This is a genomic window from Marivivens aquimaris, from assembly GCF_015220045.1.
Classification (GTDB): Bacteria; Pseudomonadota; Alphaproteobacteria; order Rhodobacterales; family Rhodobacteraceae; genus Marivivens; species Marivivens aquimaris.
The window spans coordinates 57,672-114,728 of the sequence record NZ_JADBGB010000002.1 but is presented as its reverse complement, the minus strand read 5'-3'; the positions used below and the strand labels follow the sequence as shown (position 1 = coordinate 114,728).

General features: G+C 62.3%; 53 protein-coding genes (2 of these 53 running past the window's edge). 32 read left to right on the top strand and 21 right to left on the bottom strand.

Features of this window, described 5'->3' with window-relative positions:
• Positions 1 to 1,151, top strand: the 3' portion of a protein-coding gene (locus IF204_RS16860) for a TRAP transporter large permease (protein ID WP_194098347.1). Its footprint begins 106 nt before the window's first position; 1,151 of the gene's 1,257 nt are visible here — the last part of the coding sequence; its start codon lies off the left edge, out of view; the stop codon is at positions 1,149 to 1,151.
• Positions 1,152 to 1,179: 28 nt separating this feature from the next.
• Here the strand turns inward: IF204_RS16860 and IF204_RS16855 are convergent, their stop codons facing one another.
• On the bottom strand, positions 1,180 to 2,178 hold the full coding sequence (locus IF204_RS16855; protein ID WP_194098346.1) for a LysR family transcriptional regulator: 999 nt from the start codon (positions 2,176 to 2,178) through the stop codon (positions 1,180 to 1,182).
• Positions 2,179 to 2,338: 160 nt separating this feature from the next.
• Between IF204_RS16855 and IF204_RS16850 the strand changes: the two genes are divergently transcribed.
• Positions 2,339 to 4,378, top strand: a complete 2,040-nt coding sequence (locus IF204_RS16850; protein ID WP_228069556.1) for a YgiQ family radical SAM protein — start codon at positions 2,339 to 2,341, stop codon at positions 4,376 to 4,378.
• Between the two features lie 28 nt (positions 4,379 to 4,406).
• On the opposite strand, the gene IF204_RS16845 is transcribed toward IF204_RS16850, so the two are convergent.
• A complete protein-coding gene (locus IF204_RS16845) occupies positions 4,407 to 5,726 on the bottom strand; it encodes an RsmB/NOP family class I SAM-dependent RNA methyltransferase (RefSeq protein WP_228069555.1) in 1,320 nt (439 codons plus the stop codon).
• 83 nt (positions 5,727 to 5,809) lie between these two features.
• On the opposite strand from IF204_RS16845, the gene IF204_RS16840 reads away from it, so the two are divergent.
• On the top strand, positions 5,810 to 6,505 hold the full coding sequence (locus tag IF204_RS16840) for a fumarylacetoacetate hydrolase family protein (protein ID WP_194098344.1): 696 nt from the start codon (positions 5,810 to 5,812) through the stop codon (positions 6,503 to 6,505).
• A gap of 1 nt (position 6,506) precedes the next feature.
• On the opposite strand, the gene IF204_RS16835 is transcribed toward IF204_RS16840, so the two are convergent.
• Positions 6,507 to 7,502 (bottom strand): helix-turn-helix domain-containing protein, encoded by a 996-nt coding sequence (locus IF204_RS16835; protein ID WP_194098343.1) that lies wholly within the window; start codon positions 7,500 to 7,502, stop codon positions 6,507 to 6,509.
• A gap of 142 nt (positions 7,503 to 7,644) precedes the next feature.
• On the opposite strand from IF204_RS16835, the gene IF204_RS16830 reads away from it, so the two are divergent.
• The 8 genes from IF204_RS16830 (at position 7,645) to IF204_RS16795 (ending at position 16,558) form a co-directional block, all read left to right on the top strand.
• Entirely contained in the window at positions 7,645 to 8,703 is a 1,059-nt protein-coding gene (locus IF204_RS16830; RefSeq protein WP_194098342.1) for an alpha/beta hydrolase family protein, read from the top strand.
• Between the two features lie 121 nt (positions 8,704 to 8,824).
• Positions 8,825 to 9,853: an Ldh family oxidoreductase gene (locus tag IF204_RS16825; protein WP_194098341.1), complete on the top strand. Its 1,029-nt coding sequence runs from the start codon at positions 8,825 to 8,827 to the stop codon at positions 9,851 to 9,853.
• Between the two features lie 199 nt (positions 9,854 to 10,052).
• Positions 10,053 to 10,913, top strand: a complete 861-nt coding sequence (locus IF204_RS16820; protein ID WP_322743305.1) for a cytochrome c oxidase subunit II — start codon at positions 10,053 to 10,055, stop codon at positions 10,911 to 10,913.
• On the top strand, positions 10,910 to 13,465 hold the full coding sequence (locus tag IF204_RS16815) for a cbb3-type cytochrome c oxidase subunit I (RefSeq protein WP_194098339.1): 2,556 nt from the start codon (positions 10,910 to 10,912) through the stop codon (positions 13,463 to 13,465). Before IF204_RS16820 ends, IF204_RS16815 begins: the two co-directional genes overlap by 4 nt.
• A complete protein-coding gene (locus IF204_RS16810) occupies positions 13,465 to 13,866 on the top strand; it encodes a hypothetical protein (RefSeq protein WP_194098338.1) in 402 nt (133 codons plus the stop codon). The genes IF204_RS16815 and IF204_RS16810 overlap by 1 nt, the downstream gene beginning before the upstream one ends.
• Complete coding sequence (locus IF204_RS16805; protein ID WP_194098337.1) at positions 13,860 to 14,438, top strand: cytochrome c oxidase assembly protein; 579 nt, start codon at positions 13,860 to 13,862, stop codon at positions 14,436 to 14,438. The genes IF204_RS16810 and IF204_RS16805 overlap by 7 nt, the downstream gene beginning before the upstream one ends.
• Positions 14,435 to 15,505 (top strand): c-type cytochrome, encoded by a 1,071-nt coding sequence (locus tag IF204_RS16800; RefSeq protein WP_194098336.1) that lies wholly within the window; start codon positions 14,435 to 14,437, stop codon positions 15,503 to 15,505. Before IF204_RS16805 ends, IF204_RS16800 begins: the two co-directional genes overlap by 4 nt.
• Positions 15,506 to 15,604: 99 nt before the next feature.
• Positions 15,605 to 16,558 carry an aldo/keto reductase gene (locus IF204_RS16795; RefSeq protein WP_194098335.1) on the top strand — a complete coding sequence of 318 codons (954 nt, stop codon included), beginning with the start codon at positions 15,605 to 15,607 and terminating at the stop codon, positions 16,556 to 16,558.
• Here IF204_RS16795 and IF204_RS16790 read toward each other — a convergent pair.
• From IF204_RS16790 to IF204_RS16770, 5 genes are read right to left on the bottom strand one after another with little or no spacing between them, the layout of a single operon-like run.
• A complete protein-coding gene (locus IF204_RS16790) occupies positions 16,555 to 17,193 on the bottom strand; it encodes an aspartate/glutamate racemase family protein (RefSeq protein WP_194098334.1) in 639 nt (212 codons plus the stop codon). The two genes, IF204_RS16795 and IF204_RS16790, sit on opposite strands and share 4 nt — an antisense overlap.
• The gene (locus IF204_RS16785) at positions 17,193 to 18,029 is read right to left on the bottom strand and encodes an ABC transporter permease (protein ID WP_194098333.1); all 837 of its coding nucleotides are present in this window, start codon (positions 18,027 to 18,029) and stop codon (positions 17,193 to 17,195) included. The genes IF204_RS16790 and IF204_RS16785 overlap by 1 nt, the downstream gene beginning before the upstream one ends.
• Position 18,030: 1 nt before the next feature.
• Positions 18,031 to 18,879, bottom strand: a complete 849-nt coding sequence (locus IF204_RS16780; RefSeq protein WP_167639063.1) for an ABC transporter permease — start codon at positions 18,877 to 18,879, stop codon at positions 18,031 to 18,033.
• Between the two features lie 60 nt (positions 18,880 to 18,939).
• Positions 18,940 to 20,205, bottom strand: a complete 1,266-nt coding sequence (locus IF204_RS16775) for an ABC transporter substrate-binding protein (protein WP_194098332.1) — start codon at positions 20,203 to 20,205, stop codon at positions 18,940 to 18,942.
• Positions 20,206 to 20,242: 37 nt separating this feature from the next.
• Entirely contained in the window at positions 20,243 to 21,217 is a 975-nt protein-coding gene (locus IF204_RS16770; RefSeq protein WP_194098331.1) for an ABC transporter ATP-binding protein, read from the bottom strand.
• A gap of 254 nt (positions 21,218 to 21,471) precedes the next feature.
• Here IF204_RS16770 and IF204_RS16765 point away from each other — a divergent pair, with 254 nt between their 5' ends.
• Together IF204_RS16765 and IF204_RS16760 are read left to right on the top strand one after the other, a co-directional pair.
• Complete coding sequence (locus IF204_RS16765; protein ID WP_194098330.1) at positions 21,472 to 22,152, top strand: GntR family transcriptional regulator; 681 nt, start codon at positions 21,472 to 21,474, stop codon at positions 22,150 to 22,152.
• Positions 22,153 to 22,194: 42 nt separating this feature from the next.
• Positions 22,195 to 22,536: a zinc ribbon domain-containing protein YjdM gene (locus IF204_RS16760; protein WP_194098329.1), complete on the top strand. Its 342-nt coding sequence runs from the start codon at positions 22,195 to 22,197 to the stop codon at positions 22,534 to 22,536.
• Here IF204_RS16760 and IF204_RS16755 read toward each other — a convergent pair.
• The 8 genes from IF204_RS16755 to IF204_RS16720 all read right to left on the bottom strand — a co-directional run bounded on the left by IF204_RS16755 (position 22,526) and on the right by IF204_RS16720 (position 28,644).
• Positions 22,526 to 22,876, bottom strand: coding sequence for a hypothetical protein (locus IF204_RS16755; RefSeq protein WP_194098328.1), 351 nt, complete (start codon positions 22,874 to 22,876; stop codon positions 22,526 to 22,528). The genes IF204_RS16760 and IF204_RS16755 overlap by 11 nt on opposite strands.
• Positions 22,877 to 23,242: a glycine zipper family protein gene (locus tag IF204_RS16750; RefSeq protein ID WP_194098327.1), complete on the bottom strand. Its 366-nt coding sequence runs from the start codon at positions 23,240 to 23,242 to the stop codon at positions 22,877 to 22,879.
• Positions 23,243 to 23,335: 93 nt separating this feature from the next.
• The gene (locus IF204_RS16745; protein ID WP_194098326.1) at positions 23,336 to 24,175 is read right to left on the bottom strand and encodes a hypothetical protein; all 840 of its coding nucleotides are present in this window, start codon (positions 24,173 to 24,175) and stop codon (positions 23,336 to 23,338) included.
• Positions 24,175 to 25,104: an ABC transporter substrate-binding protein gene (locus IF204_RS16740; protein WP_194098325.1), complete on the bottom strand. Its 930-nt coding sequence runs from the start codon at positions 25,102 to 25,104 to the stop codon at positions 24,175 to 24,177. Before IF204_RS16740 ends, IF204_RS16745 begins: the two co-directional genes overlap by 1 nt.
• A gap of 70 nt (positions 25,105 to 25,174) precedes the next feature.
• A complete protein-coding gene (locus IF204_RS16735; protein ID WP_194098324.1) occupies positions 25,175 to 26,206 on the bottom strand; it encodes a FecCD family ABC transporter permease in 1,032 nt (343 codons plus the stop codon).
• The gene (locus IF204_RS16730; protein ID WP_194098323.1) at positions 26,203 to 27,186 is read right to left on the bottom strand and encodes a FecCD family ABC transporter permease; all 984 of its coding nucleotides are present in this window, start codon (positions 27,184 to 27,186) and stop codon (positions 26,203 to 26,205) included. Before IF204_RS16730 ends, IF204_RS16735 begins: the two co-directional genes overlap by 4 nt.
• Before the next feature lies 1 nt (position 27,187).
• Positions 27,188 to 27,997, bottom strand: coding sequence for an ABC transporter ATP-binding protein (locus IF204_RS16725; RefSeq protein ID WP_194098322.1), 810 nt, complete (start codon positions 27,995 to 27,997; stop codon positions 27,188 to 27,190).
• A 137-nt stretch (positions 27,998 to 28,134) separates the two neighbouring features.
• Complete coding sequence (locus tag IF204_RS16720; RefSeq protein WP_194098321.1) at positions 28,135 to 28,644, bottom strand: hypothetical protein; 510 nt, start codon at positions 28,642 to 28,644, stop codon at positions 28,135 to 28,137.
• A gap of 198 nt (positions 28,645 to 28,842) precedes the next feature.
• Between IF204_RS16720 and IF204_RS16715 the strand changes: the two genes are divergently transcribed.
• Entirely contained in the window at positions 28,843 to 29,424 is a 582-nt protein-coding gene (locus IF204_RS16715; protein ID WP_194098320.1) for a TetR/AcrR family transcriptional regulator, read from the top strand.
• Here IF204_RS16715 and IF204_RS16710 read toward each other — a convergent pair whose 3' ends face one another.
• Complete coding sequence (locus tag IF204_RS16710) at positions 29,425 to 30,426, bottom strand: substrate-binding domain-containing protein (protein WP_194098319.1); 1,002 nt, start codon at positions 30,424 to 30,426, stop codon at positions 29,425 to 29,427.
• A 232-nt stretch (positions 30,427 to 30,658) separates the two neighbouring features.
• Here IF204_RS16710 and IF204_RS16705 point away from each other — a divergent pair, with 232 nt between their 5' ends.
• From IF204_RS16705 to IF204_RS16680, 6 genes are all read left to right on the top strand, one after another.
• On the top strand, positions 30,659 to 31,969 hold the full coding sequence (locus IF204_RS16705) for an extracellular solute-binding protein (protein ID WP_194098318.1): 1,311 nt from the start codon (positions 30,659 to 30,661) through the stop codon (positions 31,967 to 31,969).
• A gap of 64 nt (positions 31,970 to 32,033) precedes the next feature.
• Complete coding sequence (locus tag IF204_RS16700) at positions 32,034 to 32,936, top strand: carbohydrate ABC transporter permease (protein ID WP_194098317.1); 903 nt, start codon at positions 32,034 to 32,036, stop codon at positions 32,934 to 32,936.
• Entirely contained in the window at positions 32,936 to 33,739 is an 804-nt protein-coding gene (locus tag IF204_RS16695; RefSeq protein WP_194098316.1) for a carbohydrate ABC transporter permease, read from the top strand. The genes IF204_RS16700 and IF204_RS16695 overlap by 1 nt, the downstream gene beginning before the upstream one ends.
• A complete protein-coding gene (locus tag IF204_RS16690) occupies positions 33,736 to 36,900 on the top strand; it encodes an alpha-mannosidase (protein WP_194098315.1) in 3,165 nt (1,054 codons plus the stop codon). Before IF204_RS16695 ends, IF204_RS16690 begins: the two co-directional genes overlap by 4 nt.
• Positions 36,893 to 37,936 carry an ABC transporter ATP-binding protein gene (locus tag IF204_RS16685; RefSeq protein ID WP_194098314.1) on the top strand — a complete coding sequence of 348 codons (1,044 nt, stop codon included), beginning with the start codon at positions 36,893 to 36,895 and terminating at the stop codon, positions 37,934 to 37,936. The genes IF204_RS16690 and IF204_RS16685 overlap by 8 nt, the downstream gene beginning before the upstream one ends.
• A 60-nt stretch (positions 37,937 to 37,996) precedes the next feature.
• Positions 37,997 to 38,848: an alpha/beta hydrolase fold domain-containing protein gene (locus IF204_RS16680; protein WP_228069554.1), complete on the top strand. Its 852-nt coding sequence runs from the start codon at positions 37,997 to 37,999 to the stop codon at positions 38,846 to 38,848.
• Here IF204_RS16680 and IF204_RS16675 read toward each other — a convergent pair.
• Positions 38,829 to 39,776 (bottom strand): GlxA family transcriptional regulator, encoded by a 948-nt coding sequence (locus tag IF204_RS16675; protein ID WP_228069553.1) that lies wholly within the window; start codon positions 39,774 to 39,776, stop codon positions 38,829 to 38,831. The genes IF204_RS16680 and IF204_RS16675 overlap by 20 nt on opposite strands.
• Before the next feature lie 159 nt (positions 39,777 to 39,935).
• Between IF204_RS16675 and IF204_RS16670 the strand changes: the two genes are divergently transcribed.
• The 6 genes from IF204_RS16670 (at position 39,936) to IF204_RS16645 (ending at position 47,375) form a co-directional block, all read left to right on the top strand.
• Positions 39,936 to 40,856, top strand: coding sequence for a BKACE family enzyme (locus IF204_RS16670; protein ID WP_194098312.1), 921 nt, complete (start codon positions 39,936 to 39,938; stop codon positions 40,854 to 40,856).
• Positions 40,853 to 42,307 carry a carnitine 3-dehydrogenase gene (locus IF204_RS16665; RefSeq protein ID WP_194098311.1) on the top strand — a complete coding sequence of 485 codons (1,455 nt, stop codon included), beginning with the start codon at positions 40,853 to 40,855 and terminating at the stop codon, positions 42,305 to 42,307. Before IF204_RS16670 ends, IF204_RS16665 begins: the two co-directional genes overlap by 4 nt.
• Positions 42,308 to 42,388: 81 nt before the next feature.
• Positions 42,389 to 43,984: an ABC transporter substrate-binding protein gene (locus IF204_RS16660; protein ID WP_194098310.1), complete on the top strand. Its 1,596-nt coding sequence runs from the start codon at positions 42,389 to 42,391 to the stop codon at positions 43,982 to 43,984.
• Positions 43,985 to 43,994: 10 nt separating this feature from the next.
• Positions 43,995 to 44,954 carry an ABC transporter permease gene (locus tag IF204_RS16655; protein WP_194098309.1) on the top strand — a complete coding sequence of 320 codons (960 nt, stop codon included), beginning with the start codon at positions 43,995 to 43,997 and terminating at the stop codon, positions 44,952 to 44,954.
• Positions 44,951 to 45,769, top strand: a complete 819-nt coding sequence (locus IF204_RS16650) for an ABC transporter permease (protein ID WP_194098308.1) — start codon at positions 44,951 to 44,953, stop codon at positions 45,767 to 45,769. Before IF204_RS16655 ends, IF204_RS16650 begins: the two co-directional genes overlap by 4 nt.
• Positions 45,762 to 47,375: an ABC transporter ATP-binding protein gene (locus IF204_RS16645; protein ID WP_194098307.1), complete on the top strand. Its 1,614-nt coding sequence runs from the start codon at positions 45,762 to 45,764 to the stop codon at positions 47,373 to 47,375. The genes IF204_RS16650 and IF204_RS16645 overlap by 8 nt, the downstream gene beginning before the upstream one ends.
• A 33-nt stretch (positions 47,376 to 47,408) precedes the next feature.
• On the opposite strand, the gene IF204_RS16640 is transcribed toward IF204_RS16645, so the two are convergent.
• Together IF204_RS16640 and IF204_RS16635 are read right to left on the bottom strand one after the other, a co-directional pair.
• Positions 47,409 to 49,868 (bottom strand): ATP-binding protein, encoded by a 2,460-nt coding sequence (locus IF204_RS16640; protein WP_194098306.1) that lies wholly within the window; start codon positions 49,866 to 49,868, stop codon positions 47,409 to 47,411.
• 2 nt (positions 49,869 to 49,870) lie between these two features.
• Positions 49,871 to 50,590, bottom strand: coding sequence for a response regulator (locus IF204_RS16635; protein ID WP_194098305.1), 720 nt, complete (start codon positions 50,588 to 50,590; stop codon positions 49,871 to 49,873).
• A 258-nt stretch (positions 50,591 to 50,848) separates the two neighbouring features.
• Between IF204_RS16635 and phnD the strand changes: the two genes are divergently transcribed.
• From phnD to IF204_RS16610, 5 genes are all read left to right on the top strand, one after another.
• Entirely contained in the window at positions 50,849 to 51,829 is a 981-nt protein-coding gene (phnD, locus tag IF204_RS16630; RefSeq protein WP_167639035.1) for a phosphate/phosphite/phosphonate ABC transporter substrate-binding protein, read from the top strand.
• A 123-nt stretch (positions 51,830 to 51,952) separates the two neighbouring features.
• Positions 51,953 to 52,726 (top strand): phosphonate ABC transporter ATP-binding protein, encoded by a 774-nt coding sequence (gene phnC / locus IF204_RS16625; RefSeq protein ID WP_194098304.1) that lies wholly within the window; start codon positions 51,953 to 51,955, stop codon positions 52,724 to 52,726.
• Positions 52,723 to 53,517: a phosphonate ABC transporter, permease protein PhnE gene (phnE, locus tag IF204_RS16620; protein ID WP_194098303.1), complete on the top strand. Its 795-nt coding sequence runs from the start codon at positions 52,723 to 52,725 to the stop codon at positions 53,515 to 53,517. Before phnC ends, phnE (IF204_RS16620) begins: the two co-directional genes overlap by 4 nt.
• The gene (phnE, locus tag IF204_RS16615) at positions 53,517 to 54,323 is read left to right on the top strand and encodes a phosphonate ABC transporter, permease protein PhnE (RefSeq protein ID WP_167639032.1); all 807 of its coding nucleotides are present in this window, start codon (positions 53,517 to 53,519) and stop codon (positions 54,321 to 54,323) included. Before phnE (IF204_RS16620) ends, phnE (IF204_RS16615) begins: the two co-directional genes overlap by 1 nt.
• A gap of 57 nt (positions 54,324 to 54,380) precedes the next feature.
• Positions 54,381 to 55,268 (top strand): HAD-IIA family hydrolase, encoded by an 888-nt coding sequence (locus tag IF204_RS16610; RefSeq protein WP_228069552.1) that lies wholly within the window; start codon positions 54,381 to 54,383, stop codon positions 55,266 to 55,268.
• 5 nt (positions 55,269 to 55,273) lie between these two features.
• Here the strand turns inward: IF204_RS16610 and IF204_RS16605 are convergent, their stop codons facing one another.
• Positions 55,274 to 56,146 (bottom strand): MBL fold metallo-hydrolase, encoded by an 873-nt coding sequence (locus IF204_RS16605; RefSeq protein ID WP_194098301.1) that lies wholly within the window; start codon positions 56,144 to 56,146, stop codon positions 55,274 to 55,276.
• 146 nt (positions 56,147 to 56,292) lie between these two features.
• On the opposite strand from IF204_RS16605, the gene cydD reads away from it, so the two are divergent.
• Positions 56,293 to 57,057: the 5' portion of a thiol reductant ABC exporter subunit CydD gene (gene cydD / locus IF204_RS16600; protein ID WP_194098300.1), read on the top strand. It continues 879 nt past the right edge of the window; 765 of the gene's 1,644 nt are visible here — the first part of the coding sequence; its start codon is at positions 56,293 to 56,295; the stop codon falls past the right edge of the window.

Sequence of the window (57,057 nt, the reverse complement as noted above, 5' to 3'; positions counted from 1 at the left end):
AGCCGATGGCTGTGATGGCGCAGCGCCTCTATTCGCCGACGCAGAGCTTCCCGATGCTTGCGATCCCGTTCTTTATTCTGGCGGGCAATCTGATGATGTCGGGCAAATTCGGCGAATACCTTGTGAATATTGCCAAGCTGTTCGTTGGCCGTTTCAAAGGTGGTCTGGCACAGGTTTCGATCGTCGGCTCGGTCATGTTTGGCGGCGTATCCGGCTCTGCCGTAGCGGACGCATCGGCACTCGGGAACGCGCTGATTCCCGTGCAACGCCGCGAAGGCTATCCCGCCGGTTTTGCGGCTGCCGTCAACGCGTCTTCCTCGACCGTTTCGGTGCTGATCCCGCCGTCGATCCCGCTGATCCTTTACGGTCTGGTGTCGAACACGTCGATCATCGACCTGTTTGTTGCGGGCATTGTTCCGGGTGTCATGCTGGGTATCGGCATGTTCAGCGCCGTTTACTTCGTATCGAAGAAGCTGAACCTGCCGACCGCTGAACTCCCCGGAGGTTTCCGCGCCTACAAATCGCAACTCTGGCACGCACTTCCCGCGCTCGCGATGCCTGTCTTCGTCATTGGCACCCTGCGCTTCGGCGTTGCGACTCCTACGGAGGTTTCCGTGATGGCGGTGGCCTACGCGCTCCTCGTGTCGGGCGGCATCTACCGCGACCTCAAGCTCAAGGACATCTGGCGCGCGATGATTGACACGGGTGTGATGACCGGTGCGGTGATGGTCATCATCATGGCTTCGAACGTGATCCAGTGGATCCTGACCGCCGAGCGCACGCCCGAAACGCTCGCGATGTGGGTGACCAGTGCGCTGAGCGAGCCGTGGATGGTCATTATGGCTATGAACATCATCATGCTGATCGTCGGCACCTTCCTTGATCTGCCTGCTGCGGTTCTGCTGCTCGGCCCGCTGTTTGTGACCATCGCGAACGCCATCGGCCTCGATTTGGTGCAGCTGGGCCTGATGATGGTCGTGAACCTCGCTATCGGCCTCTACACGCCTCCGGTCGGGACGACACTGTTCATATCGGCCGCGATTGCGCAGACGAGTATAGGGTCAGTCGTCAGGGCGCTGTTCCCATTCTACGCAGTCGGGATCGTGGTGCTATTGCTGATATCGTATCTGCCGTTCCTGACGATCTACTGATCTTTGATGACCCTCGCTCCGGCGGGGGTCATTCGCTTTCAGGGGGTATGAATTCGACGCCGGGTACCTGTCGGCCCGTCACATCGCGGCTCCGGCAGCCGAGGCCGTCCAGCACGCGTTGTACCAGCGCGTCATGCGCCTGACCTTCAGCCCGCATCCAGTCGGTGAAGAGACGGACAATGCGGCGGCTGGTGTGGCGTGGCGGACAAACGATCCAATAGGCGGGGAAGCGGATAACCTCGAACGCGTTCGACAGCGGCACCAGCGCGCCGCTTTCCAGTTCGTTAATCGCGAGCGTCGTGCTTTCCAGCACCACGCCGCCACCGTCACGGGCGACTTGGAGCGCCATCGACGAACGGTCGAAGCGCAGCGGATAAACAAGCCGCTCACCCATCACGCCCTGACGCGCCAGCCAGAAATCCCAGCGATAGTGTGTTTTGACCGAGTCGATCAGACGCGCGTTCAGAAGCTGCCCGATGGGGCTGTCCGACTGTTGTTTGAGTTCCGCAAGGTATTGGGGCGAGCACATGGGCAGCACGCAGTCGTGCATCACGCAGTCTTCGTGAAGGCCGGTCCAGCCGCCCTCGCCATAGCGCAGATCAAGGTCGACGACTTCGGTCTCGAAATCGGTAAAGTCCGGCGCCGCGTCGATCCTCAGATCCCAGTTCGGCGCGCTGTCGAGGAAGGATTTGACCCGAGGCCCGAGCCAGCGCACGGCAAAGGAGGGCGAAACGCGCAGGATGAACTGCCGGTTTTCGCGCTGGCGTTTGATGGCCGACTGGACGTCCCGCATCAGGCGGAACGCTTGAGTCGTCGACTGGAAGAGGCGCTCGCCGTCCAGCGTCAATGTCATGCGGCGCTTTTCGCGGCGAAAGAGGCGGACTCCGAACTGCTGTTCGAGCTGTCTGATCTGCTGGCTGACCGCAGAGGGAGACACGCCAAGCTCTTCGGCCGCTTTCGAAACCCCGCCGAGGCGGGCAACGGCCTCGAAGTGGTTCATTGCATTGAGATTTAGATCGCTGCTCATACGCAACTGCTACGTCAACTCGCGCGTCTCGCATAGTTATTTGAGATTTGAACGATAAAAATGTGCGCTCGGGGTATGGCCCCGTCCGACATTGAGTTGTTTTGCAGGCTGTGATATGCGCCCGCAGATCAGCTACAGAAGCAAACTCCCCGAAAATACCATGAACCAGATGATGACGGCCCCCAAGTATATTGGCGGAAGAGCAGCGCCATTCCTTCCGATGACCCGCGCAGAGATGACGCGGCTCGGATGGGACGAGTGTGACATTATCCTTGTCACCGGCGACGCCTATGTGGACCACCCCAGCTTTGGCATGGCGCTGATCGGGCGTTTGCTGGAGGTCGAGGGCTACCGCGTCGGTATCATCTCGCAGCCCGATTGGCAGTCTGCCGATGCGTTCAAGGAACTGGGCCGCCCGCGTTTGTTCTTTGGTGTGACCGGCGGTAACCTCGACTCGATGGTTAACCGCTACACCTCGGACCGCAAACTGCGCAGCGACGACGCCTATACGGCGGGCGGCGAGGGGGGCAAGCGTCCCGACCGCTGCACGATCGTTTACACCCAGCGTTGCCGCGAAGCGTATAAGGACGTGCCTGTAATCCTCGGGGGGATCGAGGCTTCGCTGCGCCGCATTGCCCATTATGACTACTGGTCGGATAAGGTCCGCCGCTCGATCCTCGCAGATGCGAAGGCCGATCTGCTGGTCTATGGCAACGCCGAGCGCGCGATTGTCGAACTGGCGAACCGTATCGCGCAGGGCGAAGTCGCCAAGGAAATCGACGACGTGCGTGGTGTCGCGCTGTTCCGCTCGGTGCCCGAAGACTATCAGGAACTGCCTGCCGATGACCTCGATAGCGCCGACGAGGCCGCGACCCGTCACCCTGGCAAGACCGTCATTCGCCTGCCGTCCTTCGAGGTGGTGGAAAAGGACAAAGACGCCTACGCCCGCGCGTCGCGTGTTCTGCACCGCGAAGCCAATCCGGGTAACGCGCGTCCGCTGGTCCAACGCCACGGCGACCGCGATCTGTGGCTGAACCCGCCGCCGATCCCGCTGAAGTCCGAGGAAATGGACGCGGTCTACGACCTGCCCTATGCGCGCATCCCGCACCCGTCCTACATGGACGCGAAAGTACCCGCCTACGAGATGATCAAGGCGTCGGTCACGATCATGCGCGGCTGCTTTGGCGGCTGTACCTTCTGTTCGATCACCGAGCACGAAGGCCGCGTGATCCAGAACCGCTCCGAAGCGTCGATCCTGCGCGAGATCGAACTGATCCGCGACAAGACGCCGGGCTTCAAGGGCGTCATTTCGGACGTGGGCGGCCCGACCGCCAACATGTACCGGATGGCCTGCAAAGATCCGAACATCGAAAAGAACTGCCGCCTGCCGTCCTGCGTGTTCCCTGACATCTGTCCGAACCTGAACACCTCGCACGACGACCTGATCCAGCTGTACCGCAAGGTCCGCGAAGTCGACGGTATCAAGAAGGTCATGGTTGCTTCGGGCGTGCGCTACGACCTTGCCGTCCGCAGCCCCGAGTACGTCGAAGAACTGGTGACGCACCACGTCGGCGGTTACCTCAAAATTGCGCCGGAACACACCGAGCGCGGGCCGCTCGACGTCATGATGAAGCCGGGCATCGGGACTTATGACAAGTTCAAGGAAATGTTCGACGCCGCTGCCGAGAAGGCGGGCAAGAAGTACTATCTGATCCCGTACTTCATCGCCGCCCACCCCGGAACGACGGACGAGGACATGATGAACCTCGCGCTGTGGCTCAAGAAAAACCGCTACCGCGCCGATCAGGTGCAGACCTTCCTGCCGTCTCCGATGGCGACCGCGACCGCGATGTACCACACGGGCGTCAACACGCTGCGCGGTGTGCGCCGAGGCGGCGGAGAAAAGGTTGATACCGTCCGCGGTGGTCGTCAGCGCCGTATCCATAAGGCGTTCCTGCGCTACCACGACCCCGACAACTGGCCGCTGCTGCGCGAGGCGCTGAAATCCATGGGCCGCGCCGATCTGATCGGGCCGCGTCCGGACCAGCTGATCCCTGCGCACCAGCCCGTTGGTACGGGTTCGGGCAACGGCAAGGGGCCAAAGAAGTTCGGCAACCGCTCCAGCAGCCGACCCAATTCGCGGCCAATGAAGTTCACGACGAAGGGCAACCAGTACCCGTCGAAACCCAAGAAAAAATAAAGAACTCGGGCTTCGGCCCGATTTTCTTTTATGCGGGGGTGCGGGTCATCACGGCGGCGAAGAAACCGTCCGTGTCATGCTGCGCAGGCGTCAAGGACAGATAATCTCCCGTCTGCGGAAGATCGGGCGCGACCTCGGCCAGCGGGACCAGTTTGAACGCGGGAAAGGCTTTGAGGAATGCCTCCACCTGCGCCTCATTCTCTTCGAGCAGCATGGAGCAGGTCGCATAGACCAGCCGCCCGCCTTCCTTCACCAGACGCGCGGCGCTGGCGAGGATGCGCGATTGCAGGGCGGTCAGATGTTCGAGGCCCCCTTCGTCGCGCCAACGGGTGTCGGGATTGCGCCGCCACGTGCCTGTGCCGCTACACGGTGCGTCGATCAGAACGCGGTCGAAGCCGAGCTTCTTGCGCTTGACCCACTTGTCGGCTTCCGATCCGAGGAGCTTTGTCTCGACGTTGTGCATTCCCGCGCTGCGGACCCGTTCCGAACACCGCTTCAAGCGGCCTTCGTTCACGTCGCAGGCGATGATCCGGCCCTTGTTGTTCATCTGCGCGGCCATCGCGAGGGTTTTGCCACCCGCACCGGCGCAGAAATCGACCACGCGGTCGCCGGGCTGGGCGTCCACGAGTTGCGCGACAAGCTGCGAGCCTTCGTCCTGAATTTCGACCTCGCCCGTTTTCAGCGCGGGCAGGCGGGAGAGCGCGAATTTCTCGGCCAAGCGGATGCCGTGCGGGGCGAGGGGCGTAGGCTCGGCGGGTAGGCCCAGCTTGGACAGTTGCTTCAGCACGCCTTCTCGCGTTGCTTTGATCGGGTTGACCCGCAGATCGAAGGGCGGCGGCGTCAGAAGCGCATTCATCTCGGGCGCGAAGCGGTCCCCGAAACGCGCGCGAAGCGACGGCTCGGCCCATGCGGGGCATTCGAGCAGCACGGCCTCGGGCATTTCGGGATGCTCCATGGTGTGACCGTGGAGCTTGTTCAGCAGCGAGCCGTCCTGCGGCTCTTCACCCAGCAGGCGCTTGATCTCTTCGGCGGGGCGGCGTTCGGCCAGCACCAGCCATGCAAGGAACTGGTTGCGGGCGGTAGCCTCGCGGCCGAATTTCTCCAGCCACCACGTCAGCCGCGCGCGGTGGCGCAGCAGGTCGTAGAGCGTGTCCAGAATGGTGCCGCGATCCTCATCACCGATATCACGGCGACCGCGCAGCCAGGCGGAAGTGACCGCATCCACGGGGCGGCTTTCGGCCTCGGTGGCGGTGAACAGGTCAAGGATGGCTTGCAGGCGGGCGGCGGCTGGGGTCACGATATCAATCTCGCTGGAATGGCGGCTTGTGTACTCCGATCGCCGTTCCATGAAAACCGGCATTTGTAGGGGCCCTTGCACCCGCGCGGCGGCGCGTTAGGCTGACGCCGAAACACCCAGAAGGACCGCCGCCGATGCCCGCCACCTTGTTCACGCTCCCCGCCAATCCGACCATTCCGGTCAAGGGCGAGGCGGCAGAATACCCGATCGGCCGCATCTTCTGCGTGGGCCGCAACTACGCCGCGCACGCTGCCGAAATGGGTGCGGAGGTTGACCGCGAGGCGCCGTTCTACTTCACCAAATCGCCGACAACCGCCGTGATGACGGGTGCCGAGGTGCCGTATCCCGCAGGCACGGCGGACTACCACTACGAGATGGAACTGGCCTTTGTCATCGGCGCGCCTGCGTTCCGCGTCTCTAAGGAGGACGCCCTTAAAGCGGTCTACGGCTACTGCTGCGCGCTCGACATGACGCGGCGCGATATTCAGGCCGCAGCCAAGGCAAAGCGCCGCCCGTGGGACGCGTCGAAGGATTTCGAAAACTCCGCCATCTTTGCGCCGATCACCAAAGCGGAGGATTTCGCGGTCGGTAGCCAGCGCATCCACCTTGAGGTAGGCGGCGCGCAGCGGCAGGACAGCACGCTGGACCTGATGATCCACGATGTCGCTGCCATCATCGCGGACCTGTCGAAATACTACCACCTCCGCCCCGGCGATGTGATCCTGACCGGCACCCCCGAGGGCGTCGGCCCTGTGGCGGCGGGCGACACCATTACTGGCGGCATCGACGGGCTGGAGCCTGTGGAGCTGACGATCGGCGCGGCGGAGTAATTTATGACTGGCCCTGACGCCACTGCGTCGGGCTTTTCCCGGTTACGCGTGCGAATTCGCGGTTGAAATTGGATTTCGAGGCAAAGCCCGAGGCCAGCGAAATATCCAGCACGGTGCGATCCGTGTCACGCAGCAGCTCGCAGGCCTCCTGAATGCGGAAGCCGTTCACGAACTGGGACACGCTGACCCCGCGCACGCGGTTGATGGCGTTCGAGACCTGCCGGTCCGGCACGCCGATTTTGCGGGCCAGTCGGCGCAGGCTCAGGTCTTCGTTCCGGTGTAGGTGCTCGGCCTCGAACAGGCGTTCGAGCTGGTCGACGATCTCGCTATCGGCAAGCGTGGCTTGCGGGGTAGGGGCGGGCTCCTGCGTGTCTTCGGACGGGGCGGCGGTCGACCGCCCGACCACGCCGGAAATCCCGATCGCCAGCACGAACGCCGTCTGCACGAAGGTGATGATGACAGGAGCCGTCTGCCCGTCGTTCCGCACGAAATCATAGATGATATAGATGTCCGTCAGGCCCGAGGCGATCAGAGCGGCTCCCGTCACGTAAATCGCGATGCGGATGTCGGCAGCATCATTGATCGCGGAAAGCGCAACCTGCGCTATGCCCTTGCTGCCGAGCCTTATGAGCAGACCGCCGAACCCGATGTAGGTCATCAGGATTGCAGCGTCCGAAAACTCGGGTGCGATGGCGTAGACCAGCCAGTTGAGCACCACCAGCGCCAGCGGCCATACGGTGATCGGTCCCGAGAGTGCGCGGTAGGCCAGATAGGCGATGACCGGCAAAAGCGGCGCCATCACGATCATGCCCTTCGCCGCCCATTCGACCTCATACCCCCAGCGGAGCGACGCCAGCAGCGTTTGCAGCGCGTAGAGCGCCACCAGCAGCGCAAAAAGCTGATGGGCGCGCACACGCATGTCCCGTGACAGGCAGAACCGGACCAGTGCCAGAACCAGCAAGAGCGACGCGAACAAGGGCAGGGGGACGAATAACATCGGCAGACGTTTCACTCGGTAAATTCAGGCTATTCATATCCTTAAACGCGATCCTGAGCGACCTGAAACGCGTTTTAGGGCGCGGCATTTCCGTGTGGTTGGCACACCGAACGACGTCAACACACCCGAACGGAGAGAACCGATGTCGAAGCTCAGAACATTCCTACAGATCACCGCCTGCACCGCAGGTCTCGCGCTGTGCGGCTGGGGCGGCTACCAGTTGACCCGCCCAGCCTATGACGGCACCGCGGGGATCACGTATGGCAGCGCCTATGCGCCCGTGCGTGACCGCGATGTGAAGTTTCATATCTGGTATCCGGCGACGCCGGGTGGACGCGCCGTGACTGTCGGCGGCAATGGCGTTTTCCACGGCACGCCTGCCGGACGGAACGCGCCGCACAAGGACGGCCAGTTCCCCGCCGTCATCATCTCGCATGGTGCGGGCGGAAATGCCGGTCAGTTTGGCTGGATCGCCTCCGAACTCGCGCAGGCCGGATTTGTCGTGATCCTGCCGAACCATCCTGGCACCACGACGGGCGATGCCTCGGCCGAGGCTGCCGTGCGGGTCTGGGAACGCCCCGCCGATGTGTCCGCCGTTCTGGACGAGGTCACGGGCTCGGACGCCTATCCCTATATCGACCGGGCCCGCATTTCGGTGCTGGGCTTCTCCGCCGGCGGTTACACCGCCATGGCGCTCAGCGGAGCGCGCGTCGATCCCGAGAAGCTGGCGGGGTTCTGCGACGGCACCGATCACGGCATGTCCGACTGCGCGTTTCTCGCCCATTTCGGCATCGACCTGCACAGCTTTGACCTGTCACCCGCCGGGCAGGATCTGCGCGACCCGCGCATTGGGTCTGCCGTCATCGTCGATCCCGGTATCGTTGGCACGCTGACCGATGACAGCCTGACCGAGATCGACATTCCGATGCTCGTGCTGAACCTCGGCGACGAAGGCACCATCCCGAGCGGCGTCGATGCGAGCCATGCCGCGCCTCTGATCCCGCAGACTGACTACCGACTGGTGCCGGACTCCACGCACTTCAGCTTCTTGGCCGAGTGCAAGCCAGCTGGGCCGCGTATCCTCGAAAAAGAGGGCGAGCCCGATCCGCTGTGCGACGACGCCGGAGGCCGCTCGCGCGCGGATATCCATGCCGAACTGTCAAAGATCATCGTGCGCTACCTTCGGGACAATATAGAATAACAACATAAGACGGATTATGGGATAATGCGTAGGTCCGCTTTGGGGGAGCTAGTCTATGAGAGAGATTTGCGGCCCCTGAACCGATATGCTTCACTGCGGCCAAACCACTTACGGAGCCACCATGACCACCATTTCCGTGACCGACCTGCATGACCGCGTGACCCGTATTTTCACGAGCGCTGGCCTCACGCCGCAGAACGCCGCATCGGTCGCCAAGGTGATCGTCAATGGGGAGCGGGATCACTGCAAATCTCACGGTATCTACCGGATCGAAGGGTGTTTGCGGGCGGTTCAGGCGGGCCTCGCGGTGCCGGATGCGCAGCCCGAACTGCATGACAGCGGCAAGGCAGTGATCGAGGTCGAGGCGCATGGCGGCTTCGCTAATCCCGCCTTCGATCACGCCAAAGACGCACTGGTTGCGCGGGCCAAGGAGACCGGCATCGCCGCGCTGGTGATCCGCGATTGCCTGCATTTCTCCGCGCTCTGGCACGAGGTGGAACTGCTGGCCGCCGAGGGGTTGGCCTCGCTGTCCATGTGTCCCAGCTATGCCTTCGTGGCCCCCGCTGGCGGGACGGAGCCGCTGCTCGGCACCAATCCGATGGCGTTCGGCTACCCGCGTCATGGCGAACATCCCTACGTCTATGATTTCGCTACCAGCGTCGCCGCACGGGGCGAGATCGAGCTGCACCGCCGCGCCGGAACGCCCCTGCCCGACGGCTGGGCGGTCGATAAGGACGGCAACCCGACCACCGATCCCGAGGCCGCGCTCGACGGCGCGATGCTGCCCTTTGGCGGTCATAAGGGCTCTGCCATTTCCACGATGATCGAACTGATGGCGGGCGCGATGCTGGGCGAGCGGATGAGCAAGGAAGCGCTGGAGTTCACCGGCGCCAATGGCACGCTGCTGCCCCGCCACGGTGCGCTCGTTATCGCGATGGACCCCGCCGTGTTCGCCGCGCGGTCGGGCCGTGATCCGATTGCAGAGGGCGAGCGCCTGCTCGGCGCGATCGGTGCGCAGGGTGCCCGCCTGCCCTCGCAGCGACGGTTCCAAGCGCGGGCGAAATCACTGGCCGATGGTATCACACTCACCGATGCCGAGGTCGCCCAGCTTGACCGTTTCAATGCGCAGGGCCTCGCCGCGCTCGATTAAAAACCGCGCGTTTCGCGGAACTCTCTCACAAAGGCTCACTTTTTCGGGAACCCTCCCGCGACAAAGCCGTTGGTTCTCCTGATAGCTTTCGGGGGACTGGGTGTCGGGGCGCAAGGTTTTACTCTTACTGCCGTTTTTGCTCGCGGGATGTAGCGGACGGCACAACTGGCTCTCTGCGGCGGGCGAGGAATCTCAGCGCGTGGAACATCTGTTCTGGGTGCTGCTGATCGGCGCGGCCGTGATCTGGTGCATTGTCATTGGCGCGGCGGTCTATGCGCAAAAAGCCTCCGTCCCCGACCGCGAACAGCAGGCACGGCACTTCATCGTCTGGGGCGGGGCGGTATTTCCGACCGTGGTCGTCGGTGCGCTGCTGGTCTGGGGGCTCGTGATCCTCAAGGACATCACCCCGAACGAAGGCGACCGCACGATCCACGTCGATGGCGAGCGCTGGTGGTGGCGCGTGGTCTACGACACCGAAGACGGCCCCGTCCCGACCGCGAACGAAATCCGCATCCCGCTGGGTGAAACCGCATTGTTCAAGCTGACCGCAGACGACGTGATCCACTCGTTCTGGGTGCCGTCATTGGGCGGCAAGATGGACATGATCCCCGGCCGCGAAACGCAGCTCGCGCTGACCCCGCAGAAGCTCGGCAACTGGGGCGGGCTTTGCGCGGAATACTGCGGCGGCGCGCACGCGCTGATGCGGTTCGACACCGTGGTGATGGAGCCAGCGGAGTTCGACGCGTGGCTCGCGGCACAAGCCCAGCCCGCCACCGTGGACCCCGAGGACGAAGGCTATCAGGTCTTCACCGAGGAAGGTTGCGGCTCGTGTCACACCATTCGCGGCACGGACTCCATCGGCCCTGTCGGCCCCGATCTGACGCACTTTGCCAGCCGCGAACGGCTTGGCGCGGGCATCTACAAAATGACGCCCGAGAATGTGTCGGACTGGATCACCGACCTCGACACCATGAAACCCGACATCGACATGCCCAGCTACCCGCACATCAACGGCGCGCGGCTGGAGGCCCTTGTCTCTTTCCTCATGAGCCTTGAATGACGGACGAAATCGACCTTTCCCAGCTTCCGCCCGCCGAACCCTATGACAAGGCCCGTGACGAGGCGCAGCGCGCGCGGCTCCTAGATGTGTGGAAGAAACCGACGGGCTGGCGCGGCGTTTCCGCCGTCAACAACAGCCATGTCGGGAAGTGGTATCTGCTGACGTCTTTCGCGTTCTTCGTCTTTGCAGGCATCCTTGCGCTCCTGATCCGTGTGCAACTTGCGGTGCCAGATAACCCGCTGTTTTCGCAGTCGCTTTATAACCAGCTGTTCACCCTGCACGGCACGGCGATGATGTTCCTGTTCGCGGTCCCGATATTCGAAGCCGTCGCGATCATCATCCTGCCGGAAATCCTCGGTGCGCGCGATCTGCCGTTCCCGAGGCTCTCGGCTTTCGGCTTCTGGTGCTTCGTGATCGGAGGCGTTTTTGTCTGCGGCTCGATCTTCTTCGGGGTCGCGCCTGATGGCGGCTGGTTCATGTATACGCCGCTGTCGTCGGACCCCGCGTATTCGGGCCTTGGCACGGATATCTGGCTGCTCGGCCTGTCGTTTATCGAAGTGTCGTCCATCGCCGCGGCGGTGGAACTGATCGTCGGCGTCCTGAAATCCCGCCCGCCGGGGATGCGCCTGAACCTCATCCCGCTCTATTGCTGGTACGTGCTGGTCGTCGCGGGGATGATCCTGTTTGCCTTCCCGCCGCTCATCGCGGGCGATCTGCTGCTGGAGATGGAGCGCGCGTTTGGCTGGGCGTTTTTCGATCCCGACCGTGGCGGCGACCCGCTCCTTTGGCAGCACCTGTTCTGGATTTTCGGGCACCCCGAGGTCTACATCATCTTCCTGCCGTCCATCGCACTGATCGCGACCATGTTGCCGACCTTCGCCGGTCGTCCGATGGTCGGTCATTCGTGGATCGTGCTGTCGGCGGTGAGCGTCGCGTTCCTCAGCTTCGGGCTGTGGGTGCACCATATGTTCACGACCGGCCTGCCAGAGATTTCGCTCGCGTTCTTCTCTGCCGCGTCAGAGGCCGTGGCCGTGCCCACCGGCATCCAGATTTTTTGCTTCATTGCCACGATGCTCGTCGCCAAGGTTCGCCCGTCGGTCCCGATGCTGTTCGCGGGCGGAGCGTTGGCGATCTTTGTCTTTGGCGGTCTGACGGGTGTCATGGTCGCGCTGGTGCCGTTCGACTGGCAGGCGCATGACAGCTACTTCGTCGTGGCGCACCTGCACTACACGCTGATCGGCGGGATGCTGTTCCCGCTCTTCGCGGGCATCCATTACTGGTACCCCTTCGTCACCAAGCGCAAGATGAATGACCGCGCGGGCAAGTGGAGCTTCTGGCTCATGTTCGGCGGCTTCAATGTGGCATTCCTCCCGATGCACTGGACGGGCATCATGGGAATGCCGCGCCGCGTCTGGACGTATCAATTGTCCGACGGTTGGGGGCTGCTGAACATGGTCTCTACAATTGGTTCATTCGTCTTTGCCTTCGGTTTCCTCGTGCTCGCGATCAACGTCCTTTGGCCACGCGGCAAGCACGCCGCCGCGCCGCGCAACATCTGGAACGCGGGCACGATGGAGTGGTCGGAAGAGCAGGAAGGCACCCCGTGGGGCGTCCGCTCGATCCCCTATGTTCACACCCGTTATCCGCTGTGGGAGCAGCCCGAGCTGGTCGGCGAAATGGATCGCGGTGAGTGGTTCCTCCCCGACGCTGAAGAGGGCGAGCGCGAGCTGATTGTCACCGACATCCTCGACGCGCGGCCTTTGTTCGTTCAGCGCGTTGGCGGGCCGAGCTTCCTGACGCTCGGCGCTGCGTTCTGCCTCGGCGCGGTGTTCATCCTCGCGACCTTCCACCTGTGGACATGGACGATGTTCTTCGGCGCTGGCTTCGTGGCGTTCGTGCTGCGCTGGCTCTGGACCGGCACGGCGCGTATTCCTGAAAAGACAACCAAATACGTCGGGCGCGGGATCACCTTGCCGACCTATGCGCAGGGGAACAAATCCGTCGGCTGGTGGGCAGTGTTCATCACGATGACGGGCGATATGACCGCGTTCACGGGCCTCGTGTTCAGCTACTTCTTCTTCTGGACCGCGCTGCCCGATTTCCTACCGTCCTTGGCCGATGTGCCCGCCTTCGGCCCGATGATGGGCGGCCTTGCGCTGATGCTGATCGGCTGGGGCATGACGATTGCGTCGCGCGAGGCGCTGCGCAAGGACAACGGCACGATCTCCATGATCCTGCTGGGCGGGTCCGTCGTCATCAAAACCGCTGGCATCGCCGCATGGTGCTATGCTGCGTGGGCCGTGGGCCTTGACCCGACGGTGCACAGTTTCGACGCGATGGTCTGGATGCTGATCCTCTGGACGGGCCTGCACCTGATCCTTGATGCGGTCATGCACGGCTACGTCATCGCCCGCATCTGGAAGCATTGCTGCACGCCGATTTTCCGCGCGGACGTCATCAACCTGACGCTCTACGGGCATTTCGTGGCGATCACCGTGATCGTGACCTTCGCCCTCCTCGCCCTGTTTCCGCTGATGATGGGAGTGCTGTGATGCCCGAGCTTCCCGAACCGCCCGGTGATGCGCCCCGCGTGATCGACCAAGGGTCCATCTGGATCCTCGTCGCCTCGCCCTCGATCTGGGCGGCGCATTTCCTGATCTCCTACTGGGTCGCCGCCGTCTATTGCGCGAAGGCCCCGAACGCCGCGCCCCTGATGGAGCCGCGCTGGATCGCCATCGGCCTCGGCGTCTTTTGCTGCGCGCTGATCGCGTGGCTGGCATGGATCGCGGTCAAACGCTACGGCGGCGTGTTCCTGATCTTTGAAGAGATCACCGAAAGCTCCGAACGCGGGCGCGACAAATTCGTGGGGCATGTCTCGCTGCTGCTGTGCGTGCTGTCGGCGGTCGCGATCGTGTTCAACATCATCCCCGGATTGGTGCTCGGGCAATGCTGACGCCCCGCCGGATATGCGCGCTGCTGCTTCTGGCCGCGCTCTGGCTGTCGCCGCTGCCGAGGCTGGCGACAGGGTCGATGGTGCTGCACATGGTTCTGCACCTGAGCGTCACCGTCATCGTGCCTGCCCTCCTCGCCTTCCGTCTCCCGCTGCCCAACTCTGCGGTCTGGCTGGCGGCGGGTGCGTTGATGGAAGCCGTGATCGTATGGGCCTGGCACCTGCCCTCGCTGCACGTCTGGGCGCGGATGACGACCACAGGGTTTGTGCTGGAACAGGCGAGTTTCCTGCTCGCCGGTCTGCTCCTCTGGACCTCCGTGCGGAGCGCGGGAAACTTCGGCGGCGCCATCGTTCTGCTGGTCACGACCATGCATATGACGCTGCTTGGCGCGCTCATCGGCCTCGCGCCGCGCTTGCTCTACGGCAGTTTCTGCGCGGGGTATCTGGGCCTTGATGCGCTCGAAGAACAACAGATCGCGGGCATCCTCATGGCCGGAGCGGGCGGCGCGATGTACCTCGCTGCGGCACTCCGCCGGATATGGCTCGCACTCGAAACATCGGAGGCATTCGCATGAAATATTACCTCTTCGGCGGAGCCGCAATTGCTGCCATTGCTGGCGCCGCGTTTTTCACCCTCGCGCCCTACAACATCGCCGCTTCCGTCCCGCATTTCCCGCTGGTGGGCGAAGTGCTGCATCAATACCTGCGAAACGCCGTCACCGTCCGCGCCAGCCATATCGAGGTGCCCGAACAGGTCGATCTGAGTGATCCCGGCCTTATCCGCCTTGGCGCTGGCCACTTCGCGACAAGCTGCCAGATGTGCCACGGCGCACCCGGGATAGAGCGCAATCCTGTCGTGGAGCACATGCGCCCCGCCCCGCCGCCGCTCGATGGCGACGACTATGATCCCGAGGAGTTCTGGTGGATCGCCCGCCACGGTTTCAAATACACAGGGATGCCGTCGTGGGTGGCCGAGCGTGATGACGAGCCGTGGGCGATGGCTGCATTCCTCAGCCATTACAACGACTTCGACCGCACTGCGTATGAAGAGGCCGCGTTCGGCGAGGCGGGATCATACAGTTCCGAAGCGATCAGTTTCACCGACGGGCTGCCCAACACCTGCACCCGCTGCCACGGCGAGGACGGCATGGGCCGTGACGGCGCCGCACCCATCGTCAGCGGCCAGACCGAAGGCTACCTGATCGGCGCGCTCATGGCCTATGGCAATGGTCAGCGACAGAGCGGTTTCATGCAGCCGCTCGCAAAACCGCTCGAAGCCATCGAACGCGCCCGCGTGGCGCAAGGCATGGCGGCTGGTTCGACCGAATGGAACGGTATCCCCCTGCCCTTTGGCGATGCCGAGCGCGGGGGTGAGTTGGCTAATCGCGGCAGCGAACCCGAAGACATTGCCGCTTGTTCTTCCTGCCACGAAGGGCACGGCGAAAACGGGCTTTACCCTGAACGCGGCGACGTTCCGCGTATCGCGGGGCAGCACGGTTATTTCCTCTATAACTGGCTGATGATGTACCGCGACGGCCCTATCCCGACGACCGAGCGCGCGCATCTGATGGCCGCCGCTGCCAAGCCGCTGACGGACGAAGATATCGCCGACCTCGCCGCTTATTATTCCTCGGTGCGATAGGCCACGCGGGTTGTGCAGCGCACGAAGGGGTGAGCTGCCTCGCCTCGCGGCCTGCTCGCGATAAATCTGGTGGATGTTCCTAAGAAAGGAGATTTCATCATGGATAATCGTGAACTGGGTAAAACGGGGATGAAGATCTCTCCCATCGTGTTCGGCGGCAACGTGCTCGGCTGGACGCTGGACGAGGCCGAGAGCTTCCGCATTCTGGACGCCTTCGTCGACCACGGCTTTGACACCATCGACACCGCCGACGTCTACTCCGCGTGGGCCGACGGCAATTCGGGCGGCGAGTCCGAGACCGTTCTGGGCAACTGGTTTTCCGCCCGTCCGGGGATGCGCGAGAAGATCAAACTTTTCACCAAGGTCGGCTCTGACATGGGCGGTGAGGGTAAAAAGGGCCTGTCGGACCGCTGGATTAGCACCGCCATCGACGACTCCCTGTCGCGGTTGAAGACCGACTACGTGGACCTCTATTTCTCGCACTGGCCCGACCCGACCGTGCAGCACAACGAGACGCTGGAAGCCTACGACAAACTGCTGAAAGCTGGCAAAATCTGCGCCATCGGTGCGTCTAACTATGATGCGACCATGCTGGAAAACGCCGCGCAAATCGCCAGCGACAAGGGTCTGCCGCACTATCAGGTGCTTCAGCCCGAATATAACCTCTATGACCGCGACACGTTCGATGGCGAGCTGCGCGACTACTGCATCGCCAACAACATTGGCGTCGTGACCTACTTCAGCCTCGCGTCGGGTTTCCTGTCGGGCAAGTACCGCAGCAAGGCCGATCTTGAGGGCCGCAAGCGCGGCGGTATGGTCGAGAAATACGTCAACGACCGCGGCATGAAGATCATCGAGGCGTTGACCGACGTGGCCGACAAACACTCCGCCGCTCCGGCCGAGGTGGCGCTGGCGTGGATCATCAATTCGGACGGTGTGACCGCGCCAATTGCCAGCGCGACCAAGGTGTCTCAGGTCGAAAGCTTCGCCAAGGCCGCTGAACTGGTCCTAACGGAAGAGGACATGGCGCACCTTAATGACGCGGGCAACTAAGCCCTGATGTAAGCCGCTGCCGCCTTTGCCAGATGGGCCGAGGCGGCAACGCCGTCAATCAGCGTGACGCCGGTCCGCTCTTCGAGGTCGGCGCGCAGCGGGGCCATCCCCGCGCAGCCCAGCACCACCACATCGCCCTGTGCGCGGCTGATGTGGTCGGCCAGAGCCGCGCGGGTGTCTTCGCTGCCCTCGTCGATGGTCAGAACGGGCAAACCGCTGGCAGTGACCGCGCTGCACGCATCCGCAAAACCGCCGCGCGCGATGTTCGCTTCGATCACCGGCACCGACACGTCCAGCGACGTGACGACCGCAAACCGTTTCCCCAGCAAAGCCGCCATCAGATAGGACGCCTGCCCGATGCCGAGCACGGGGCACGATGCCTCCGCCTGCGCTTCTGCCAGTCCGGTGTCGTCAAAGCAGCCTATGACTATCGCGTTCGCATCCGGATTGGCGCGGACTGCGGCAAGCACTCCGGGAACAGCGGCGTCTCCATCCTCCGGCCCTTGGATCGCGGGCGGGCCGTCTGCGTTCGTCACGCCGATGATCTCGTCATTGGGCAGTTCCGCTTGGGCGACCGAAACGATCCCACTGGTCATCGCCTCGGTGGAATTGGGGTTCACATACACGATGCGCATCAGACCCCCTTGCCCGCGTCCGAACCGGCGCGCGAGCGGCGCTTTTGCATGAAAAAGACGGTGAGGATGAAGACGCCGATGATGAGGAACGAGAACAGCGTCGTCAGCGTGCCGAGCGCATAGATCACCGGCGTTGTGACGTTGGTCGTCATGCCGAAGATCTCCAGCGGGAGCGTATTGTAGCTGCCTGCGGTCATCAGCGTGCGGGCGAATTCATCGTAGCTGAGCGTGAAGCCAAAGAGAGCAACGCCCAGCAGCGACGGTGCGATAATCGGAAGGATCACGAAGCGGATCGTCTGCCACGCCGTTGCGCCTTGGTCGCGGGCGGCTTCCTCGAAGCTTTTGTCGAAACGGTTGAACACGGCGAACATGATCAGCAGGCCGAACGGCAGCGTCCATGTCAGCTGCGAGCCGAAGCCCGAGGTCGCCCAGTGGATATTGAACCCGAGCTGCTGGAAGATCAGGCCGACGCCGAGCGAAATCAGGATCGACGGGATCACCAGCGACGTGATCGCAAGGTAGAACAGGATGCCCGAGCCGGGGAATTTTTTGCGGAACGCGAGGCCCGCCGCGACTGACACGACAACGGTCGTCACCATGACCATCAGGCCAAGGCCGAAGCTGCGGCGGAACGCGCCCCAGATGTCGCCGACCGCTTGCTCCTCGAACAGGTCAAAGAACCAATAGAGCGACACGCCGTTCATCGGGAAGGTCAGACCGCCCTGCGGGCCTTGGAACGAAAGGATCGCGATGGTGATCGTCGGGCCGTAAAGGAACAACAGGAACAGCGTGAAAAACGTGGCGAGGACGTAGAAAGAACGGGAACGGCTTTCCATCTCACAGCTCCTTGCGGATGTTGACGAAGCGCAGCAGCACGGCGATCACGATCAGCACGGTACACAGCAGCACAACAGCAGTGGCGGACGCGGACGGGTATTGCAGCAGCCCGATGTCGTTGGAAATTAGGCGGCCCACGTTGGCTTTCTGACTGCCCGACATGAAGCGCACAGTGATGAAGTCGCCCATGACCAGCGTCACGACAAAGATGGTGCCGATCATGATACCAGGCTTGGTCAGCGGCACGATGACGTGCCAGAGCGTCTGCATCGCGGAGGCACCGTTGTCATAGGCGGCCTCGATCAGCGATTTGTCGATACGCATCATGGTGTTGAAGATCGGAACCACCATGAACAGCGTGTAGAGGTGCACGAAGGCAAGGATCACCGAGAAGTCGGAATAGAGCAGCCATTCGAGCGGCTCGTCGATGATTCCCCACGAAATCAGCGTCTGGTTGGCGATGCCGTTGCGGCCCAGAAACGGGATCCACGAAATCATGCGGATGATGTTCGACGTCCAGAACGGGATCGTGCAGAGCAGGAATAGAGCGATCTGCATGGCCTGCGTACGGACGTGGAATGCAAGGAAATAGGCCACCGTAAAACCGATGGAGAGCGTGAAGGCCCACGTGATGAAAGCGTATTTGAACGTGGCAAAGAACACGCGGTACGTGACTTCGGAGCTGAACAGATAAGCGTAGTTGTCGAACTGGAAGGCCGGATAGATCGACCATTCGGTCGCGCCCCAGAAGCTGACGATCACAATCATGATGATCGGCGCGACAAGGAAACCGACCAGTACGATCGCCAACGGCGCTGCCTGTAGCCATGCGGTAAATGAGCGGGTCATGGGGCCTCTCGAAGTCAGGCGGAGTGCGCGGGAGGCATGATGCCCCCCGCGCGGGAGTGATTACGAAGCGATGAATTCGTTCCACTTGCGAACCATGTACTGGTTCTCGTCCATGACGGCGTTCCAGCAGGCCACCGAGCCCATGCGCTCTTCAAACGAGCCGCCGTCGCGGGTGTCGCCCGACTTGGCCAGCACGTCGCCGAACGGGCTGAGAATGTCTTCGGAGGCTTCCTTGCCCTCGAACCAGTAGCCCCATTCGTTGGCCGACATGTATTCCTTCGAGGTTTCCGGCACGGCCGAGTAGTAACCCTGACGCATGAGGAAACCGCCGACCCAGCCGTCGAGGTACCAGTTGATGTATTCGTAGGCCGCATCCAGCTCCATGCCGGTGAGCGACTTAGACAGACCGATGCCGCCGCCCCACGAACGGTAGCCTTCCTTGAGCGGCTGGTAGACGCAGTCGATGCCGCGCGATTTGACGGCGGTGATCGCCGGCGACCACATCGACTGGATGACAACCTCGCCCGAAGCCATGAGATTCACGGACTCGTCGAAGGTCTTCCAGAAGGCGCGGAACTGGCCGTTGCGCTTGGCTTCGGTGAAGATCGCGATGGTCTTGTCGATCTCTTCCTTGGTCATGTTGCCTTTGTCGGCGTACTGGATTTCGCCCATGGCTTCGCAAACCATCGCCATGTCCATGATGCCGATCGACGAGATGTCGAGGATCGAGGCTTTGCCCTTGAATTCAGGGTTCAGCAGTTCGGCCCAGCTTTCGATCGGACGACCGATGAGGTCCGGACGGATGCCGAGGGTGTCGGCGTTGTAGATGGTCGGGATGAGGGTCATCCAGTTGGTCTGCTCGCTTGCGAACGAGGTCGACTCCGGACCTTCGACGAATCCAACGGTGTGCGGCGCGGTGCCCTGCGCGATCTCGCTGTCGGGGGCCAGTTTGCCGTCCTTGAAGATGCCGACGATCTGGTCGTAGCGCTTGATCTTGCTGACATCCATCGCTTGCAGGTTGCCGGTCGGCCAGACCTTCTTGCAGATCCAGTATTCGATGTCGGCGATGTCGAAGCTGTCGGGCTGGGTGGCGGCACGCTGGGTGACGCTGTCGGAATCCAGCGCAGTCATTTCGAGGGTAAAGCCGAGGTCCTCTTTGACCTTCTGACCGACCTCGTTGAGGTTCGACACGCCCGTGCCGAACTGGCGCAGGGTGATATCCTTGATTTCCTGAGCCCAGATCATCGGGGCCGGAAGAGCGGTCGCGGCGGCTGCGGCAGCACCGCCCTTGAGTACAGCGCGACGGCTATAACGCATCTTAGACATGGTGGTAGTCCCTTGTTGGAGAGGAGTTTTCAGTGGTTCAGGCTTGGAGGCGGTGCAGCCGCCCCTCGTCCCAAGCGAGCCGCACGGCATCGCCCGGATTTTTGGGAGACTCGAAGAAATGACCTTCGGGCACGAGCGCGAGCACTTCCTCGCCCGTTTCGGTCTTTGTGGTCAGGGCAACATGGCCGCCCTGATATTCGACAGCGGACACGGTTGCGGCCATGCCCTCCTGTCCGACGATGACGTCATCGGCCCGCAGCGCGACCTTGCCGCCGGCCAGATTGATGACGTTGTGGCCACCCATAAAACGGGCCACGAATTCGGTGCGCGGGGCCGCCCAGACATCACGGGCACGGCCCGCCTGTTCGATCACCGCGTTGTTCATCACCACCAGTTCGTCGCCGAGCGCGAGCGCCTCGTCCTGACCATGGGTGACGTGGATAAATGTGATGCCCAGTTCGCGCTGAAGCTTCTTCAGCTCCGCCCGCATACGGATACGCAGGAACGGGTCGAGCGCGGAAAGCGGCTCGTCCAGCAGCAGAACCTTCGGCTGCGTGACCAGCGCGCGGGCCAGCGCCACACGCTGCTGCTGACCGCCCGAAAGCTGCGCAGGCAGACGATCGGCGTATTTCGTCATGTCGACGAGCTCGAGCAGTTCGTTCGCTTTCTTGTGACGGGCGTCTTTGTCGACACCTTTCATCCGCAGCGAAAAGGCGACGTTGTCGCGCACGCTCAGGTGCGGGAACAGCGCGTAATTCTGGAACATCATCGCCGTGCCGCGCTTGGCGGGCGGCAGGTGGCTGACGTCGAAACCGTCCAGCACGACCGATCCGCTGGAAACGCTCTCGTGCCCCGCGATCATCCGCAGGGTCGAGGACTTGCCGCAGCCCGAAGGTCCCAGCAGACAGACATAGTGACCCGCCTTGAAGTGGTAATCGATGCCATCGACGGCCAGCGTGTCGCCGTACCGCTTGGTCAGATTGACCAGTTCCAGATCGTATCCGGCGCCCATGCCTTACTCCTGCTTGTCGCACTAAGATTGAAATCTCGTGCTCTCATGGCAGCCTGAGCGGTCGCGTTACGTCATCTGTTTTTCGTAGGTGGCGGGGGCAGAAACATGATCTGCTTAGGGAATGGGCAGTTGCGACAAGTATGTGCACATATTCGGTCACAAAACTGTATACAATCCTGCCCACAACAATCTGACCCGTGGTCCGACTTGCCCTGCGCCGCCCGTGATTCCACTTATAAGCCAGAGGACACGCAATGAACGACACCGCACCCCCGTCAGCCGAGTCGCTGGCCAACGATCTGGAAAAAGCCATTCACGAACACCGCATCGCCCCTGGTGCGAAGCTGAGTGAAGAAGAGCTTGGCGATATCTATGGCGTCAGCCGCACCACCGTGCGCGCGGCATTGCAGGCGCTCACCCATCGCCGCCTGATCGAACACCAGCGCAACCGCGGTGCCTTCGTCGCCCAGCCTTCGGTCCGCGAAGCCCGCGAAGTGTTCGAAGCCCGCGCCCTGCTGGAGCCGCGTACCGCACGTTCTGCCGCCGAACGGATGACGCCCGAAGACCTAGGCCTGCTGCGCGCCCATATCGACGCCGAACATGCGGCGCTCCATGACGGTGACAACGGGCGGGCGCTCTATCTGTCGGGCCAGTTCCATATCGAGATCGCGCGCATCTCGGATCAGGAGACGATCCTGAACTTCGTCGAGCAACTGATCTCGCGCTCTTCCCTGATTATCGCACTCTACTGGCAGCGCCGCGCCGCGCTGTGTGAAAGCAACGCACACCACGCCCTGATTTCGGCGTTCGAGAAAAAGGACGGCGCGCTTGCCGAAGAACTGATGAAGAGTCACCTGCTCGACCTGCTGACTTCGCTCGATCTGTCGAACAAGACCAGCAAGCCCAGCACGCTCCGCGCTGCTCTGTCGCAATAGTTTCGCTAGGCAGAGCGCACCCTTGGCGCTAAAGCCAATGGCATGAGTGATACCTTGCCGCCCTGCCCCGAATGTTCGTCCGCCTTCACCTATCAGGTGGATGCGCTTCTCACCTGCCCCGAATGCGGCCATGAATGGTCCGCCGAAGCCGCCCCCGCCGACGAAGATGTCATCCGCGACAGCGTGGGCAACGTCCTTGTGGACGGCGACACTGTCACAGTGATCAAGGACCTCAAGGTCAAAGGATCGTCGTCCGTCGTCAAAGTCGGCACCAAGGTGCGCGGCATCCGCCTTGTTGGCGGAGATCACGACATCGACTGCAAGATCCCGGGGTTCGGCCAGATGAGCCTGAAGTCCCAGTTCGTGAAAAAAGTCACCGAATAACCGTCACGACCAGCGCCGCGACGGTCATCAGGAACAGCACGGGCGTCCACAAAAGGCGCTCGGGCTTGGACGGGCTGGCCGCGTTCGCAATCAGCGATAGCGCCGTGATCACAGTCACGACCGTCAGCCAGTTAGCGGGTGATCCCTCGTTCAGGATCACCCAAGCCATCGCACCCAAGATACACGCCTGAACGACCGCGAGGCTCCGCCACAGCGGTGGCAAGCGGCCCTCAAACCGTCCGCCGACCGTAAAGCGGCCAAGCGGCGCGCCAAACGCGATTGCGATATGCATGGCGATCGGCAGGCAAGCGAGTGCGGCGTATGCGATGGCTGCTGGCATTTACGCGACCACCTTATGACCGCGTCCGCGCATACACTCGATCACGATGGCTTTGCGGGTTTCGGTCGCGTCCACCGCTCCGGCAATCCCGCCTGCCAAGGCCCCTGCGACAGCGCCGCCAGCGGCATCCGCGTCATCGTCCCAGTGTCCCAGCAGCGCACCCGCGCCCGCACCCATCGCGGCAGCCGCCATTGTTTCCTGATCGAGGTGCCGCTGGTTCTGCGCCAGCGCCTGACAGGCCGCGAGGTCGGCATTGAAATTCGCCGCAGGCACGCCGTCGACCACTGGGGTATAAAGCGCGCCGTCCTCGGCACAGGCAGCTACAAACACACAGGAAACAAGCACGGCAACAACAGTCTTTTTCATTGGATAATCCTTTCCACAAATCATGGAGAGGCAATTACCCACCCGCCAGTCAGGAGAATATGACCGCAAGTCTCATTGGATTGACCGCCCGTTTCAGGCGTGCATTTCCGCGAGGCGTCGGCGCTTGAGGTAGTCCATCAACGCCACCTGCGGTTCAGTCTCGTGAATGCAGGTCGCGCAATATTTCCCGCCGCTCTTCGCGCTTTTGTAATACCGGCAGCATCCACCGCGCTTGCGGAAGGTCTCGCTCTGCGCCTGACCGTCGGGGGCTTCGGACGCGGGCAGGTCCACGCGGATGAAGCCGACCTGCTTGTTCCACAGCGGAGAGCCGCGCAGACACAGGATCGCCTCGGCGCGTTTCTTCGCCTCGGGGTCGTTCGCCGCCTTGCCGAGTTCCAGATAGGCGGCCGCCACGCCATCCGCCACGATCCGCCAGAGCGCACCTTTGGACAGCTTGCAGTTCAGCGTCACCGCCTCGATCACGGGCGCAAACACCCGCACGATGGCATCGTTCACCCGCGCCGCTGGATCGCTCTTTCCGATGTTGAAGCAATGCGGAAACACCAGCGATGTTTGCAGATACGGCAGCTCCTCATCGCCCGACCGGAACACCGCGACGCTGGTGCGGAACGCGATGCTCTCTGCCGTGAGGTGGCCGATCTGGTGGCCCGTCAGGTCGAGCGCAGCCATCGCCCGCGCGACCTCGTAGCCCATGCGGTTTAGGAAAAACGCCCCGCAGCTTTTGCTGTCGAGGTCATCGTAGATGCGCAACTCCTCGGCCACGGCAAGCCCGCAGGCCGCTGCGTCCGACAGGTCCGACAGACGCAGCAATCCCGAAGGCAACTCGCGCCGCAGCAACACGAACGACGGCAGCGCCGCTGCATAGGCAGCGGGCCAGTCGGCAGGTGTCAGTTGCGGCGCGTGGAGGACCATCAGTCGATCACAGTTTCGATCTGCGGGACGAGCTTTTCGACCGCATAAGGCAGGCTCAGCAGGGTCGAGTGGCTGAACGCACCCGTGGTTTCGGCATCGAGGAACACCTCGTGACCTTCCTGCGCTGCGGTCAGGAACGGCTTCGTCGGCAGGCCGTTGATCTTGGAATAATCTCCGTCGGTCGAAATCCAGACGATCAGATCGCCATCGAGCGGGGACAGATCCTCGGTCGAAAGAGTAGTGGTGAAACCGCTCGGATCGGGGTTCGCGTCGATGGCTTCGGGCGTAGTAAAGCCCATTTTGGCCAGCACCTGCGGACGGATATCCGCGCTGGTGTAAGCGCCCGGCGCATCGCCCCACATATACGCGACCGAAGCGGTCTTGCCCGCCCAGTCGGGGTGCGCGGCAGCCACGTCATCAAGCTGCGCACGCACGCCGTCGACCAGTTCCTGCGCCAGATCGGCCTCGCCCACGACCTCCCCCGCCAGCAGCGCGCGGTCATCCCACGGCATCTCGTAATCGCCAACGCTCGGAGCCACGGCGACAACAGGCGCGATCTTGGAAAGCTTCTCATAGTCCTCGTCCGTGATGCCCGACCACATCGCGAGGATCACGTCCGGATCGGAGGCCGCAACCTGCTCGAAATTGATCTCGCCCTTGAGGATCTCCGGCTCGGTGGTCAGCAGCTCCTCCGCCCACGGCCAGACGGCGTGTTCATAGTCGCCGTACCAGTAGCGGATTGCCACCGGCTGCACGCCAAGCGCCAGCAGATCGTCCGCGCCGACATAGTCCAGTGTTGCCACCCGCTCGGGCTTTTCCTCGATCACGGTGGTGCCAAATTTATGCTCGATGGTCAGCGGATAGTCCTGCGCCATGGCAGCGGCAGAGGACATCAGAACGGCAATGGTAGAAAGGGCAATGAGTCGCATCGCGAACCTCGGAAATTGGAAAATCTGATTCCTGACTAAAATAGTATGAATTAGATGTAAAGCGCCCGACCTACGCATTCCGGCGCAGCATGATCAGCAAAAATACAGGTGCGCCAATGATTGCCGTCACGACGCCCGCAGGGATTTCGGTCGGCGACAGCAGCGTGCGTCCGGCAAGGTCCGCCGCGATAACCATGATCGCGCCCGTGAGTGCGGTCAGTAGCAAGTGCATCCCCGCGCCGGTGCGCACCATCCGCTTTGCCGCTTGCGGGGCGATGAGACCGATGAACACCAGCGGCCCGACCGCTGCCACTGCCACCGCTGCCAAAGCGACCGAGGCGAACAGCAGCGCGCGGTTCGTCCACCGCACGTCGAGCCCGAGGCCCGTCGCCGCTTCCTCGCCCAGCTGCAGGACCGCGAGCCGCCGCGCCATCGCGGGGATGGCGAGCACGATGGCCGCCAACGCGACCCCCATGATCGCCACATCCTGCCAGCCCGACGAATGCACGCTCCCCGCCAGCCAGCTCAGCGCCGACATGGAGTCGCGGATGTCTCCGTAGGTCAGGAACGCGCGGATCAGCGCGGCGAGGAACGACGAAATCGCGATGCCGATGAGGATAAAGCGTAGCGCGTTCCGACCTCGGCCCTTGTCCGACAGCGCTTGCACCAACGCAGCGACAGCCATCGCGCCGATGAACGCCACCAGCGGGCGCAACGCGGGCGGGAATGCGGGGAACAGAATGATGGTCGAAACGACCGCCAAAGCGCCGCCCTGACTGACGCCGACCAGCGACGGATCGGCCAAGGGGTTGCGCGTCAAAGCCTGCAAGATCGCCCCCGAAATCGCCAGCAGCGCCCCCGCCAGCATCGCCGCCAGCGCGCGCGGGATGCGGAAATCGAAGACCACCGTGCGGGCCATGTCCTCTGCCGATCCGGTCAGCGCGGCCCAGACCTCCGCAGGGGAGAGCACATAGGTGCCCAAGGCCACCTGCCCGATGAAGAACGCCAGCAAAACGGCGGCCACCACGGCCAACACGCCATACCCCGCCGCAGGCAGCAGCACCGAAAACCGGCCCGATTTGCTCGCCCAGACCCGCGTCATAGCCGCGCCCTGATCAGGCCGACGAACACCGGCGCGCCGATCAGCGCCAGCACGATGCCCGTCGAAATCTCTGCCGGCGCCAGCACCGTCCGCGCCGCGATGTCCGCGAGCAGCAGTACCAGCGCCCCCAGCAAAGCCGAGTACGGCACGATCGCGCGGTAATCCGCCCCGACGATCATCCGCGCCATGTGCGGCACCACGAGGCCGAGGAACTCCAGCGGGCCAGCGACCGACACCGCCGCCGCGCTCAGCAGCACAACAGCGCCAAAGCCCCATGCCCGCGTCTTGGTCAGGTCGATCCCGAGGCCGAGTGCCGCCTCATCCCCCATCGCCATCGCCGTCACGCGGGGCGCTATCCAGACCGCGATCACCGCGCCGACGATGCCCCACGGCAGCGCCCAGTACACCGTCTCCAGCTTCGCGCCCGTGAGCGTCCCGCTCGCCCAGACCCGCAGGTTCTGGAACGTGGTCTCATCGAGGAGCTGCACCGCCATCAGAACAGCCGAGAGGAACGCCAAAATCGCCGCGCCGCAGAGCACCAGAGTCACGGGCGTTGCCCCCTCCGGCGCGGCCCGCGCGATGGCGAACACGATGGCTCCGCTGATGACCGCGCCGATGGCCGCGACAAGCGGGATCCACGCCACGCTCACCAGCCCGAGGAAACCGACGCAGATGAACACCGCAAACGCCGCGCCCTTCAAGACGCCCAGAATGCCAGGCTCGGCGAGCGGGTTGCGGGTGATCCCTTGGGTCATCGCGCCCGCCATGCCCAAAGCCGCGCCCGCGAAAATCGCGATGACAGCGCGCGGCAAACGCAAGGCGCGGACGATCTGGTGGTCCATCACGGTCGCATCGAACGCGGTGAATGCGCCCGTCACGTCGGACAGCGGAACCGCCTTCGCACCCACGCTCATGTGGAATAGCGCGGCAAGCACCACCAGCGCTGCGGTCAGCGCGAAACTGATCGTCAAGCGGCCCATCTCAGGCAGCGGGGCCGGTCATCGGAATGCAAACGGGCCGGCCTGTGTCGGGGTCGGTCACGACGCGGGCGCGCAGCCCGAACACGTCCTCGAGCGTTACTGCGGTGATGCACTCCGCGGGATGGCCCTGATGCACAATCGCGCCCTCGCGCATCATCACAACACGGTCGGCATAGGCGGCAGCGAGGTTCAATTCGTGCAGCACCACGACCAGCGTGCGCCCCTGCGCCGCGATCTTGGACAGAAGCTGCATCACGTCGATCTGGATTTTCAGGTCGAGGTACGTCGTCGGCTCGTCGAGCAGAATAACATCCGTATCCTGTGCCAGCGTCATCGCGATCCAGCACCGCTGCCGCTGTCCGCCAGAGAGCGCGGTCACTGGGCGGTCCGCAAACTGGAGGACATCTGTTGCCTCCATCGCGTCATGGACAGCGGTCTCGTCCGCCTTCGTCCATTGCCGCCAGAGCGTCTGGTGGGGAAAACGGCCCTGCGCGACGAGTTCGCGCACAGTCAGCCCGTCGGGCGTCAGCGGCGTCTGGGGCAGCAGCGCCATCGCCTTGGCAATTTCGCGGGTGGGCGTGTCGTGGACCGCGCGGCCGTTCAGTTCCGCCACCCCGCTCGTGGGTGTCAGAATGCGCGCCATCGTCTTCAGCAGGGTCGATTTCCCGCAACCGTTCGGCCCGATCAGCGTAACGAACTCGCCCTTCCCGACATCCAGATCGACGCCGTTCAGGATCGTCTTGCCCTCGTAACCCGCTTTCAGATCATGGGTTCTGAGGATCGGAGAAAGGATCGTTTGCTGGTCCAACATGGCGGACATCCCGCTTTGCACAAAATTGACTATTTCGCTCGGAATATGCCTCTGCTGACCGGAATTCAATGGCTGACTAAAATAATCAGCTAAATGCGGCGCCCCCGAGGGGACACCGCACAGGGGACGCTATAGGATCAGGCTTCTTTGCGGCCGTTGCCGTCATAGAAGGCGATGATGATCAGCCAGACCGTCACGAGAATCGACGCCGGAGCCAGTGCCTGCATCGGCAGGAATGTCGACACGAACGTGAAACCGCCGAGGTACAGGCCGGAAATCACACCGAGGATTTGCAGCAGGCGCGAGCCACCGACCGAGGCCGAAACGATCCAGATACCTGCGAAAATGTGGCCGCCAAAACGGATCGGCGCAAAGATTTCTTCACCAATGCCGTGCATGGTCATCACGCCGACGGTCGTGTCCACAACCAGCCAGCCATAGCCCGCCGCGCGTCCCCATTCAGGGGCCGGCAGACGCGACACGAGGCCGAAGATCGCGAGGTGGAAAATGATGCCCGGATAGTCGGCCCAAGCAGGCACTTCAGGCAGGAAGAAGCACACAACGATCGGAATGAAGAGAATCGCGGCAAGACCGGCGAGGAAACGGGCGGAGGGCAGGAGATTTTCCTGTGCGGGAGTAGTATTCATGAGAAGGCTCTTTCACGAGGAGGCAGTTTCAACAGGGGACGCATGAAAAGAGGCCAAACATCGCGGCGTCACGGGAACTGGGTCTAGCGAACACCTATGTACCCCGTTACCACTAATGATGAATTAGGATCTCTTTATTTACGTTCTACATTTTTTGTAGTTTGTTTGTATTGCCTCTGTCAACGGAGTTCATGACGTATGCCCAAATTAGGTCTCACCCCTGACGAGATCCGCGCCAAAGCCATTGAAATCTCGATGGAAAAAATCCGCACTCTTGGCGTGGACAAACTCCGTCTGAGTGATGTCGCTAAATCCATGGGTGTATCCCACGCGGCGCTCTACCCGTATTTCGACGGTAAAGCGGCCCTGCTGGACGCCGTTGTGGAGCGCTGGTTGTCGAAAAGTGAGCCGCCTTTGCAGGACATCGCGGACTCTGCCGCCCCTGTCGAAGAGCGCATCGTCGATTGGTTCGTGACCCTCTACACCATCAAGCGCGAGCGCGTTCTGGGTGATAGCCAGCTTTTCACCGCGTTTGATCTGGCTGTCGTGCGCGGCACCCCTGCTGCGGGCCACCACCTCGCGCGGCTCAAGGGTCAACTGGCGGGCATGGTCGAAGAACTGAACCTCGGCCCCTCCACCGAAGAGGCGACCTCCACCCTGTTCTTTGCCACCGGCGCCTTCCACCATCCCGGCATTCTCAGTTGGATGCCCGACCTCGACCGCACGCCCGAGCTTCGCCTGACGTTGCAAGCCATGCTGAACGGCTGGCCGCGCCGCTAATCAGCCGCGATAGACCACTGGCGCGGCGAGTGTCTGCAACTCGCCCGCCGCGACACCTGCGATGCGTTGCATCAAAAGGCGCGCCAGTTCGCGGCCCGAAGCATAGACGTCCTCATAAATCCCCGTGATTTCGGGAAACAGCGCGTAGAGCAGATCGGACGTCTGTTTTGCCACCATCGGCATGTCGTCCCCGACGCTGATCCCCGCATCGCGCAGGCCCGTGGCGACCGTGATCGCGGTCAGTTCGCTGTCGCACAGGATCGCCTCGACGCCGGTGTTGGCGAGCGACAGGCCAAGTTCGCGCAGTCCGCGGATATGATCGCGCCCGCGACGCGGCCCGCTGTAAATCTCGGCTGTGATCCCGCGCTCTTCGCATTCCGCGCGGAACTGGCGGGCCAGCATGTCGTGGTTGAAAATCTCGCTCTCGGCCATCACGGCAAGGATCTGCCCCACCCCGCGATCCGCGAGCTGCTGCACAGCCATCGCGACAAAGGCCGCCGCGTCGAAGTCATGGTAGGCGTGCGGGGTAAACAGCTCCGTCCGGCCGTGGGTGACAAAGGGAAAGTCCATCTCCAGCAGCATCTTCACTCGCGCGTCCTGCGGTTCGGTGTGCGTTAGGATCAGCCCATCCACCTGCCCGCCAGATATCAGGCTCTGGATGGTGCGGTTCGTCTCTGCCCTGTCGAATTCGGGGTAGACGTTGAGCAGCAGCCCCTCTGCCCGCACCGCATCGCTGATCCCGTGAATGAGGTTGCGCGAAAACCCAACCGAGTCCTCGTGCCCGTCCAGCACGATCCCCACCGCGTTCGACCGCCCCGTCCGTAGTTTCACGCCCGCGCGGTCCGGAACATAGCCCAGCTCCTGCGCCGCTTTCATCACCTTGAGTCGCGTGTCCTCTTTGAGATTCTCGCCGCCCCGCAGCGCCAGCGACACCGTCGAAAGACTGAGCCCCGTATGTTCGGAAAGTGTTTTCAAAGTAGGGCGTTGGCGAGTTTTCAGCATCGACGGTCCAGTCTGGGAAAGCGCTGCATTGCAGAATTGCAGCGTTGCAATGAATAACAGATACACCCGTTAAACGGAAATTTTTTATCCAACGATTCAAGATATTTGCCGAAATTTTCAGTACGAAGCGCGAATTGTAACGTTGCAATAAATTCCGAACAGTGCCTACGATCAACCTATGGCGGTGGGCTGCTGTGCAAGCGTGAACCGTCCGGAGGAGGAGTAATTAGTTATGAAAAAATTTCTGACCGGGGCCGCGATCTGCGCCCTGAGCACAAGTGCAACCACGGCTTTCGCCGACGTCTCCATAATGTACCCGCAGTGGATCGCTTCGCTCGTCGAGCCCGCGATCGAACAGTACGAGGCCGACACCGGCACGACCGTCACCAGCACCGAACTGCCCGTCGATGGCTATGACCGCCGCGTGGCCGTCGATCTGGCCGCTGGTACGGCTGCCGACGTTGCGGTTCTCGACAGCTTCATGGTCGCGGAGCTTGCGTCCGCCGGCTACCTCGAAGCACTCGAAGGGCCGCTCTCGGACTGGGATCAGTTCCAGTATTATATGCCGGGCCTTCTCGATGTTGTCTCGTTCGACGGCTCCGTTTACGCCCTGCCAACCGACACCGATGTGCGGATGCTGTGGTACGACAAATCCAACTTCGAAGCCGCTGGCATCGAAATGCCGTGGCACCCCGAAACGTGGGATGACGTTCTGGACGCCGCGCAGAAGGTGAAAGACGCCACCGGCGCCGACTATGCCTTCTTGCTGCCCGCAGGCACCAAACAGGCCGAAGCCGCGACGATGCAGGGCTTCTACATGGCGATGCTTGGCGCGGACACCAAAGAGGGCGAGCGCAACCGCTTGCGCAACTGGGCCGAAGGCAAGTGGATCGGCGCAAGTCCCGCCATCACGGCGACCGCCAACCTTTATCACGAGGTCTACGTGGAGCGCGAACTAACCGAGCCGTCGATCAACTATGCGACTGACCTCTCCAGTGCGGTACGCGAGGCGCTCACCAATGACGAGATCGGCATCCTCGCCAGCGGATCGTGGGAATGGGCGTGCCTGTTCGACTGCAACGGCCTCGATGTGCCTGATAACCGTGAAGAGATCATCGGCTGGACCCCGTGGCCGGGTAGCGGCGCCGAAGGCGCGCCTGCGACCACCAATATCTCTGGCGGTTGGGCCATCGGCGTGAATGCCGGCGCAGAGGACAAAGAGGCTGCAACAGCGCTTCTCACCGCGATCTTCGACGAGGCGAACTTCAAGAAATGGACTCTCGACAATGGCCGCATGGCCGTGCGCACCGATATTTCTGAATCGCCCGAATACATGGAGAACGCGTTCCTCGCCCAAGCGACCGAGCTTGCCGCGACCACCACGGGCCGCGACACCTACCCTGGTTATCAGGTGGTCTCTGCGCTGGTGCAGGACATGACGGGCGCCATTCTTGACGGCGTCGATCCCGAGGATGCCCTCGAGGAATATCACGATGCTCTCGTCGACGAGTTCGGCGAAGAAAACGTGATGACCCTCGAATAAGCGCAGCGGCGGGCAGGACCTCCCACCTGCCCGCCACCCTTCTTGAGCGATCGGAATTCCTGTCATGCAGAAGAGCGGTAAATCATGGGTCAGCCCATGGCTGTCGGGCTCCGTGCCCGTCCTGATCGTCGCGGCGATACCTGCGCTGATCTTTGTCGGCGTGCTGCTATATTTCACAGGCTGGGCGCTGATGTTCAGCTTCACCAACCTCGAACTTTATGGGCGTAAGGCGACCGAGTGGTCGTTTGTCGGGCTGGATAATTATGAACGCCTGTTCACGCGGCGCGGCTTTCTCGAAAGCCTTTGGACCACGCTGAATTTCACGTTCTTTTCGGCCATCATCGGGCAGAGCATCCTAGGCTTCACCCTCGCGGCAGTCCTGCGGAATAGGTACGGCGGCGTGCGGTCGGTGCTCGAGGTTTCCCTGATGCTCGGCTGGCTGCTTCCCGATATCGTCGCCGCCTTCCTGTGGTCAGCGACCACCAGCAAAACCGGCCTCGTCAACCAGCTTATCGTTATTCCGCTGGGGATGGAGCCGGTCAATTTCCTCAACGATTACGCGCTGCCGGTCGTGATCCTCGCGAATATCTGGAAGGGCACGGCGTGGTCCTATCTGCTTTATTCCGCAGCGCTCGATAACGTCAGCAAAGAGGTCGTCGAGGCGGCCAAAGTGGACGGCGCGAACGCATGGCAACGCACCCGCCGCGTGATCCTGCCGATCATCAAGCCGCACATCGGAACGAACCTGCTGTTCATCACGATCTGGACGTTCACCTACTTCCCTCTGATTTACGCGCTGACTGGCGGCGGTCCGGGTAGCAAGACCGAAGTCCTGTCGATCTTCCTTTATAAACAGAGCTTTGGCATCGGCAAACTCGGCTACGGCAGTGCGATTTCGGTCGCGATGCTGGTGATCGTCGGCGTGATGTCCCTGTTCTACCTGCGACTGCTGAAGGAGCCGGAGTGATGAACAATTCCCGCACTCTCAACATCGCGCTGGCCTTTATGGCGGTGATCTGGGTCAGCCCGTTCGCGTGGCTCCTGTCCACCGCTGTCGACCCCATCGCCACAGGCCAACTGCGGTTTCCGAAGGAGCTGGGCTTCAGTAATTTTGCCCAAGCGCTGACGGGCGAGTCCCTTCTACAACTTTGGAATTCGCTGTTCATCGCGGGCGGCACGGCCACGCTGACGCTCATTGTGGCGTCGGGGTCAGCCTACGCCCTTTCGCGCCTCAAAATCCCTGGTCGCAACGCATTCCTGTGGTCGCTCGTGCTGCTGCGGATGCTGCCGCCGACAGGTATTCTGGTGCCGATCTACTTCGCCGCGCAGAGCGTCGGTCTGCTCAATAACGTCGGCATCATCGTCGCGCTGACGGTGCTCAACCTGCCCTTCGCGATGCTACTTCTGAAGAACTTCTTCGACACTGTTCCTGTCGAGCTCGAAGAAGCGGCGCATGTCGAAGGCGCGTCGCTCGCCACCATTTTGCGGCGCGTGGTCCTGCCAATCTCCAAAGCGGGCCTCGCCGTCGTGTGGTTCTTTACGTTCACATCCGCATGGAACGAATTCTTGTTTCCGCTGCTCTTTTCGCGGACCGAGGATGCCTTTCCGATGTCGATGGGCCTCTATTCCGCTTTCGGGCGAAACGGGTCGATCCAGTACGGATTTCTCGCAGCTTTCTCAATCATTTACGCAACGCCCGCCGTGGCCGTCTATTTTCTCCTGCGCCGGAATATGAACACCGGATTTGCAGGGGTCGGAGTCAAAGGATGACATACAGCACCCCCCTCAAACAAAAGCTTGCCCTGACCACGGATGACGTCAAACAGGAGGGCAAGCTTCAGCGCCTTCTGGACGATCTGAAGGACAAGATCCTCCAGCCCGTGAGTGGCGAGATCGCGTGGCATTTTCATGAAGCCGATCTGGAAACGTCGTTTGCCCTGACCGCCGACTGGCGCAACTGGCCCTCCTTCGATCAGCGCACCGTCTGGTCGAAAAAGCAGGGCAACACATGGTTCGCGGCAGAGATTACCGTGCCCGAGGATGCTGCGGGCAAAGTGTTTCTGCTGCGCTTCACCTCGCAATGGCAGGAACGGCCCGGCTCGACCGATCCGCAGTGCCTCGCCTACCTTGATGGCGAGATCACGCAGGCGATCGACGGCAACCACAACGAACTCGTCATCATGCGCGACGCCGTACCGGGGACCAAGGTCGTGCTGCACGTCGATGCGTTTACCTTCTTTGACCGTCCGCTGGCGGGCTTCCGCGTCGATTATCTGGTGCGCAACGAAGAGGTCGAAAAGCTGTTCTACGACCTGCGCACGCCCTTCGATGTCGCCTCGCGCCTGCATCAGACCGACAACCGCCGCCATGCCATTTTCAACATCGTTGACCGCGCGCTCAGGGCGCTGGATCGGCGCGGCAACGGGCTGACTGAGGGGCTGCAAGGCTCCATCGCGGAGGCAAAGGCCATCGCGCAGGAAATCTATGACATGGAGGACACCAGCGCCAAGCCGTCGGTCGTCGCCTTCGGTCATACCCACGTCGATATCGCGTGGCTCTGGCGGGTGAAACATACCCGCGAAAAAGGCGGGCGGAGTTTCGCTACCGCGTTGAATATGATGAAGGAATATCCGCAGTACAAATTCATGTACAACCAAGCGGTGCTCTACGATTTCATCAAGCGCGACTATCCGGTGCTGTGGAAAGGCATCAAGGAAGCCGTCAAACGCGGGCAGCTGGAAATCGACGGCGCGATGTGGGTGGAGCCTGACGCGAACATCGTTTCGGGCGAGAGCATGATCCGTCAGATCATGGTCGGCCGCCATTTCCACCAGACCGAATTCGGGGTCACGCCGACTTGCGTCTGGCTGCCTGATACCTTCGGCTATTCCGCGAACATGCCGCAGATCATCCAGAAATCCGGCCTCGATTATTTCATCACGTCCAAGCTGTCGTGGAACGACACCGACAAACACCCGTTCGACACGTTCTTCTGGCGTGGCATCGACGGGACGGACACCAAGGCGCACCTGCTCGTCGCTCAGGATTTCGAGAGCGAGGAAATCTTTACCACCTATAACTCCGACCTCTCGGCCAGTCAGGTCATGGGCGGCTGGAAACGCTATGAACCAAAGGCCATCCACCCCGAACTCGCCATCTGCTACGGCTGGGGCGACGGTGGCGGCGGTCCTACCCGCGAGATGGTCGAGCGCGGCACCCGCATGGAAAAAGGCATCCCCGGTGCGCCGCATGTGAAGCTCGAAGGTCTGCGCGATTTTCTGGACCGTATGGGCGGCGCGATGACCGAGAACGCGCCGAAGTTCCCCCGCTGGAATGGCGAGCTGTACCTGCAATACCACCGCGGCACGCTCACCACGATCGCCCGCACGAAGCGCAACAACCGCAACGCCGAACGCGCCATGCGCGAGCTGGAATATTTCGCCTCGCTGGCGGCGGCGACGAAGGGTGCGAGCTACCCGAGCGAGGACCTCGACCGTCTGTGGAAGGTGGTGCTGATCAACCAGTTCCACGACATCCTTCCCGGCACCTCGATCCCCGAAGTGTACGAGGACACCGACGCCGAATATGCCGCTTTGTTCAGTGAGCTCGACAGTACCCAAGGCCCTCTGGCACAAGCGGAAAACACGCTGCGCACCAGCGGCGCGCGGGTCTATAACCTCACGGGTCAGACCCGCAACGGCGATCTGGTCAGCCTGCCCGAAGGCACCGCTGGTATCAGCACCGGCGGCACCACAGAGCCTGTCCAGACCATCCACCGCGCCGACGGCACGAGCGAACTTGTTGCCCCCGTCCACGGCCTAGGCTCTCAAGGATGGACCGGGATCGCGAAGGCCGATGCGCCCGCGAAAACCTCCGGCCTGTCAGTCTCCAAAACGCACCTTGAGAACGACCGCGTTGCCATCAAGTTCGACGATCAGGGCCAGATCACCTCGGCCTACGACAAGGTTCGCTCCCGCGAGCTCATCAAGGCAGGCGAGGTCGCCAACGCGCTCGTCGCTTACGAGGACAAGCCGATGGAGTGGGACGCGTGGGACATCGACTGGTATTTCGAGGAGCAGTTCTGGCCCCTCGACACCACCAGCGTCGAGGTCATCGAAGAAGGCCCCCACCGCGCCGCGATCAAGGTCGTCCGCCACTACGGCGCATCGACTGTCACTCAGGTGATTTCATTGCAGGACGACGCCGCGATGGTGGAGTTCGACACCCATATGGACTGGCACGACAAACACACCGTGCTGAAGGCGCAGTTCCCGTTCGATCTGAACGTCTCCGAAGTCCGCTCGGAAATCCAGTTCGGCCACGTCACCCGCGCCACCCACCGCAACACAAGCTGGGACAAAGCGCGTTTTGAGGCGTCGATGCACCGCTGGGTGGACATGTCCGAACCCGATTTCGGTGCGGCGCTGCTCAACGACTGCAAATACGCCTACGACGCCCACGAACAGACGGTTCGCCTGACGCTCGTGCGCAGCCCCGCTTTCCCCGCGCCCGACGCGGACGAAGGGCTGCATTCGGTGCGCTACGCCCTGATGATCCACGACGGTCTCTCCGATCTGGAAACCGTCCACCACGCGGCGGAGCGGTTCAACAACCCGATCAAGCTGATGGGCGATCTGACGGACACGGCGGAGGATGCCTTCAGCCTCGCCGAGGTGACAGCTGTCAACGTGACAGTCGAGGCTGTGAAACAGGCCGAAGACGGCTCTGACCTCGTGCTGCGCCTCTTCGAGCACGCCAACCGCCGCGCCAGCGCACAGGTAAAATTCGGCCTGCCGATCAAGTCGGTGCGGACCGCCAACCTGATGGAAGAAGAACGTTCGGACCCGCTGGAGATCACAGACAACGCCGTCACGCTCGACTTCCGCCCGTTCGAGATCAAGACCATCATTGTGGAGGTCGACAATGGCTAATCTTGCACTCCACAGTGTCGAAAAAACCTTCGGCGCGCTCAAGGTCATCAAGGGCATCGACCTCGACATCCGGAATGGGGAGTTCATCGTCTTTGTCGGCCCGTCGGGCTGCGGAAAATCGACCCTGTTGCGGATGATTGCGGGGCTGGAGAACGTCTCTGGCGGGACGGTCGAAATCGGCGGGAAGGTGATGAACAACACCCCCGCCCCGCAGCGCGGCATCGCGATGGTATTCCAGAGCTACGCCCTCTACCCGCATATGTCGGTGCGCGAAAACATGTCCTTCGGGCTGGAGCTGTCCAAGACGCCAAAGGCCAAGATACAGGAGCGCGTCGATATCGCGGCGGGCATTCTTCAGTTGGAGCCTTACCTCGACCGGTCCCCGCGCGAACTTTCTGGCGGTCAACGTCAGCGCGTCGCCATCGGGCGGGCCATCGTGCGCGAGCCGGAGGTGTTCCTGTTCGACGAGCCGCTCTCCAACCTCGACGCCGCCTTGCGCGGGCAGACGCGGGTAGAGATCGCGCGGCTTCATGCGCGGCTGGGGACGACGATGATCTATGTGACCCACGATCAGGTGGAGGCGATGACCCTCGCCGACCGGATCGTCGTGCTGAACGGCGGCGAGGTCGCACAGATCGGCACGCCGCTGGAGCTTTACCGCAATCCCGCGAACGCCTTTGTCGCGGGGTTCATCGGCGGGCAGCAGATGAATTTCCTCACGCCCGCGCAGGCAGCGCAGGCGTTGCCGGAGACTGCGCTACGAGACGGCACCGAAACCATTGGCATCCGCCCCGAGCACCTGCAACAGGTCACAAGCGGCGGGATCGAGGGGACCATTGATGTGGTGGAGGAGTTCGGTGAATACGCGCTCTACCACATCACGCTGGATGGCGATGCGCTGCCGTCGGTGACGTTCAAAAGCGCCGCCACGGGCGTTGGCGCGATGGGTGACCGCATCCACCTGCGCGCCGATCCGCAGCATATCCACGCGTTCGACGCGGCCGGCCTCGCTCTGTCGGTGCCGACACGGCACTAACCGCTCTTGCCTCAGCGGCGCTTTCGTGGTGGCTTCAGGCCGAAAAACGAAGGTGCCGCTTTGGATTGCGCCAGTTACCTCTCCCCCGAAATCCTCGCTTTCATCGCGGAGACGGACAGCTTTTACCCGCCCGATGTGCCCGTCGATGATGTGGAGGGGCAGCGCGCGGTCTACAACCGCATGTGCGCGCATTTCCACGCGGGCCGGCGCGAGGGATTGGCGGTCGAGGACACAGTAATCGCGGGTGTTCCCGTGCGCATCTATGGGACCGGCGACAAGACGATCTTGTTTGCGCATGGCGGCGGGTTCGTGCTTGGCGGACTTGATAGCCATGACGACACCTGCGCCGAGATCGCGGATCGCACGGGAATGCGGCTGGTGGCCATCGACTATCGCCTCTCGCCCGAACATCTGCATCCGGCAGCCTATGAGGACATCACGGCAGTGGCCGAGGCGCTCGGCCCGGTGGTGCTGGTCGGCGATAGTGCAGGCGGGACGCTCTGTGCGACGCTGGCGGGAACGCGGCCCGATCTGCCGATGCTCGGTCAGGTGCTGATCTATCCGATGCTCGGCATTCAGCGGAGCGGCGGCAGTTTCGACACCCACGCTCATGCGCCGATGCTGACCGCCGCCGATCTGGAGTTCTACGGCAGCGTCCGTGGCGGCGACCCCGAAGACCCGCGTCTGGTGCCCGCAAAAGGGCGGCTTGATGATCTGCCGCCAACGCATCTGTTTCCCTGCGAATGCGATCCGCTGTGTTCGGATGCCGAAGCCTTCGCCGCACGGACGGGGGCGCAGGTGACGGTGCAGACGGGCCTTGTGCACGGCTGGCTGCGGGCGCGGAACGTGAACGATCACACCCGCGCGTGCTTCACCCAGATCATCAATGCTATCAGTGGGTTTGGCGGCTAGTCGGCCTGTTGCCGTGGGATTTGCGGACGGGATGGCCGAATGCTTTGCGGAACGCTTTGCTGAGTGCCGAGGCATCCGCATACCCGCAACGCAAGGCGATTTCTCGCAGGTCGTATTCCGAATTCGACGCCAGTTCCCGCGCATGTGACAGCCGCACCATCTGGTAGTACTGACCGGGGGACAGCGACAGTTCGGACTGGAACATGCGGTTCAGCGTCCGCACGGTGAGGCCCGCGCGATCGGCGATGTCTTCGAGCTTCAGCGGGGTTTCGATCGTTTCCACCATCAGGTTCATCACCTGCCGCAGACGCGACGACCCCCTGCCCTGCAAGCGGTTCGGCCCGCGTCCTGCCATCTGCTGACGTTCGGCGTCGTGCAGGAACATGGTCGAGGCGAGGAACGCGCTTGCGGGGCCGAAGGTTTCGGCGATGTAGGCGAGCATCATCTCGAGCGCGGTAGAGGCCCCGCCGCAGGTCCAGAATTTGCCGCTGCGCACGAAGCGGTCGTAGCTGACGTTCACCTGCGGAAATTCCTCGGTGAAGTCGGCGATGACGGCCCAGTGGATCGTGCCGGCCTCCTCGTTCAGAAGGTCGGCAGAGGCGAGAATCCAGCTCGCCGTGTCCGCGCCGATGACCAGATCGGACTTGCGCGCGAGGCGGCTGATAAGCGCCAGATTCTCGGGCTTCGAATGCTCGCGGTAGCTGTAGCCGCTGATGACGACCAGCAGATCGAAGCGCCCCGTATCCCCGCCAGAATCCGGCGCGATGCTCAATCCGCTAGAGCTTTTCGCGGGCTGTCCGTGGGGTGTTGCTATCTCCCAGCTCAGGTCATCGTGGCCCTGATCGCGCACGGCACGAAGGGGCTCCAGCAGGCACGAAAGCACCATGTTGGAGAATCCGTCGAAAAGCAGAAACCGGACGTTGGGCATCGAAAATAGGCCGTATTTGACAACTTAATGGCAGGATATGACATTACACTCCGTTTGTCTGCCCCTAGCATCCCCTGTCATGGCGGTCGTGATGCACATTCTCTTGTGCGTTGACGGCACCGCCATGAGGCACGACGCAAGACGGCACAGGAGTTTTTGATGCCATTGGCCATGAACAAAGAAGTATTCATCACCTGCGCGGTGACCGGCTCTGGAGCGACACAGGATCGCTCGCCGCACGTTCCGCGTAGCCCGGCACAGATCGCGGAAAGCGCGATCGACGCGGCGAAGGCAGGTGCTGCAATCGTTCATTGCCACGTCCGCGATCCCGAGACCGGAAAGCCGTCGCGTGACCTCGCTCTCTACCGTGAAGTCACCGACCGTATCCGCGACGCAGAGGTCGATGTGGTGCTGAACCTGACCGCAGGCATGGGCGGCGATATCGTGTTCGGTTCGACCGAAGCGCCGTTCCCGCTCAACGAGGCCGCCACCGACATGGTCGGCGCAACCGAGCGTATGGCGCACGTCGCCGAATGCCTGCCCGAGATTTGCACACTCGACTGCGGCACGATGAACTTTGCCGAAGCCGATTACGTGATGACCAACACCCCCGGTATGCTGCGCGCTATGGGCGGGATGATGACGAAACTGGGCGTGAAGCCCGAGATCGAAGCCTTCGACACCGGCCACCTCTGGTTCGCCAAGCAACTGGTCGAAGAAGGCACGCTGGAGCCGCAGGCGCTGGTGCAACTTTGCATGGGCGTTCCGTGGGGCGCGCCGAACGATCTGAACACCTTTATGGCGATGGTGAACAACGTGCCCGCAGACTGGAACTGGTCGGCGTTCAGCCTTGGCCGTGACCAGATGCCGTATGTGGCCGCGTCGGTTCTGGCAGGCGGCAACGTTCGTGTGGGCCTTGAAGACAACCTGTGGCTCGGCAAGGGCCAACTGGCGACCAACGCGCAACTGGTGGAGCGCGCCGTGACCATCACGGAGAACCTCGGTGCCCGCGTGATCGGGCCCGCCGAAGTCCGCGAAAAGCTTGGCCTGACCAAGCGTGCTCCGCAGGTGAAAGCATGACCCGTACAGCAGCAATCATCGGTGGCGGCGTCATCGGCGGCGGTTGGGCCGCGCGTTTCCTGCTGAACGGCTGGAACGTCAACGTCTTCGACCCCGATCCCGAAGCTGAGCGCAAAATCGGCGAGGTTCTTGCGAACGCCCGCCGCGCCCTACCTGCGCTTTATGACAACGCGATGCCGGACGAAGGGGAACTGAAATTCTTCTCCGACATGGGCGAGGCGGTGGCGAACGTCGACTGGGTGCAGGAAAGCGTGCCCGAACGGCTCGACCTCAAGCACAAGGTACTGGGCGCTCTGTCCGATATGGCGCCTGATACGGCGGTCATCGGCTCGTCCACGTCGGGCTTCAAACCGTCCGAACTGAACGCGGAAGGCGCACGCGCCATCGTCGCCCACCCGTTCAACCCCGTCTACCTACTGCCGCTGATCGAACTGGTTGGCGAGGCGGAACGCACTGGAAAAGCGGCGGAAATCCTACGCGGCATCGGGATGTTCCCGCTCACCGTTCGCAAGGAAATCGACGCGCATATCGCTGACCGCCTGCTCGAAGCCGTCTGGCGCGAGAGCCTCTGGCTCGTCAAAGACGGCGTCGCGACGACCGAGGAAATCGACGAAGCAATCCGCATGGCATTCGGCATCCGTTGGGCGCAGATGGGTCTGTTCGAGACCTACCGCATCGCGGGCGGCGAGGCTGGTATGAAGCACTTCATGGCCCAGTTCGGCCCCTGCCTGTCGTGGCCGTGGACCAAGCTGATGGACGTGCCGGAGTTCACCGACGAACTGGTGGACCTCATCGCGGGTCAATCGGATGAACAATCGGGCCATATGTCGATCCGCGAGCTGGAACGCCTGCGCGACGACAACGTGGTCGGCATGATCCGCGCGCTCAAGCGCAGCGGCTCGGGCGCTGGCGGCGTGGTCAAGGCGCACGATGCCAATCTGCTGACAAACGAGACCAAAGACGGCCTGCCCGTGACCGCGCGCCGTCAGGTTCCCGCAAGCTGGACCGATTACAACGGCCACATGAACGAAACCCACTACCTTGAGGCGTCATCGCTTGCCACGGATCGCTTTATGGCGATAGTTGGTGCAGATGAGAGTTACATCGCATCGGGCAAAAGCTATTTCACTGTGGAAACCCACATCCGATATCTCGACGAAGTACACGCAGGTGACAAACTGACTGTCACCACCCAAGTGATGGGCGGCGAGGGCAAGAAACTGCACCTCTTCCATCGTCTGTGGAACGGCGAGTCTCTCGCTGCGACCGTCGAGACGCTTCTGCTGCACACCGATCTGAATACCCGCCGGACCTGCCTGCCCGAAGAGGCAGTGGCAAAGGCGGTTGCTGCATACGCTGAAGAACATGCCGGCAAAGACGCCGATGGCCACGGCAGGCATGTAGGTCAGCGCCAGGCGGCAGCATCTTCACCGGAGGGCGCTGTCACCTAAGGCCGTCCCCTCCCATCCGGGGGCGGTCCCAAAGCCCGATTAACGGGTGGCCGAATAACGAAATAAAAACAGGGATCTGAAATGACAAAACATAATCATGAACCGCGCACCTATCAGCGTTTCGCCCCGAAGAAGGGCCTGACGCGTCGTGAACTTCTGAGCCGGGCCAGTGTGCTCGGCTTTGGCGCATTTGCAGCTGTGAACATGCCGTTCAGCTCTGCCATGGCGCAAGAAGTCGTCAAGGGCGGCACGCTGAAGCTCGGCCTCGGCGGCGGCGAGAGCACTGAATCGCTCGATCCGGCACTGGCGCTGGCGCAGGTTGCCTTCCACGTCACCCGTACCTTCGGCGAAACCCTCGTCGACGTGAACGCTGACGGCTCGCTGGACATGCGTCTGGCCGAAGACATCTCGTCGAGCGAAGACGCGAAGACCTGGACCTTCAAGATCCGCACCGGCGTCAAATTCCACGACGGCAGCGAAATGACCGCGGACGACGTTCTGCAAACCATGCTGCGCCACTCGGACGAAGACTCGAAGTCGGGCGCTCTGGGCATCATGCAGGGCATCGCCAACATGTCGGTCGACGGCAACGACTTCATCGTCGAACTGTCCGAAGCCAACGCCGACCTTCCCTACCTGATGTCGGACTACCACCTCGTAATCCAGCCGAACGGTGGCCGCGACAACCCCGCTGCCGGTATCGGTACCGCAGCCTACAAGGTCGTCGAAGCAGAGCCGGGCGTGCGTTACGCGTTCGAGAAGTTCGAAGACTGCTGGGACCAGACCCGCGGCAACTTCGACCGCGTTGAAATCGCTGTCATCAACGATCCGACCGCCCGTAACGCGGCACTCCAGTCGGGTCAGGTGCACATCATCAACCAGGTTGCGCCGAAGGTTGCTGGTCTGCTCGGCCGTGCGCCGGGTCTGTCGATCAAGACCGACTCGGGCCGTGGTCACTACGTGTTCATCATGCACTGCGACACCGCACCGTTCGACAACGCCGACCTGCGTATGGCGCTGAAGTATGCGATCAACCGCGAAGAGATGGTCGAGAAGATCCTTCAGGGTTACGGCAGCATCGGTAACGACTTCCCGATCAACGCGGCCTACCCGCTGTTCGACGACAGCATCCCGCAGCGTACCTACGATCAGGAAAAAGCACGCGAGTACTACGAGAAGTCGGGCCATGACGGCTCGCCGATCGAACTGCGCGTGTCGGAAGTCGCCTTCCCGGGTGCCGTCGACGCAGCCCAGCTGTTCCAGGAAAGCGCCAAGGCATGTGGTATCCCGCTCGAAATCGTGCGCGAGCCGGCTGACGGTTACTGGTCGGAAGTCTGGAACGTGAAGCCGTTCTGCGCATCCTACTGGAGCGGCCGTCCGGTTCAGGACCAGATGTACGCCACCGCTTACCTCTCGACCGCTGACTGGAACGACACCCGCTTCAACAACGAAGAGTTCGACGCACTGCTCGTCAAGGCGAAGGGCGAACTGGACACCGACACCCGCAAGGCACAGTACTCGGAAATGGCCGAGATCCTGCGCGACGAAGGCGGCTTGATCCTGCCGATGTTCAACGACTTTGTCGAAGGCGTCCGTGACGAAGTTCAGGGCTGGGAAAAGTCCGGCGTTTGGGAAGTCATGAACGGTCTCGCACCGCACAAGTGCTGGCTGGCCTGAGGCCGGCCGCATGAACTCACTTGTGGTTAAACTGTTGGTCCAGCGAATTTCGCTGGGCCTTCTGCTCATTTTCCTCGTGTCGATATTGATCTTTGTCGGCACGCAAATCCTTCCGGGGGACGTCGCACAGTCGATCCTCGGTCAGACGGCGACGCCTGAATCGCTCGCGAACCTGCGCGAAGAGCTTGGCCTCAACGTCCCTGCCTACCAGCGCTATTTCTCGTGGCTCGGCGGTGTCCTTCAGGGCGACCTCGGCACCTCGCTGACGAATGGCCGTGATATTGCGACCTCGATCGGAGAGCGCCTCGGCAACACGCTGTTCCTTGCCGCTTGGGCTGCCGTCATCTCCGTTCCGCTCGCAATCACGCTCGGCCTCGTTTCGGTTCTCTACCGTGGTCGCTGGCCCGACAAGCTGATCTCTGCCGTCACGCTCTCGGCCATTTCGATCCCCGAGTTCATGATGAGCTACATCCTGATGTACTTCGTCGCGGTAAAGCTCGGCTGGGCGCCGTCGGTGGCGATGCTCAACAGCAGCATGGGCTTTTGGGACAAGCTCCACGCCATCACGCTCCCCGTTGCAGTGCTCGTTTTCGTGGTCCTCGCGCACATGATGCGTATGACCCGCGCGGCGCTGCTGAACGTGATGCAATCGGCCTACATCGAAACCGCAGAGCTGAAGGGCATCCCGCGGCTTCAGGTGATCTGGCGCCACGCGTTCCCGAACTCCATCGCGCCGATCGTCAACGTGGTCATGCTCAACCTCGCCTACCTCGTTGTGGGTGTGGTCGTGGTCGAGGTGGTCTTCGTCTACCCCGGCATGGGCCAGTACCTTGTGGACCACGTTGCCAAGCGTGACGTGCCTGTCGTGCAGGCGTGCGGCCTGATTTTCGCGGCGGTTTACATCCTTCTGAATATGTTTGCGGATATCGTTTCGATCCTCGCAAACCCGAGACTGAGGCATCCGAAATGAGGCGTGTACCATTCCCCGCCCTGATCGGGCTTCTTATCACTACCCTGTTCCTTCTGTGCGCGATCTTCGCGCAGTGGGTGGCCCCCTATAGCGTCAGCGAAATCGTCGGCGATGTGTGGGAGCCCGCGTCGGCAGAGCATCTCTTGGGCACCGACAACATCGGTCGTGACCTGCTGTCGCGCCTGATCTGGGGTGGCCAGACGACGATCTTCGTCGCCATCGCCGCAACTGTGGTCAGCTTTGTCACCGGCTCTGTGCTGGGTCTGTTCGCTGCCGTGATCGGTGGCTGGATCGACCAGCTTCTGTCGCGGTTTGTCGACCTGATCATGGCGATCCCGACGCTGATTTTCGCGCTTGTCGTGCTGTCGGTCATGCCGGTCACGCTGCCTGTGCTGATCCTCGTGATGGGCCTTCTGGATTCCACCCGTGTGTTCCGCCTATCCCGTGCCGTCGCCAGCGATATCGAGGTTATGGACTACGTCGAGGCGGCCCGTCTGCGCGGCGAGGGCCGTGCGTGGATCATTTTCCGCGAAATCCTTCCCAACGCTCTGTCGCCGCTCGTCGCGGAAGCAGGGATGCGCTTCATCTTCATGGTGCTGTTCGTGTCCACTCTGTCGTTCCTCGGCCTTGGCGTTCAGCCGCCCGCAGCCGACTGGGGCGGGATCGTGAAGGAAAACAAGGACGGTATCGTCTACGGCATTCCGGCGGCCCTGCTGCCTGCCATCGCGATTGCCGCACTGGCGATTAGCGTCAACCTCGTCGCCGACTGGGTGCTCGACCGTACCTCGTCGCTGAAAGGAGGCCGCAATGGGTAACCTGCTGGAAATCAACAACCTCAAGATCGAGGCGACCAGTTATCCGCCGGGCGAGCCGCCCCAGCGGATTACCATCGTGGACGGCGTGTCGCTCGCGCTGGAAAAGGGCAAGGTGCTTGGCCTCATCGGGGAATCCGGTGCAGGCAAGTCCACCATCGGCCTCTCTGCCATGAGCTACGGACGCGGCGGGATCGAACTGACCGAGGGGGAGATCATCCTCAATGGTCGCGACATCCGCAACGCCAAGTCCGGCGTTCTGCGCAAGCTGCGGGGGGCCGAAGTGACCTATGTGGCGCAATCCGCCGCTGCGGCCTTCAACCCTGCCAAACGGCTGATGGAGCAGGTCATTGAGGCCACGCTCTACCACGGTAAGGCCAGCAAAGCCGAAGCCGAGGCGCGTGCCGTCGATCTGTTCCGCAAGCTCGGCCTGCCCGAGCCCGAAAACTTCGGCGACCGCTACCCGCACCAAGTGTCGGGTGGTCAGCTTCAGCGCGCGATGACCGCGATGGCGCTGTGTCCGCAGCCCGATCTGGTGATCTTCGACGAGCCGACAACCGCGCTCGACGTGACCACGCAGCTTGGTGTTCTGGCCGCGATCAAGGCCGCGATCAGTGATCAGGGCGTTGCGGCGCTTTATATCACGCACGACCTCGCGGTCGTGGCCCAGATCGCCGACGACATCATGGTTCTGCGCCACGGCAAGACGGTCGAATACGGCACCACCGAGCAGATCATCACCGCCCCGCGCGAGGAATACACTGCTGCGCTCGTTTCGGTGACGGCCAAGGATCACACCGAAAAGGTCAGCGATGACAAACCGGTGCTCGAAGCCTCAAACCTCCATGCCCGCTACACCGGCATGGACCGCGAGGTGCTTTCGGACATCAACATCGCGATCCAGCCCGGCACCACGCTGGCTGTCGTGGGGGAATCCGGTTCGGGTAAATCCACGTTGGCGCGCGTGATCACGGGGCTTCTGCCGCAGATCAAGGGGCGCGTTACCTTTGACGATCGCGAACTTTCGCGTGACCTCAAGGGCCGCAGCCGCAACGATCTGCGCGAATTGCAGATGATCTACCAGATGGCGGACGTCGCAATGAACCCGCGCCAGACCGTCGGCACGATCATCGGCCGTCCGCTCCAGTTCTATTTCGGCATGAAGGGCAAGGAACTCCGCAACCGCGTGGTCGAATTGCTCGACGAGATCGAACTGGGCGCAGGCTTTATCGACCGCTATCCGGCAGAGCTTTCGGGCGGCCAGAAGCAGCGTGTCTGTATCGCCCGTGCCCTCGCGGCCAAGCCGAAGCTGATCATCTGCGACGAGGTGACCAGCGCACTCGACCCGCTGGTGGCTGACGGAATCCTGCGTCTTCTCAAGGATTTGCAGGACCGCGAGCATGTGTCCTACATGTTCATCACCCACGACATCGCCACCGTTCGCGCCATCGCCGACAGCATCGCCGTGATGCACCTCGGCAAGCTGGTACGCTACGGTCCGAAGTCGAAGGTGCTCGCGCCGCCGTTCGACGACTACACCGACAAGCTGCTGAAATCGGTGCCGGAAATGCGGCTCGGTTGGATGGAAGAAGTCCAGCAGACGCTTTGAATGGAAAGGCCGGAGTTCACGCTCCGGCCTTTTTCACATCAGCACCCGCCGCAGGTCGGCATCGGAAAACGGTTTTTTGAGCGTCGCAGCCTGTAGCCCGTTCGCCCCGCCGCGAATTTCGCGGGTAGACATGATGACAAGGCGGCTTTCTGGATTGCGGACCTGCGCGGCGCTGAGGATATCCCAGCCCGAATTCCCGCTATCGAGGTTCAAGTCACTGATAACGAGCGCGAATTCCTCAGCCTCCAACATCGCGAGCCCTTCGGCAAACGTCTGCGCGCGGCGCACGGTGTAGCCCGCCTCCTTGGCGATATGCGCGACGGAGGCCAGATAGGCAGGGTCGTCGTCGATGACGAGCGCGGTGCCGGTGGTCATGGGCTGCGGTCCGGCGACCGCCTCGACGGGCGGGAAGGTCATCGTGATGACGGTACCATGCGCGGCGGCGCTCGTGTCCGAAGTGATCGTCATATTGCCGCCCGACTGGTGCACGAACCCGTCCACCATCGACAGCCCGAGGCCCGTCCCCTGCCCATCGGCGCGTGCGGTATAGAACGGCTCGGTCGCTTGGCGGAGCGTTTCCGACGTCATCCCGCGCCCGTTGTCCGCGATGGTCACGGTCGTGCCATCGCCCGCCGCAACAGTGATCTCTATCCGCCCCGCCCCGTCAATCGCCTGCCCCGCGTTGACGCAAAGGTTCAGGATCGCGCTTTCCAGCTGCCCCGGATCGACAAGGCTGAGCGAGGGTGCTTCAGGCACGGTGATCGCGATCTCTACCGTGCTCGGGACGGCGATTTCCAGCAGATCGGCCATACCTTCGACCAGCTCGCCAATGTCCGTCACCTGCGGCGCGAGGTGCTGTTTGCGGGCAAAAGCCAGCAGCCGTTCTGTCAGCGAAACACCCAGATCGAGCGCAGACCCGATCCGCTGGCGCAGGGCGCGGGCACGGTCGGCGTCGGCTTTTTCCATCAGGTGCAGGTTGCCGGAAATGCTCGACAGGATGTTGCCGAAATCATGCGCGATCTCGCCCGACACCTTGCCGAGCGCCTCGACACGGCGGATTTCTTCGAGCCGCGCTTCGACCTTTTTCCGCTCGGTGGTTTCGGAGACCAGCCAGACGGTGCCACCGCTCGGCAGGGGGGATTGCCGCATCTCGACAATGTTGCCGTCGGGGTCGGCGTATTCCTCGAAATCCACCTCGCGAGCGGTCGGTTGGCGGGTGAAGCGGGACCGCGCGATCAGCTCGTCCATCTGGTTCGGTCCGTTGGTCGTGTCGGGCGGCAGGCGGAGGAGTTTGCGCAAATTAGCGTTCTCCGCCTCGATCAGCCCGTTCGCAGAGGCCACGGCAACACCGTCCCTGATGTTATTGAAAACACGGGAAAAGAGCGCGTTCTGATGCCTGATCTGCCCCGTGCGGCGGTCCAGATTGCGCGCGTTTTCGCGGAACACATCGAAGGCCGCATAAAGCTGCCCGATCTCGTCGTCGGAATTGACCTTGTTCGGCAGGTCGGCCCGCAGGTTTCCAGCGGCCAGTTCGCGCATCTTGCCAGCGATTTCCTGAATGTTCCTCGCCACATAGCGGGACACGTAGATGGCGGAACTCACGGCAACCAGAAGGCTGGCGAGGATGAAAGCAAAGAACGATTTCTTCGCCAGTTCGAGGTTCCGCGAGGTGTCCATCCGCGCTTGGCTCAGGCGTTCCTGAGCCGATGTGACCTTGGCTTCGGCGTAGGTGCTGATGCGGCTCGTTTCCTGACGGATGCGGAATAGCGCGTTTTCGGCATCAAGATGCGCCGCCAGATCGTTGTATTTCAGCACAAAAAGCCCGCCGCTGCGCTGCATAGCCTCGTCCAGTTCGCCCAGCGTAGTCTGCTGGTCAGGGGACAGGTCGCCAATCTGCGCGCGGCGCTGCGTGAAAATTCGGCTGAAGTCGCCCAGTTCAATCAGCGCATCGGCCCGCGCGGCTCCTAGCGCGTTGATCGCGAGTTGTTGCAGGTCGGCCCATTGCTGACGATCTTCCAGCGGCAGGCTCTCGTCATTCGCCAACCTGCGCACGCGGTTGTTCAGGCGCACCATCTCGCGGTCGACGGCCTCCAGCGCGGCCTTGCGTTCGGTCTGCGGCAGCAGCGCGCGGGTCAGATCGTCGATGGCCAACCGCAGCCGCGCAATCGGCAGGGCCAGTTCGGGATCACCCACGGACTGCTCTTCGATCCGCTGGAGGTTTTCGCGGATGCTCTGCGCCTCTTTCTCGAGCTGGAAAGGGGCAAACAGCGCGAAAAGAAACGGCGCGGAAGTCGCGAGGTCGGAGGACTCCTGTGAAAGTGTCAGCGCGGCGGAGACCTCGGTCAGCGTGTCCTGATGGAGCACGTTCATCCACAACTCGGTCCGGTTCAGCACGCGCATCCCGATCAGACTGACCAGCAGCATGAGCGTGAACAGCACCGCGATGGCGGCCGACAGGCGGAAACGAACGCTGAGGTTGCGGATGAAACCCATCGTCAGCTTGGGGACAGTTGGAACACGTACCCGCGGGTCCGGCGGGTTTGCAGATGCACGGGTTTGGACGGAACAGGCTCGATTTTGCGGCGTAGGCGCAGGATCAGCACGTCGATGGTGCGGTCCACGTAACGCTCCATATCCGAGCCGAGTTCTTCGAGCAGTTCGGGCCGCGTGATGACCCGCTCGGGGTTCTTGGCGAAGAATTCGAGCAGGCGGTATTCGGCGTTGGTCAGCGGGATTTCCTCGTTCTCACCGTCCAATAGCCGCCGGCTTTCGAGGTCCAGTTTCTTGGCGCCGAAGGCAATCGCCTGCCCGTTCGTCGCGGGCTTGGCACTGCTGTGACCGTAACGGCGCAGGACCGCGCGGATGCGGGCGACCAGTTCGCGGGGATTGAAAGGTTTGATCAGGTAATCGTCCGCACTGGTTTCCAGTCCGATAATACGGTCGATTTCGTTACCGACGCCTGTCAGCATGACAATCGGGATCTCGTAGCGTTCGCGGATATGGATCGCGAGCGTTAAGCCGGACTCGCCGCTGAGCCGCAGGTCGATCACAACAAGGTCCACGGGCGGCGGGTCGCCAAGCGCGTGAAAGCTCGGAATGTCGGCGCATGTCACGACGCCGAACCCGCTTTCGACCATGAGCGCGGACAGCGTTTCACGGACGTGCGGATCGTCGTCGACGATGGCGATTGTCGGCTCTCCCTTGCCGGCCTGCATGCAACTCTCCTCCTGCTACGTGCTTGGCTTATGTCCGGCCTGAATGGGGGCCGGTCAGAGTTGATAGCGCAGATTTCCGGCCAGTTTAAGCAGAGCAAACCGGATTGTAACATTGTTAACCCGAAGGCAGTCTGGAGCGGTTTTCGTTAACACACTACGCCTCGCCATCGGGATCGGAGCGCTTCTATCGTGGCCCTACCAACGCAGGTGGCCCACGAGGAACAAGATCGGGTCGCCGCGTCCAAGGGAGGAAATTATATGACCAAATTCATCACCCGTGCCGCGACGGCACTGGGCGCACTCAGCATCAGCGCATTCGCAGCTTCGGCGCAGGATTGTGCCAATCAGGGTGCGTTAGACACGCTTTATTGCGACGCGAACGGCGACCTTGTGGCCGATACGCCGACCGATCCGGCGCAGTTGAGCGATCCTGACACGCTCGTGTTCGCCTACACCCCAGTCGAAGATCCGGCCGTTTATGCCGACATCTGGGAGCCGTTCATCGAGCACCTTTCGGAGACCACCGGCAAGGACGTACAGTTCTTTGCGGTCCAGTCGAACTCTGCCGAGGTCGAGGCCATGCGTTCGGGCCGTCTGCACGTTGCCGGCTTCTCGACCGGTCCGACCCCGTTCGCGGTGAACCTCGCCGGTGCGGTGCCATTCGCGATCATGGGCGCAGAAGACGGCCAGTTCGGCTACAAGCTGCAGGTCTTCACCCAGTCGGACAGCGACATCGAAGAGGTCGCCGACCTCGCAGGCCGCCGGGTGGCACACACCTCGCCCACCTCGAACTCGGGCAACCAGGCGCCGCGCGCGCTGTTCCCCGACCTCGGCGTTGTGCCGGATGAGGACTACGAAGTGATCTACTCGGGTTCGCACGACCAGTCGATGCTGGGCGTTGTCGCGGGTGACTACGATGCGGCTCCGGTTGCGTCCGAAGTTGTGGACCGCATGGCGGAACGCGGGCTCTACGATCCGGCGGACGTCCGCATGATCTGGGAAAGCGACCCGTTCCCGACCACCTCGTTCAACCTTGCGCATAACCTCGACCCCGAGCTGGCCGAGAAGATCAAGGAAGCCTTCTTCACCTTTGACTTCGCTGGCACCGCGCTTGGCGACGAATTCGAAGGCGTGAGCAAGTTCATCCCGATCACCTACAAGGATCAGTGGGCGGTTATCCGTCAGATCCAAGCGTCCAACGGCGTCGAGTACACGCCGCAGGGCCTCGCAGGAAACTAAGTTTCTCCCACCACCAGCGTCCGGTCGGTCATTTTGCCGACCGGACAGCCACACGGCTCCTCCACGTTTCTGCCGGACGCACATCCGGCAGAGGCATGGCCGTGCTATGTCCCAGAGGCACTCATGCTAAAAATCAACAATTTGACAAAGCGTTACGGATCGGGCGACCCCGTCCTGAAAGAGCTGGACCTGACCGTCGAGGGCGACCAGATCACCTCGGTCATCGGATCGTCCGGCGCGGGCAAAAGTACCCTGCTGCGCTGCATCAACCGTCTGGTCGAGCCGACATCAGGGTCGATCAATCTCAACGGGACCGAATTCACGACCCTGAAACGCAGCGAATTACGCGCTGCCCGCCGCCGCATCGGCATGGTGTTTCAGGGCTTCAACCTCATTGACCGCCTCACCGTGATGGAAAACGTCCAGTCGGGCCGTCTGGGCTACATTTCGACCTGGTCCGCGCTGACCCGCCGCTACCCCAAGGACGACATCCGCCGTGCCTATGAACTGATGGAACGCGTCGGCATCGCCCATTACGCGGACAAACGTGCGGACGAGCTTTCGGGCGGTGAACGCCAGCGTGTCGGCGTGGTGCGTGCCCTGATGCAGCGCCCCGAGATTCTGCTCGCCGACGAGCCGACCGCATCGCTCGACCCAAAGACCTCCGAACAGATCATGTCGCTGCTCCGCGATCTGGCAAGCGAGTTGAAACTGCCTGTCATCATCAACATCCACAACGTGACCGAGGCCAAGGAATACTCCGACCGCATCGTCGGGATGCGTTATGGCCGCATCATTTTCGATGACAAGCCGGAACAGCTCACCAAGACCGAGATGGACGAGATCTACGCCGGCGTTCCCGCACAGGACCGCGCCGCCGTCGGAGCCGCCGCATGAGCACGCAGCCCGACACTTGGCGCAAGCCGCCGTTCATCGCGAACCCCGTTTTGCGGTACGGCCTCTATATCGTGACGGCGGTTTACGTTGTCTTCACGCTCGCCACGCTGCCCATCGACTGGGACCGCGTGTCGGACGGCATGACCCGTGCGCAGCGCATTTTTAGCGGTGCATTCCCGCCGAATTTCGACCGCGCAGGACTGCTGTTCGACGGCTTTATGGAAAGCCTGAAGATCGCCATCCTCGCCACCGTTGGCGGCATCGCGCTGTCCGTGCCGCTAGCCTTTATGGCGGCAAGCAATATCGCGGTGAAGCCCGTCTATATCGTCGGCCGTGCGATCATCATCATCGCCCGCAGTTTCCACCCCGTGATCGTCGCGATCATCTTCGTCAAAGCCGTCGGCTTCGGCCCCTTCGCGGGCGCTCTGACGCTGGTCGTCTATTCCGTCGGTTTCGTCGCCAAGCTGCTCGCCGAACGGATCGAGGAGATCGACTTCGGTCAGGTCGAGGCGATGCGCGCCGCAGGTGCGGCGTTCATTCCGACGCTGGTCTACGCGATTATTCCGCAGATCATGCCGCGGCTCGTGGGTCTGGGCATCTATCAGCTCGACAGTAACCTGCGCGCCTCTGCCGTGGTCGGCATCGTTGGTGCGGGCGGGATCGGTGCAACGCTGGCGAACGCCTTTGGCCGCTATGACTACGACTTCGCGCTGGCCATCACCATCGTCATCGTGGGCGTCATCCTCATCTCCGAAGCCGTCAGCGGCGTTGTCAGAAAGCGGATCGCATAATGAATACCTCAGTTCATAGCCAACTGGACCAGTGGTCCCGCTTCACCCCCAAACAGCGCCTGATCCGGTACGGAGGCTTCGCCCTCACTGCCCTGATCGTTGCGTGGGCGCTAAGTTCGATCGACGTCATCTGGGCGTGGGTCTGGGATGCGCCGTCGCAGATGGGCGACCTCTTTGGCCGCATGATGCCGCCCGATCCGCAGAACCTGCCGTCGATCCTTGAAGCGATCTGGCAGACGGTGAACATCGCCACGCTCGCCACCCTGATCGCGGTCGTCGTGTCGCTGCCTGTCGCCTATATCGCGGCGCAGAACACCACCCCGAACAAGTTCTTCCTCTGGGTGGGCCGCTTCATCCTCGTGTCGTCGCGGTCGGTGAACACGATCATCTGGGCGCTGCTGTTCGTTGCGATCTTCGGCCCCGGTATCGTCGCGGGTATCGTCGCGATCATGTTCCGCTCCATCGGGTTCTTGGGCAAACTGCTCGGCGAAGCGATCGAGGAAATCGACCGCAAGCCTGTCGAAGCGCTCGAAGCCTGCGGCGCCTCGCGGTTCAAGATCGTGCTCTACGCGATCGTGCCGCAAGTTATGCCGACGTTCTTTGCCGTGGCGATCCTGCGGTGGGACATCAACCTGCGCGAATCCACGGTGCTCGGCCTTGTGGGTGCGGGGGGCATCGGGATGATCCTTCAGGGCGCGATCGACACGTTCAACTGGCCCGAGGTTTCGATGGTGCTGCTGACCATTCTGGCCCTTGTGATCCTTGGCGAAGTCGTGTCGTCTTACCTTCGCAAAAAGATACTTTAACGGATCGGCGGGAGGGCTATCTGCTCTCCCGCCGAAACCATGACCAGACCGAGTTTTATGAATACCGAACAGGCCTTTGCGCAGTACGAAAACGTCCGCGCCAGTTTCCCCTCTGCCAGCTTTCCCGCAGCGTCCAAAACGGGCCGCGATTTGTCGGACACGGTGGATGATTTCGACGCCTATATCCTCGATGCCTTCGGTGTTCTGAACCGCGGCGAGACGCCGATTGATGGCGCGGTAGAACGGATTGCGGAGTTGCGGGCGAAGGGCAAACGGCTCGTCTTGCTGACCAATGCCGCCAGCTACACCCGCGAAAAGGTGCTGGCGAAGTACCACCGTCTGGGCTTCGATTTCACCGCTGAGGAAGTCGTCTCCAGCCGCGACGTCGCCTTTGCCGCGCTGCCTCCTGGATATTGGGCCGCCGCCGCGACCGAGGCTGACGATTTCAGCGATGCGCCCGAGGGTGTCCGTTTGGGTCAATTGCTGGATGACGCGTCGCTTTATGACACCGCGAGCGGGTTCATCCTTCTGTCGTCCGAACGGTGGGAAGAGGCCGATACCGACCGCCTGATTGCTGCGCTCAAGGACAATCCCCGCCCGCTGGTCGTCGCGAACCCCGACCTCGTCGCGCCGCGCGAGCACGACCTGTCCATCGAACCCGGCACCTTCGCGCATCGCATCGCGGCCGAGACAGGCATGACGCCCGAGTTCTACGGCAAGCCCTTCGGCAACGCGTTTGAAACCGCCCTCGCCCGCCTGAACGGCATCGACCGCAGCCGCATCGCGATGGTCGGCGACACGCTGCATACGGACGTTCTGGGCGGCGCTGCAGCGGGCATCGGCTCGATCCTGATCACCGATCACGGGCTGTTCAGCGGTTATGACGTGACCCCGTTTATCGAGGCCAGCGGCATCCGCCCCAGCTGGATCGTCAGCACGACTTAAGGCCCTTATGCCCGCGATTCAAAGTAGTTCAGCGGGATTTTCAGGTAGGAACGGCCATCGGCCTCAGGCTCCGGAAGGCGGCCACCACGGATGTTGATCTGGAGCGCGGCAAGCATCCGCTCCGGCAAGCCAAGCGTCGCGTCGCGCGCTTCACGGACCGCGCGGTATTCGGCTTCGGACGGGTTATCCTTGAAGTGCTTGTTCCGCGCCTTGTGCTCCGCCACGGTCGCCTCGCATTGCTCCTCGCGGCCATCGGGCGCGTAGTCGTGACCGATAAACAGACGCGTGTTTTCGGGCAGGGCAAAGATGCGCTGGATGGTGTGATACAGTTCGGCGCTGCTGCCACCCGGAAAATCGGCGCGGCTCGATCCCACATCGGGCATCATCAGCGTGTCATGGACGAACGCCGCATCGCCGCAGACGTAGGTGACCGAGGCCAGCGTGTGACCGGGCGAGAACATGACCTTCACCGGCAGATTGCCCACCTTGAACTCATCGCCGTCCGCAAACAGACGGTCCCACTGCGAGCCATCGGTCGGGAAATCGGGGAGGTGATAGATCTCTTTCCAGAGCGCCTGCACCTTGCGGACCTTCTCTCCGATCCCGCGCGGGGCCTTCAGGATATCGGCCAGATACGGCGCGGCAGAGAAGTGGTCGGCGTGGGGGTGCGTGTCGAGGATCCACTCCACCGCGATCCCCTCGGCGCGGATATATTCAAGGATACGGTGCGCATTCGAGAACCCCGTCGCAGCGGCGAGCGGGTCGAAATCCAGCACCGGATCGACAATCGCGCCCTTCATCGTTTCAGGGTCGTGGAAGACATACTGCCAGCTTCCGGTCGGTTTATCCCAGAAAGGTTTGACGATCGGGTTGGTCATAATCACTCCTGACATTTAGAAATTCACATGCTTGAACGTGAATGTATGCCGGACCCGACGTTTGAAAAGGGCGCGACCCATTTGCCGCACTGGATTTGCACGAAATTCCGTTGTTCACGTGCAACTTCCTAGATATGTCCCTGCGCATGGCCAGACGTCCGAAATCCAGCCTCGATACGCTTGTCGCGCCGGTCGCGCCGCTGCTGAAACAAGCGGCAGGGCTGGCCGTTGTGGGCAACCTTATATGGATCGCGCAGGGCTACGTCATCGCGCGGACCGTCGCGGGTTTGCTGGATGCCGAGGTTGCTGGATTTGCCCCTCTGACCGCCGCTATTCTGTTCGCCGTGCTCGGCCTGATCCGCGCGGGCCTGAGCTACGTCGGAGAGGGCCGCGCGTTCGAGGCCGCCGACCGCCTGACCCGCACTCTGCGCACCAAACTGGTCACGCGAGAGGCGCAGGCGATCACGCTCGATTATGGCGCTGCGGGCAGTATCGCCGCGCTTTCGGGCGAGAAACTGGACATCCTCCAGCCGTATCTCACGCGGTTCTTTCCGGCCCGCGCACGCACGATGGTGGTCCCTATCGTGATCCTTGTGATCGCGTTTTATTACAGCTGGGTCGTCGGTCTGATTTTCCTTATCACCGGCCCGCTGATCCCCGTATTCATGGCTCTTGTCGGCAAGGCGGCACAGTCCGCAAGTGAAAAGCAACTCGACGAAGTCGCGTCGATGAATGACCTGCTTTATGACCGACTGAACGCGCTTCTGGACATGCGGCTGCTGAATGCCGGAGAGCGGATGCAGGCCGATTTCGCGACCCGCGCTGACAGCCTGCGGACGCGGACGATGGCGGTGCTGCGGATTGTGTTTCTGTCGTCCACGCTGCTTGAACTTTTCTCCGCTATAGGCATC

Coding starts and splice junctions, on each gene's coding strand:
- IF204_RS16730 (WP_194098323.1), bottom strand. CDS start 27,186: ATGGGCCGCTTGACGATCAGTTTCGCGCTGACCGCAGCGCTGGTGGTG.
- IF204_RS16650 (WP_194098308.1), top strand. CDS start 44,951: ATGAGGCGTGTACCATTCCCCGCCCTGATCGGGCTTCTTATCACTACC.
- IF204_RS16785 (WP_194098333.1), bottom strand. CDS start 18,029: ATGGAAAGCCGTTCCCGTTCTTTCTACGTCCTCGCCACGTTTTTCACG.
- IF204_RS16765 (WP_194098330.1), top strand. CDS start 21,472: ATGAACGACACCGCACCCCCGTCAGCCGAGTCGCTGGCCAACGATCTG.
- IF204_RS16780 (WP_167639063.1), bottom strand. CDS start 18,879: ATGACCCGCTCATTTACCGCATGGCTACAGGCAGCGCCGTTGGCGATC.
- IF204_RS16700 (WP_194098317.1), top strand. CDS start 32,034: ATGCAGAAGAGCGGTAAATCATGGGTCAGCCCATGGCTGTCGGGCTCC.
- IF204_RS16635 (WP_194098305.1), bottom strand. CDS start 50,590: ATGCAGGCCGGCAAGGGAGAGCCGACAATCGCCATCGTCGACGACGAT.
- IF204_RS16755 (WP_194098328.1), bottom strand. CDS start 22,876: ATGCCAGCAGCCATCGCATACGCCGCACTCGCTTGCCTGCCGATCGCC.
- phnE (WP_194098303.1), top strand. CDS start 52,723: ATGAGCACGCAGCCCGACACTTGGCGCAAGCCGCCGTTCATCGCGAAC.
- IF204_RS16795 (WP_194098335.1), top strand. CDS start 15,605: ATGGATAATCGTGAACTGGGTAAAACGGGGATGAAGATCTCTCCCATC.
- IF204_RS16740 (WP_194098325.1), bottom strand. CDS start 25,104: ATGCGACTCATTGCCCTTTCTACCATTGCCGTTCTGATGTCCTCTGCC.
- IF204_RS16690 (WP_194098315.1), top strand. CDS start 33,736: ATGACATACAGCACCCCCCTCAAACAAAAGCTTGCCCTGACCACGGAT.
- IF204_RS16825 (WP_194098341.1), top strand. CDS start 8,825: ATGACCACCATTTCCGTGACCGACCTGCATGACCGCGTGACCCGTATT.
- IF204_RS16675 (WP_228069553.1), bottom strand. CDS start 39,776: ATGCCCAACGTCCGGTTTCTGCTTTTCGACGGATTCTCCAACATGGTG.
- IF204_RS16855 (WP_194098346.1), bottom strand. CDS start 2,178: ATGAGCAGCGATCTAAATCTCAATGCAATGAACCACTTCGAGGCCGTT.
- IF204_RS16790 (WP_194098334.1), bottom strand. CDS start 17,193: ATGCGCATCGTGTATGTGAACCCCAATTCCACCGAGGCGATGACCAGT.
- IF204_RS16665 (WP_194098311.1), top strand. CDS start 40,853: ATGACCCGTACAGCAGCAATCATCGGTGGCGGCGTCATCGGCGGCGGT.
- IF204_RS16645 (WP_194098307.1), top strand. CDS start 45,762: ATGGGTAACCTGCTGGAAATCAACAACCTCAAGATCGAGGCGACCAGT.
- IF204_RS16720 (WP_194098321.1), bottom strand. CDS start 28,644: ATGAATACTACTCCCGCACAGGAAAATCTCCTGCCCTCCGCCCGTTTC.
- phnD (WP_167639035.1), top strand. CDS start 50,849: ATGACCAAATTCATCACCCGTGCCGCGACGGCACTGGGCGCACTCAGC.
- IF204_RS16805 (WP_194098337.1), top strand. CDS start 13,860: ATGCTGACGCCCCGCCGGATATGCGCGCTGCTGCTTCTGGCCGCGCTC.
- IF204_RS16770 (WP_194098331.1), bottom strand. CDS start 21,217: ATGGGCGCCGGATACGATCTGGAACTGGTCAATCTGACCAAGCGGTAC.
- IF204_RS16775 (WP_194098332.1), bottom strand. CDS start 20,205: ATGTCTAAGATGCGTTATAGCCGTCGCGCTGTACTCAAGGGCGGTGCT.
- IF204_RS16760 (WP_194098329.1), top strand. CDS start 22,195: ATGAGTGATACCTTGCCGCCCTGCCCCGAATGTTCGTCCGCCTTCACC.
- IF204_RS16705 (WP_194098318.1), top strand. CDS start 30,659: ATGAAAAAATTTCTGACCGGGGCCGCGATCTGCGCCCTGAGCACAAGT.
- IF204_RS16640 (WP_194098306.1), bottom strand. CDS start 49,868: ATGGGTTTCATCCGCAACCTCAGCGTTCGTTTCCGCCTGTCGGCCGCC.
- IF204_RS16845 (WP_228069555.1), bottom strand. CDS start 5,726: ATGGAACGGCGATCGGAGTACACAAGCCGCCATTCCAGCGAGATTGAT.
- IF204_RS16610 (WP_228069552.1), top strand. CDS start 54,381: ATGAATACCGAACAGGCCTTTGCGCAGTACGAAAACGTCCGCGCCAGT.
- IF204_RS16810 (WP_194098338.1), top strand. CDS start 13,465: ATGCCCGAGCTTCCCGAACCGCCCGGTGATGCGCCCCGCGTGATCGAC.
- IF204_RS16670 (WP_194098312.1), top strand. CDS start 39,936: ATGCCATTGGCCATGAACAAAGAAGTATTCATCACCTGCGCGGTGACC.
- IF204_RS16840 (WP_194098344.1), top strand. CDS start 5,810: ATGCCCGCCACCTTGTTCACGCTCCCCGCCAATCCGACCATTCCGGTC.
- IF204_RS16850 (WP_228069556.1), top strand. CDS start 2,339: ATGAACCAGATGATGACGGCCCCCAAGTATATTGGCGGAAGAGCAGCG.
- IF204_RS16685 (WP_194098314.1), top strand. CDS start 36,893: ATGGCTAATCTTGCACTCCACAGTGTCGAAAAAACCTTCGGCGCGCTC.
- IF204_RS16605 (WP_194098301.1), bottom strand. CDS start 56,146: ATGACCAACCCGATCGTCAAACCTTTCTGGGATAAACCGACCGGAAGC.
- phnE (WP_167639032.1), top strand. CDS start 53,517: ATGAATACCTCAGTTCATAGCCAACTGGACCAGTGGTCCCGCTTCACC.
- IF204_RS16735 (WP_194098324.1), bottom strand. CDS start 26,206: ATGACGCGGGTCTGGGCGAGCAAATCGGGCCGGTTTTCGGTGCTGCTG.
- IF204_RS16710 (WP_194098319.1), bottom strand. CDS start 30,426: ATGCTGAAAACTCGCCAACGCCCTACTTTGAAAACACTTTCCGAACAT.
- IF204_RS16745 (WP_194098326.1), bottom strand. CDS start 24,175: ATGGTCCTCCACGCGCCGCAACTGACACCTGCCGACTGGCCCGCTGCC.
- IF204_RS16830 (WP_194098342.1), top strand. CDS start 7,645: ATGTCGAAGCTCAGAACATTCCTACAGATCACCGCCTGCACCGCAGGT.
- IF204_RS16655 (WP_194098309.1), top strand. CDS start 43,995: ATGAACTCACTTGTGGTTAAACTGTTGGTCCAGCGAATTTCGCTGGGC.
- IF204_RS16750 (WP_194098327.1), bottom strand. CDS start 23,242: ATGAAAAAGACTGTTGTTGCCGTGCTTGTTTCCTGTGTGTTTGTAGCT.
- IF204_RS16715 (WP_194098320.1), top strand. CDS start 28,843: ATGCCCAAATTAGGTCTCACCCCTGACGAGATCCGCGCCAAAGCCATT.
- phnC (WP_194098304.1), top strand. CDS start 51,953: ATGCTAAAAATCAACAATTTGACAAAGCGTTACGGATCGGGCGACCCC.
- IF204_RS16660 (WP_194098310.1), top strand. CDS start 42,389: ATGACAAAACATAATCATGAACCGCGCACCTATCAGCGTTTCGCCCCG.
- IF204_RS16725 (WP_194098322.1), bottom strand. CDS start 27,997: ATGTTGGACCAGCAAACGATCCTTTCTCCGATCCTCAGAACCCATGAT.
- IF204_RS16835 (WP_194098343.1), bottom strand. CDS start 7,502: ATGTTATTCGTCCCCCTGCCCTTGTTCGCGTCGCTCTTGCTGGTTCTG.
- IF204_RS16800 (WP_194098336.1), top strand. CDS start 14,435: ATGAAATATTACCTCTTCGGCGGAGCCGCAATTGCTGCCATTGCTGGC.
- IF204_RS16815 (WP_194098339.1), top strand. CDS start 10,910: ATGACGGACGAAATCGACCTTTCCCAGCTTCCGCCCGCCGAACCCTAT.
- IF204_RS16695 (WP_194098316.1), top strand. CDS start 32,936: ATGAACAATTCCCGCACTCTCAACATCGCGCTGGCCTTTATGGCGGTG.